This is a genomic window from Corynebacterium sp. ACRQJ (assembly GCF_022346045.1).
In the GTDB taxonomy this organism is placed as follows: domain Bacteria; phylum Actinomycetota; class Actinomycetes; order Mycobacteriales; family Mycobacteriaceae; genus Corynebacterium; species Corynebacterium evansiae.
Map to the genome: position 1 here is coordinate 55,711 of NZ_JAKRMT010000008.1, position 44,050 is coordinate 99,760.

General features: G+C 63.2%; 36 protein-coding genes and 1 tRNA gene. 26 read left to right on the plus strand and 11 right to left on the minus strand.

Annotation, left to right across the window (positions count from 1 at the left end; genetic code table 11):
- Positions 1–120 precede the first annotated feature (120 nt).
- The 9 genes from MHX52_RS06030 (at position 121) to secA (ending at position 11,147) form a co-directional block, all read left to right on the plus strand.
- Complete coding sequence (locus tag MHX52_RS06030; protein ID WP_035004323.1) at positions 121–501, plus strand: DUF4259 domain-containing protein; 381 nt, start codon at positions 121–123, stop codon at positions 499–501.
- A 68-nt stretch (positions 502–569) separates the two neighbouring features.
- Positions 570–2,009: an adenosylhomocysteinase gene (ahcY, locus tag MHX52_RS06035; protein ID WP_070487821.1), complete on the plus strand. Its 1,440-nt coding sequence runs from the start codon at positions 570–572 to the stop codon at positions 2,007–2,009.
- Between the two features lie 2 nt (positions 2,010–2,011).
- Positions 2,012–2,662, plus strand: coding sequence for a dTMP kinase (locus MHX52_RS06040; RefSeq protein ID WP_035004319.1), 651 nt, complete (start codon positions 2,012–2,014; stop codon positions 2,660–2,662).
- A gap of 5 nt (positions 2,663–2,667) precedes the next feature.
- Entirely contained in the window at positions 2,668–3,345 is a 678-nt protein-coding gene (gene mtrA, locus MHX52_RS06045; RefSeq protein WP_141741127.1) for an MtrAB system response regulator MtrA, read from the plus strand.
- A 6-nt stretch (positions 3,346–3,351) separates the two neighbouring features.
- A complete protein-coding gene (gene mtrB / locus MHX52_RS06050; RefSeq protein WP_239317130.1) occupies positions 3,352–5,100 on the plus strand; it encodes an MtrAB system histidine kinase MtrB in 1,749 nt (582 codons plus the stop codon).
- Positions 5,093–6,826: an MtrAB system accessory lipoprotein LpqB gene (gene lpqB, locus MHX52_RS06055; RefSeq protein WP_239317132.1), complete on the plus strand. Its 1,734-nt coding sequence runs from the start codon at positions 5,093–5,095 to the stop codon at positions 6,824–6,826. Before mtrB ends, lpqB begins: the two co-directional genes overlap by 8 nt.
- Positions 6,827–7,167: 341 nt before the next feature.
- Entirely contained in the window at positions 7,168–7,515 is a 348-nt protein-coding gene (locus tag MHX52_RS06060; RefSeq protein ID WP_239317134.1) for a ComF family protein, read from the plus strand.
- Positions 7,516–7,645: 130 nt separating this feature from the next.
- Entirely contained in the window at positions 7,646–8,350 is a 705-nt protein-coding gene (gene hpf, locus MHX52_RS06065; RefSeq protein ID WP_239317136.1) for a ribosome hibernation-promoting factor, HPF/YfiA family, read from the plus strand.
- Positions 8,351–8,543: 193 nt separating this feature from the next.
- On the plus strand, positions 8,544–11,147 hold the full coding sequence (gene secA / locus MHX52_RS06070; protein WP_049049833.1) for a preprotein translocase subunit SecA: 2,604 nt from the start codon (positions 8,544–8,546) through the stop codon (positions 11,145–11,147).
- A 3-nt stretch (positions 11,148–11,150) separates the two neighbouring features.
- On the opposite strand, the gene MHX52_RS06075 is transcribed toward secA, so the two are convergent.
- Entirely contained in the window at positions 11,151–11,651 is a 501-nt protein-coding gene (locus MHX52_RS06075) for an Rv3235 family protein (RefSeq protein ID WP_035004308.1), read from the minus strand.
- A 136-nt stretch (positions 11,652–11,787) separates the two neighbouring features.
- Here MHX52_RS06075 and MHX52_RS06080 point away from each other — a divergent pair, with 136 nt between their 5' ends.
- The gene (locus MHX52_RS06080) at positions 11,788–12,198 is read left to right on the plus strand and encodes an HAD family hydrolase (protein ID WP_035004304.1); all 411 of its coding nucleotides are present in this window, start codon (positions 11,788–11,790) and stop codon (positions 12,196–12,198) included.
- A 3-nt stretch (positions 12,199–12,201) separates the two neighbouring features.
- Positions 12,202–12,708 (plus strand): hypothetical protein, encoded by a 507-nt coding sequence (locus MHX52_RS06085; protein ID WP_034984724.1) that lies wholly within the window; start codon positions 12,202–12,204, stop codon positions 12,706–12,708.
- An 8-nt stretch (positions 12,709–12,716) separates the two neighbouring features.
- Here the strand turns inward: MHX52_RS06085 and rsgA are convergent, their stop codons facing one another.
- Together rsgA and aroA are read right to left on the minus strand one after the other, a co-directional pair.
- On the minus strand, positions 12,717–13,724 hold the full coding sequence (gene rsgA, locus MHX52_RS06090; protein WP_239317139.1) for a ribosome small subunit-dependent GTPase A: 1,008 nt from the start codon (positions 13,722–13,724) through the stop codon (positions 12,717–12,719).
- Positions 13,725–15,014, minus strand: coding sequence for a 3-phosphoshikimate 1-carboxyvinyltransferase (gene aroA / locus MHX52_RS06095; RefSeq protein ID WP_239317142.1), 1,290 nt, complete (start codon positions 15,012–15,014; stop codon positions 13,725–13,727). It abuts the gene before it with no gap.
- Between the two features lie 72 nt (positions 15,015–15,086).
- Here aroA and MHX52_RS06100 point away from each other — a divergent pair, with 72 nt between their 5' ends.
- Genes MHX52_RS06100 through rsrA form a run of 3 tightly spaced genes read left to right on the plus strand, consistent with a single transcriptional unit; the run spans position 15,087 to position 16,667 of the window.
- Positions 15,087–15,719, plus strand: a complete 633-nt coding sequence (locus MHX52_RS06100) for an SOS response-associated peptidase (protein WP_035004296.1) — start codon at positions 15,087–15,089, stop codon at positions 15,717–15,719.
- A gap of 33 nt (positions 15,720–15,752) precedes the next feature.
- Positions 15,753–16,397 carry a sigma-70 family RNA polymerase sigma factor gene (locus tag MHX52_RS06105; protein WP_049049837.1) on the plus strand — a complete coding sequence of 215 codons (645 nt, stop codon included), beginning with the start codon at positions 15,753–15,755 and terminating at the stop codon, positions 16,395–16,397.
- Between the two features lie 6 nt (positions 16,398–16,403).
- Complete coding sequence (rsrA, locus tag MHX52_RS06110) at positions 16,404–16,667, plus strand: mycothiol system anti-sigma-R factor (RefSeq protein ID WP_239317145.1); 264 nt, start codon at positions 16,404–16,406, stop codon at positions 16,665–16,667.
- A 69-nt stretch (positions 16,668–16,736) separates the two neighbouring features.
- Here rsrA and MHX52_RS10420 read toward each other — a convergent pair whose 3' ends face one another.
- From MHX52_RS10420 to MHX52_RS06125, 4 genes are all read right to left on the minus strand, one after another.
- Positions 16,737–16,811, minus strand: coding sequence for a 50S ribosomal protein bL37 (locus tag MHX52_RS10420; RefSeq protein WP_011274008.1), 75 nt, complete (start codon positions 16,809–16,811; stop codon positions 16,737–16,739).
- Between the two features lie 95 nt (positions 16,812–16,906).
- On the minus strand, positions 16,907–17,173 hold the full coding sequence (locus tag MHX52_RS06115; RefSeq protein ID WP_005293852.1) for a WhiB family transcriptional regulator: 267 nt from the start codon (positions 17,171–17,173) through the stop codon (positions 16,907–16,909).
- Between the two features lie 378 nt (positions 17,174–17,551).
- Positions 17,552–18,853, minus strand: coding sequence for a hypothetical protein (locus MHX52_RS06120; protein WP_035004291.1), 1,302 nt, complete (start codon positions 18,851–18,853; stop codon positions 17,552–17,554).
- The gene (locus MHX52_RS06125) at positions 18,850–20,199 is read right to left on the minus strand and encodes a DEAD/DEAH box helicase (protein ID WP_035004410.1); all 1,350 of its coding nucleotides are present in this window, start codon (positions 20,197–20,199) and stop codon (positions 18,850–18,852) included. Before MHX52_RS06125 ends, MHX52_RS06120 begins: the two co-directional genes overlap by 4 nt.
- 98 nt (positions 20,200–20,297) lie before the next feature.
- Between MHX52_RS06125 and MHX52_RS06130 the strand changes: the two genes are divergently transcribed.
- The 7 genes from MHX52_RS06130 (at position 20,298) to MHX52_RS06160 (ending at position 32,742) form a co-directional block, all read left to right on the plus strand.
- Positions 20,298–20,543 carry a DUF3107 domain-containing protein gene (locus tag MHX52_RS06130; protein ID WP_035004288.1) on the plus strand — a complete coding sequence of 82 codons (246 nt, stop codon included), beginning with the start codon at positions 20,298–20,300 and terminating at the stop codon, positions 20,541–20,543.
- A 50-nt stretch (positions 20,544–20,593) separates the two neighbouring features.
- The gene (locus MHX52_RS06135) at positions 20,594–21,550 is read left to right on the plus strand and encodes a DUF3152 domain-containing protein (protein ID WP_239317148.1); all 957 of its coding nucleotides are present in this window, start codon (positions 20,594–20,596) and stop codon (positions 21,548–21,550) included.
- 8 nt (positions 21,551–21,558) lie between these two features.
- On the plus strand, positions 21,559–22,458 hold the full coding sequence (locus tag MHX52_RS06140) for a TIGR02569 family protein (protein WP_051901653.1): 900 nt from the start codon (positions 21,559–21,561) through the stop codon (positions 22,456–22,458).
- Between the two features lie 93 nt (positions 22,459–22,551).
- On the plus strand, positions 22,552–25,914 hold the full coding sequence (locus tag MHX52_RS06145; protein WP_239317150.1) for an ATP-dependent DNA helicase: 3,363 nt from the start codon (positions 22,552–22,554) through the stop codon (positions 25,912–25,914).
- The gene (locus MHX52_RS06150) at positions 25,915–29,544 is read left to right on the plus strand and encodes a UvrD-helicase domain-containing protein (RefSeq protein WP_239317152.1); all 3,630 of its coding nucleotides are present in this window, start codon (positions 25,915–25,917) and stop codon (positions 29,542–29,544) included. It begins immediately after the preceding gene.
- A gap of 13 nt (positions 29,545–29,557) precedes the next feature.
- Entirely contained in the window at positions 29,558–30,640 is a 1,083-nt protein-coding gene (locus MHX52_RS06155) for a TrkA family potassium uptake protein (RefSeq protein ID WP_035004280.1), read from the plus strand.
- An 11-nt stretch (positions 30,641–30,651) separates the two neighbouring features.
- Positions 30,652–32,742, plus strand: a complete 2,091-nt coding sequence (locus MHX52_RS06160) for an ATP-dependent DNA helicase UvrD2 (RefSeq protein WP_239317154.1) — start codon at positions 30,652–30,654, stop codon at positions 32,740–32,742.
- Between the two features lie 20 nt (positions 32,743–32,762).
- Here the strand turns inward: MHX52_RS06160 and MHX52_RS06165 are convergent, their stop codons facing one another.
- Positions 32,763–33,644 (minus strand): hypothetical protein, encoded by an 882-nt coding sequence (locus MHX52_RS06165; protein WP_239317156.1) that lies wholly within the window; start codon positions 33,642–33,644, stop codon positions 32,763–32,765.
- A gap of 145 nt (positions 33,645–33,789) precedes the next feature.
- Here MHX52_RS06165 and MHX52_RS06170 point away from each other — a divergent pair, with 145 nt between their 5' ends.
- A complete protein-coding gene (locus MHX52_RS06170; protein ID WP_239317158.1) occupies positions 33,790–34,389 on the plus strand; it encodes a M48 family metallopeptidase in 600 nt (199 codons plus the stop codon).
- Here MHX52_RS06170 and MHX52_RS06175 read toward each other — a convergent pair whose 3' ends face one another.
- The gene (locus MHX52_RS06175; protein ID WP_239317160.1) at positions 34,390–35,883 is read right to left on the minus strand and encodes a zinc-dependent metalloprotease; all 1,494 of its coding nucleotides are present in this window, start codon (positions 35,881–35,883) and stop codon (positions 34,390–34,392) included. It abuts the gene before it with no gap.
- Between the two features lie 144 nt (positions 35,884–36,027).
- Here MHX52_RS06175 and MHX52_RS06180 point away from each other — a divergent pair, with 144 nt between their 5' ends.
- A complete protein-coding gene (locus tag MHX52_RS06180; RefSeq protein WP_239317162.1) occupies positions 36,028–37,107 on the plus strand; it encodes a PDZ domain-containing protein in 1,080 nt (359 codons plus the stop codon).
- A gap of 30 nt (positions 37,108–37,137) precedes the next feature.
- On the opposite strand, the gene MHX52_RS06185 is transcribed toward MHX52_RS06180, so the two are convergent.
- Positions 37,138–37,698: a PPA1309 family protein gene (locus MHX52_RS06185; protein ID WP_005293814.1), complete on the minus strand. Its 561-nt coding sequence runs from the start codon at positions 37,696–37,698 to the stop codon at positions 37,138–37,140.
- Between the two features lie 131 nt (positions 37,699–37,829).
- Here MHX52_RS06185 and MHX52_RS06190 point away from each other — a divergent pair, with 131 nt between their 5' ends.
- A complete protein-coding gene (locus tag MHX52_RS06190; RefSeq protein ID WP_239317164.1) occupies positions 37,830–40,892 on the plus strand; it encodes a UPF0182 family protein in 3,063 nt (1,020 codons plus the stop codon).
- A gap of 96 nt (positions 40,893–40,988) precedes the next feature.
- A tRNA-Met gene (locus MHX52_RS06195) sits at positions 40,989–41,065 on the plus strand.
- 333 nt (positions 41,066–41,398) lie between these two features.
- Here the strand turns inward: MHX52_RS06195 and MHX52_RS06200 are convergent.
- Positions 41,399–41,803, minus strand: a complete 405-nt coding sequence (locus tag MHX52_RS06200; RefSeq protein ID WP_034664654.1) for a MerR family transcriptional regulator — start codon at positions 41,801–41,803, stop codon at positions 41,399–41,401.
- A 169-nt stretch (positions 41,804–41,972) separates the two neighbouring features.
- Here MHX52_RS06200 and MHX52_RS06205 point away from each other — a divergent pair, with 169 nt between their 5' ends.
- A complete protein-coding gene (locus tag MHX52_RS06205; RefSeq protein ID WP_035009418.1) occupies positions 41,973–43,532 on the plus strand; it encodes a SulP family inorganic anion transporter in 1,560 nt (519 codons plus the stop codon).
- Positions 43,533–44,050 lie beyond the last annotated feature (518 nt).

The following is a 44,050-nucleotide window of genomic DNA, read 5'->3' on the forward strand; positions in this document are numbered from 1 at the left end:
CAAAAGTCACAATTTGGTTAAGGCACAACAGAGCCTAGCAGGGATACACGGCTTTGACCACAGTTATTGGGCGTGTAAACGCGCTACAGTCGGTAATTGAGCGACAGAAAGGGCAGCACCATGAGCAACTGGGACGAATTCATCTTCTCGCAGGAAGACAACGTGGACTTCCTGGACGAATTGGCCGACCTGGACGGCCCCGAGGTAGCTGGGGCTCTCGTGGACGCCGTGAACCTCGCCCTGCGCGAAGAACAATCCGGTTCGGTGGACTACTCCATCGGCCTGTGTGCGGCCACGGTCGCAGCCATCTGGGGCGGCGCGCCCTTCAGCACGGCAACGGTGGCTGACGAACACCCCTTTATCCGCGCCCACATCGGCGAATGCCCAACCAACCTCCAGGAAGTTTCGCTGCAGCTGCTGGACGGGGAGATGGAGCGGCGCGAGGGCGAGGAAGACCTGGAAGCCGAGGGGCTGGAAACCTTCGTCGAGGCGCTGAGCTAGTAGACTGTCTGAAGAAAAATAGCCCTATAGCTATATACCTGTACATTTACCGAGGAGTCACCCCACCCATGGAGTTTAAAGTCAAGGATCTCTCGCTGGCAGAGGCCGGCCGCCACCAGATCCGCCTGGCGGAATACGAGATGCCCGGGCTGATGCAGCTGCGTAGCGAATACGCAGAAGAGCAGCCCCTGAAGGGTGCCCGCATCGCCGGCTCCATCCACATGACCGTACAGACCGCCGTGCTCATCGAAACCCTGGTGGCCCTTGGTGCAGAGGTGCGCTGGGCATCCTGCAACATCTTCTCCACTCAGGACGAGGCCGCTGCAGCCATCGTCGTTGGCGACGGTACCCCGGAGGCTCCCGCCGGCGTGCCGGTGTTCGCCTGGAAGGGTGAGACCCTGGACGAGTACTGGTGGTGCCTGAAGCAGATCTTCACCTGGGGTGAAGGCGTGGAGGCCAACATGATCCTCGACGACGGCGGCGACGCGACAATGGCCGTCATCAAGGGCATGGAGTTCGAAAACGCCGGCCTGGTCCCCGACGCGGAAGAGCAGGATTCGGACGAGTACAAGGCCTTCCTCGGAATGCTGCGTGAGACCTTGGCGGAGGACGGTAAGTTCTGGAGCCGGGCGTCAGAAAACATCAAGGGAGTGACCGAAGAAACGACGACGGGCGTGCACCGCCTGTACCACTTCGCGGAGCAGGGTCTGCTGCCCTTCCCAGCGATGAACGTCAACGATGCGGTGACGAAGTCCAAGTTCGACAACCGCTACGGCACCCGCCACTCCCTGATCGACGGCATCAACCGCGCCACCGACATGCTGATCGGCGGCAAGTCGGTGCTGCTGTGTGGCTACGGCGACGTCGGCAAGGGCTGCGCCGAGGCGCTGGCGGGCCAGGGCGCGATCGTGAAGGTCACCGAGGTAGACCCGATTAACGCCCTGCAGGCGCTCATGGACGGCTTCGAGGTCGTGCAGGTTGAGGACTTTATTAGTGACGCCGACATCGTCATCACCGCAACGGGCAACCTAGGAATCATCACGTTTGAGCACATGCAGATGATGAAGAACCACGCGGTGCTCGGAAACATCGGCCACTTCGACAACGAGATCGATATGGCCAGCCTGCTGCACCGCGAGGACGTCAGCCGCGTGACCATCAAGCCGCAGGTAGACGAGTTCACCTTCCCGGGTGCCAACGGTGACCCGGTCTCCATCGTGGTGCTGAGCGAGGGGCGCCTGCTGAACCTGGGCAACGCCACCGGCCACCCGTCGTTCGTGATGTCCAACTCCTTCGCTGACCAGACGATCGCGCAGATCGAGCTGTACACGAAGTCCGACCAGTACGGCAACGACGTCTACCGCCTGCCGAAGATCCTGGACGAGATGGTTGCGCGCATCCACGTCGAGGCGCTCGGCGGAAAGCTGACGACGCTGACCAAGGAACAGGCTGAGTACATCGGCGTGGACGTTGCCGGCCCGTTCAAGCCGGAGCACTACCGTTACTAGACATGATCGTTAGCTTTGAAGGGGTCGACGGCGCGGGAAAGAACACCCTGGTCACGGCCGTAGAAAAAGAGTTGGTGGAGCGCGAGGTGCCGGTCGCGCGCATCGCGTTTCCGCGATACGAGGAATCCCACCCAGCGATGCTGGCGCGAGAGGCGCTGCACGAGAACCTGGGCGACCTGATCGATTCCGTGCACGGCATGGCCACCCTGTTCGCCCTCGACCGCGCCGAGATCGGGGCGGAACTGGCGGACTTCGACGCAGATGGCTACGTGATTCTGATCGACCGCTACACCGCCTCTAACGTGGCTTACTCCGCCGCGCGCGTCAACGGCGACGTGGCTGAGGTCGGCCAGTGGGTTAACCAACTGGAGCAGGAGAAGCTAGGAATCCCGGCACCCGACCTGCAGATCCTGGTGGACGTCGAGGCGGAGGTGGCCGGGCAGCGCGCCGAGTCACGCGAGGCCCAGGACCAATCGCGGGCACGGGATGCCTACGAGCGGGATAGCAGCCTGCAGGAACGCACCGTCCGTGCCTACCGGGCACTGGCGGAGCAGCAGTGGCTGAGCCCGTGGGTGACAGTCGACAGCACCGGAGACGATTACGAGGCCCGCGCGGCTAAGGTCGCGGACCTGCTGGAAGAAATGAGAGGATGACAACCGTGGAAACGAAGATTCTGGTGGTCGACGACGACCCGGCAATCGCGGAAATGCTCACCATCGTTCTGCAGGGCGAGGGCTTTCGCACCGTGGTCGTGGGCGACGGCGTAGAGGCCGTGAAGGCCGCGGAGGAACACAACCCGGACCTCATCCTGCTGGACGTCATGCTGCCCGGAATGAACGGCATTGACGTGTGCAAGGCGATCCGCGAAACCTCCACGGTGCCGATCGTCATGCTGACGGCACGCACCGACACCGTGGACGTGGTGCTGGGCCTGGAGTCCGGCGCCGACGACTACGTGCACAAGCCGTTCAAGCCGAAGGAGCTGGTGGCGCGAGTGCGGGCACGCCTGCGCCGCACCCCCGAGGAGGCCCCTGCGGAGACGATCGAGGTGGCAGACCTGAAGATCGACGTGCCCGGCCACCAGGTGATCCGCGATGGCCGGGAGATCGCGCTGACCCCGATCGAGTTCGACCTGCTGGTCACGCTGGCCTCCCGCCCGCGCCAGGTGTTCTCCCGCGAGGAGCTGCTGGAACAGGTGTGGGGTTACCGCAAGTCCAGCGATACGCGCCTAGTGAACGTCCACATTCAGCGCCTGCGTTCGAAGGTGGAGAAGGACCCGGACGACCCGAAGATCATCCAGACCGTCCGCGGGATCGGCTACAAGACCGGCGAATAGGTTCTCGTGGAGCAGGAACAAGCGAGGGAACAAGCGAGGGCCAAGAAACGCAAGCCAGCCCGCCAAGCACAACCGAAGGCCCCGGGTTTCCCGCAGAAGGTGCAGGGGAAGACGCTGGCCGCGGGTGCGACGTTCTGGTCTGTGCTGCGCGACTTCTTCCGCCGGCCGCGGGATACCTGGCTGCGGCTCATTAATTCGATCCGATTGCGCTGGCAACAGTCCATCCAGCTGCGAGTCATCGGTAGCGTGGTGGCCTCCAGTACTTTCGCATTCCTGCTCATTGGTTTCCTGCTGGTCGGTTTCCTGAGCCAGCAGCTGCTGGCCACCAAGTTCTCCGAGGCCGTGGACAGCATGGATCGGGCACGCACGGCAGTGGAAGAGCAGATCAGCGCCACCGACTCCTCCAATCCGGTGTCCGTGCGGCTGACTTCCGCCAGGGCTGTGCTCACCAACCGTTCGGCAGGGGTGGAGCAGACAAGCGTCCCGGTGTACGACTCGGTGCTTATCGCCAACAATGCCAGCGAGACGGAAACGCGGATTCCCAATCACATCGATATCCCTGAAAATCTGCGCGAGTTTGTGCATCAGGGTCAGGTGGCCTACCAGTACGCCAGCGTCGACGGTGAAAACGGCAGTTACAAGGCACTCATTATTGGCAGTCCCGTATACTCCGATATCCCTGGTCTAGAGCTCTACCTGCTGGTGCCGCTGACCTCCGAAGAGGCCACACTGAACCTTATGCGCGGCCTGCTGATGGCCGGTGGGATCGTCCTCATTATCCTGCTGCTGGTGATCGGCTGGGTGTTTTCCCAGCAGATCATCGGCCCGGTCCGCGCGGCCTCGAAGATCGCCGAGAAGCTGGCGGCGGGCCACCTGCACGAGCGCATGGTTGTGGACGGCCAAGACGAAGTCGCCAGGCTCGCCTACAGCTTCAACGACATGGCGGAGAAACTCTCCACCCAAATTCGCAACCTGGAAGAATTCGGCTCGCTGCAGCGCCGGTTCACGTCCGACGTTTCCCACGAGCTGCGCACCCCGCTTACGACGGTGCGTATGGCGGCGGACATGATCGAAGACAACGCCGACGAGCTCGATCCTCTGACCGCCCGTGCAGCCCACCTGATGACGAAAGAGCTCGACCGCTTCGAGACCCTCCTAGGCGACCTGCTGGAGATTTCTCGACACGACGCGGGCGTGGCGAACCTATCCGCCGAGAAGGTTGACGTGCGTGGCGTGGTGCGCTCCGCCCTGCAGCAGGTGCGGGCCATCGCAGAGGAGGTCGGCACCGAGTTCAACGTGGACTTGCCGGAAGACCCCGTGATTGTCGCCGTGGACTCGCGCCGCGTGGAGCGCATCCTGCGCAACCTCCTGGCCAATGCCGTCGACCACTCGGAAGGAAATCCGATCGACGTGAAGATGGCCATCGGCAAGGACGCGCTGGCAGTCGCCGTCATCGACCACGGAGTGGGGCTAAAACCCGGCGAGGAGGAGATGGTCTTTAACCGCTTCTGGCGCTCCGACCCGTCGCGCGAGCGCCGCACGGGCGGCACTGGCTTGGGCCTGGCCATCGCCAAGGAGGATGCCAATCTGCACGGCGGTCGCCTCGAGGCCATCGGCGAACCCGGCGTGGGCGCGTGCTTCCTGTTGACCCTTCCGCTGGAGCAAGGCCACAAGGTAAATGCTTCGCCGCTGCCTTTGGCGGTGGGGGCTGAGGGCGTCACTACCCAAGAACAAGAAGGGGGCGATGATGAGTAACAAGACCACAAAGGTCAAAAAGGTACTGTCCGCGGTGGCCGGATTGGGTCTGCTGGCCGGTTGCTCGACCCTGCCGGACGATACGAACCCCGAGGCGATCTCTAGCTACGCGCCGGCCCCCAGCGGGCAAGAGGCGCCGACCCCGACCGATGGGCAGCCTTCCGACCTGCTGCTACGCGATTTCTTCACCGCCAGCGCCCACCCGCTGCGCAACCACCAGGCGGCAAAAAGGTTCCTCACCAGCGGCATGCAGGGGCGGTGGCAGTCCGATGCGCCGACGATGGTGCTGGACCGGATCGACATCGCCTCCGAAGGCCCGGGCGATGATTCGAAGATCACCTACCGCGTGCGCGGCAATATCGTCGGCACACTGGGCGTGGGCGGCGTGTTTGACCCGCAGTACACCGCGTTCGAGACCAGTTACGAGATGCAAAATGTCGATGGCCAGTGGCGCATCAGCAACCTGCCGAACGTCGTGGTGCTGGATCGGCAGGACTTCGTGGGCACCTACCGCGCGCGGAACATCTACTTCCCGGATATCAACGGTCGGGCGCTTGTGCCGGACCGCCGTTGGATCTACACCGGACAGCAGTCCACCGCCGCCTCCCTGGTCTCGTTGCTGGTTGCGGGGCCGCAGGACCGTTTAAAGAAGGCGGTGCGAAACCTTATTCCTGAGGACGCCACCGCCCAGGTCTCCAGCGACAACGAGGGAGACCCCGCCGTACACTTCACCGGCCTGCAGGAACTGTCCGCTGATGCGCGTCGGCTGCTGGCGGCACAAGTGGTGTGGACACTGGCGGGATCCGAGGTCCGTGGCCCCTATGAGCTCACGGCGGACGGCACGCCCATGAGCGATGACACGCACGGCAAGTGGCTGGTGCAGGACCTTTCGCAATACGACCCGAACGTGCAGGTGCAGGCGCCGCTGCGGGCCGTATCGGGCGGCGACATCTACCAGCAGGACGGGACGCGAGCGCAGAAGCTGGACGGTTGGCTTGCACAACAATATGTCGAATCTGTGGCCCTCAGCCCGCGGGACGAAGTCTTCGCGGCCGTAACCGGACGCGGCGATGAACCGCGCCAGTTGATGATCGGGGCGAAGGGGGACCAGCCCGTGAGCTCCGTGCGGGCGGATTCGCTGACGCGCCCGACCTGGGGCTTGGATGCCACATCGGCCTACGTGGTAGCCGATGGCGAGCGGATTACGGAGATCACTCGCAACCCGGAGACCGGCGCCGTGGGGGAGCAGAAGGTGGATAGCTCCACGATGCGAATGGTCGACGGGGACGAGAAGCGCATCAGTGTATTCCGCGTATCGCACGACGGTGCCCGCGCCGTGATGATCGTGAACGGAAGGGTTTACGTGGTGACGTTGGAGACGACCGACGATGGCACGAAACGGCTGGGCGCACCGGTGGAGATCGGACATGCCGTGGGGGATACCGCGGTTAGCGCCGACTGGTCTGATGACGGGTCCGTCCTGGTGGGCACGCGCGCCAATGACGCCCCAGTGTGGGATATCGAGGTTGATGGGTCCTATTCGCAGCAGATCACGGGCCGCAACCTATCCGCCCCGGTGGTGTCGGTGGCCACGGACGGCAGCAAGATTTACGTTACGGATGCCAATGCGTTGATGCAGTTCGACGTCACCTCCGAGGAGTCGCGCTTCTGGCGCGAAGTACCAACTATGCAGGGAAAGCGGGCAACCCCGGTGCTAGCCGACTAGGCTGAGTGCCCGTGGGGATTAAGGGGGACTTCGGTGCGCTCGCAGGGCTGGTGTGGCGGGCGGACTGTGTGTGCTGCGGGGCGGTGACCGGTGGACAACTGTGCGAGGCTTGCGGGCTCCAGTTGATGCAGCGTTGGCAACGCTGGCAACCACGAGTGTCGGTAGTGCCCGTCTTCGCCAGTGGGGTGTACGGCGGAGCGAGGCGGATGCTAATCCTCAGCGCCAAGGAGAGACTACGGCCGGCGGCCATAGACGTGGCCGGCAGAGTTCTTGCCGCCGGAATTCTGCACGTTAGTGGCCTGGGCTTGGTGCCCGATCCGCGTTTGGGGAGAGTAGTGCTGGTGCCCGCTCCCACCCGCAAATCGGCGGCGCGGAAACGCGGCGGGGACATTGTTGCCCGCTTTTGCCGTGCTGCCGCCGCGCTGTATCCCGGAGTGGAGGTCCACCCGGTGGCGTGGCTAAGCGAGGCGAGTGTGGACTCGGTAGGGCTGAACCGCCATCAGCGACGCGAAAACGTGGCCAGCAGCATCCTGTTCGACTCGGCAGCGGTCGGGCGATTGCGCGGCGTGGGGGAGGTTGTGATTGTGGATGACGTGTGCACTACCGGCGCCACAACAGCGCAGTTTGCGCTGGCTCTGGCGGCCCGGGGAGTACGGCCGCGATTGACGCTGGTATTGGCCGGTGCGTAGATCACATCAATAAGGGGTATATGCACAAGTGCAGCAACGGTGATAGGTAGAATAGGAATTGGAACGATCGCCGTTGGAAGATGGGTAATCCGGCCCGATTTTGGCGGTGAATGATTTTGGAGGTTGAGCAATGTCGACCGGCAAAAACTCGTCCGACTTTGGCAACGAGGAACTTGCTGCACCCGAGGCAGGCGTAGAGATCACTGGACGCAACGTTGAGGTGCCAGAGCACTTCGCAGACCGCGTCAAGGGCAAGCTCGCAAAGATCGAGCGCCTGGATCCGACCCTCACGTTCTTCCACGTGGAGCTGCAGCACGAGCCCAACCCGCGCCGTGGCGACCAGCAGGATCGCCTGCAGATTACTGCAACTGGCAAGGGACACATCGCTCGCGCAGAAGCTAAGGAAGACTCCTTCTACGCTGCCCTCGAGGTCGCAATCGGCCGCATGGAGCGCTCCCTGCGCAAGGTGAAGGCACGTCGCAAGATCGCCCGTTCCGGCCACCGCACTCCGATGTCCATGGGCGAGGCAGCTGCCAGCCTGGTGGAAGAGGCACAGCCGAAGGCAGAGACCAAGCCGGAGGAGGTCGGCCCGTACGACGTCGATCCCTACGAGGATCAGTTCAAGCCCGGCCAGATCGTGCGCAAGAAGGTGCACAAGGCCGCTCCGATCAGCGTTGACCAGGCGCTGAGCGAGATGGAGCTCGTGGGTCACGACTTCTTCCTGTTCATCAACGAGGAGACCGGCCAGCCGTCCGTGGTGTACCGTCGCCACGCTTTCGACTACGGCCTGATCACCTTGGAGGAGAAGGCAGCGGAGAAGGACGCAGAGAAGTAACCCCTTTCTCTAATCCGTCTTCAACCCATCAGCCGGCCCCACGACTAACCCGTGGGGGCCGGCTTTTTATGTCTGGATTATGCCCGGACTTGCCGGGTGTAGTTGCCCCCGGCCTTGGGGCTGGGGGTAGGATTATCCGAAGCCGACCAATTAGCTAACCAGTTTTAGAAATCGAGCAAAGGACAGCATCAGCGTGCTAGGACTTTCGAAAATTCTCCGTATGGGCGAAGGCCGTGCGGTCAAGCGTCTCGCGAAAATCGCCGACCAGGTGATGGACCTCGATGAGGAATACACCGAACTCACCGACGAGGAGCTGCAGGCCAAAACCGACGAGCTGAAGAAGCGAGTTCAGGAAGACGGCGAGAGCCTGGACGACGTCCTGCTCGAGGCTTTTGCCACAGCGCGTGAGGCCTCCTGGCGCGTGCTCGGCCAGAAGCACTACAAGGTGCAGATCATGGGTGGCGCTGGCCTCCACTTCGGTTATGTTTCCGAGATGAAGACCGGTGAGGGTAAGACCCTGACCTGTGTGCTCCCCGCATACCTCAACGCACTGTCCGGCAAGGGCGTGCACGTCGTTACCGTGAACGACTACCTGGCAAAGCGTGACGCCGAGTGGATGGGCCGTGTGCACCGCTTCCTGGGGCTCAGCACCGATGTGATCCTGAGCGGCAAGAATCCCGCTGAGCGACGTGAGGCCTATAACGCCGACATCACTTACGGTACGAACAACGAGTTCGGCTTCGACTACCTGCGCGATAACATGGCGCACTCTCTGAACGATCTGGTGCAGCGCGGCCACAACTACGCCATCGTGGATGAGGTCGACTCGATCCTCATCGACGAGGCCCGTACCCCGCTGATCATCTCTGGTCCGGTCGAGGGCTCCAGCAAGTGGTTCACCGCCTTTGCGGCAATCGCCCCGAAGCTGACCCGTGACATCCACTACGAAGTGGACGAGCGGAAGAAGACCGTGGGCGTCAAGGAAGAGGGTGTGGAGTTCGTCGAGGACCAGCTGGGCATCGAAAACCTCTACGCTCCGGAGCACTCGCAGCTGGTGAGCTACCTGAACAACTCCATCAAGGCGAAGGAGCTGTTCACCCGCGACAAGGATTACATCGTCCGCAACGGCGAGGTCGTCATCGTCGACGAGTTCACCGGCCGCATCCTGGACGGCCGTCGCTATAACGAGGGCATCCACCAGGCGATCGAGGCGAAGGAACACGTCGAGATCAAGAACGAGAACCAGACGCTGGCCACCGTCACCCTGCAGAACTACTTCCGCCTGTACGACAAGCTGGCCGGCATGACCGGTACGGCGGAGACCGAGGCCGCCGAGCTGAAGTCCACTTACAAGCTGGACGTCGCCGCGATCCCGACGAACAAGGAAAACAAGCGTAAGGACCACGTCGACCTGATCTACAAGACGCAGGAGGCGAAGTTCGAGGCCGTGGCCGAGGACATCGCCGAGCGCGTAGAGACCGGCCAGCCGGTGCTGGTGGGTACCACCTCGGTGGAGCGTTCAGAGTACCTGTCCAAGCTGCTGCAGCGCCGCGGCATCAAGCACAATGTGCTGAACGCGAAGTACCACGAGAAGGAAGCGGAGATTGTCGCCCAGGCAGGTCGTCTGGGAGCCGTCACCGTGGCTACCAACATGGCCGGCCGTGGTACCGACATCGTGCTGGGCGGTAACCCGGACATCATCGCCGACATCAACCTGCGCGAGCGCGGCCTGGATCCGGTAGAGACCCCGGAGGAATACGAAGAGGCCTGGGACGACGAGATCGAGAAGGTCCGAGAGGAGTCCAAGGAAGAAGCGGAGAAGGTCCGCGAGGTCGGTGGCCTGTACGTGCTGGGCACGGAGCGTCACGAATCCCGCCGCATCGACAACCAGCTGCGTGGCCGTTCCGCACGTCAGGGCGACCCGGGCGAGACCCGCTTCTACCTGTCCATGCGCGACGACCTGATGGTGCGCTTCGTCGGCCAGACGATGGAGGCGATGATGACTCGCCTGAACATCCCGGACGACGAGGCTATCGACTCGAAGATGGTCACCAACGCCATCAAGGGCGCACAGTCCCAGGTGGAGTCCGCCAACTTCGAGATGCGCAAGAACGTGCTCAAGTACGACGAAGTCATGAACGAGCAGCGCAAGGTGATCTACGGCGAGCGCCGCCAGATCCTCGAGGGTGAGGATGTGGAAAAGCAGATCCGCAACATGCTGAAGGACACCATCGAGGCATACGTCGACGGCGCGACCGCCGAGGGCTATGTCGAGGACTGGGATCTGGATACCCTGTGGAACGCCCTGGATTCCCTCTACGGCCCGACCTTTACCCACGAGGAACTGGTGGAAGGCGACGATTACGGCCGCCCGGGCGAGCTGAGCTCTTCTCAGCTGCTGGAGGCGCTGCTCGACGACGCGAACCGCGAGTACGACGAGCTGGAGGAGAAGGTCACGGAGATCGCCGGCGAGGAGCAGATGCGCGGCATGGAGCGCGCGGCTTTGCTGAACGTCGTGGATCAGAAGTGGCGCGAGCACCTCTACGAGATGGACTACCTGAAGGAAGGCATCGGCCTGCGTGCGATGGCGCAGCGCGATCCCCTGGTGGAGTACCAGCGCGAGGGCGGCGACATGTTCAACCGCATGAAGGACGGCATCAAGGAAGAGACCGTCCGCCAGCTGTTCCTGGTGCGTAACCAGCTGAAGCAGGCCGGCCAGGTGCACGTCGAGGACCCGGCGGCCGGTAACGAGGGCGTGGCCGTGGACCGCGCCACGCAGACCACCATGGGTGGTTAAGAACTAGATCAAGCTGAGGCTATCGATCGCCCAGACCTTGACCCCGCGCCGCGCGGAGCTGTGCAGTTGATGCAGCTCTGCGCGGCGCTTCTGCGTGTGCTGCGACATGCTGCCCGCAATTGCCCGCACTCGCTCGCCCATCTGCACAGACGCGCAGAAGCGAACACAATCGCCCGCGCTGGGCTGGATGTGCAGGCTTATTATTGACGCCCCCTTCTCCACCCGCCCGCTCGTCGGCTCCGGCCGCACGTGCCGGCGGACGCGCAGTTGCTCTAGCACCCGCTCGCCGAAGGGCGCGCGGCGCAAATGATCGATCGGACGGCGCCCCTCCAAAGCCTCCAGCCACATTTTTACGATCTGCGCGATGCGTTGGGGCGGTGGGGTGTTGGCGTCCCGAAAAGAATCGGTGACCTCCTCCTCAGTGACCTGCACCGCGACGGCCGGGGTGGGTGGGCGCAGGAACACGAAGTCCGGAAGTGGGCGCGTGGAAGTTGAAGTGGTCACGAAAGAAAATCCCCCTGTTGTTCATGCCATTGATGCCGTACGGCGCGTTCCCCCGAAGGCGCCATACGGGCATAACTATAGCGAAGTGCGCGCCCTGCGGGGCGCCGGAGGGCGAAAAGATGGCAGAATGTAGGGCATGCGTGGACTAGTAGTTGATTATTGCGGAGTGTTGGACGGCGCCGAGGAAGACCGCAGGCGGTGGCGCAAGCTGCTGTCGGCGGCGCGAGCGGAGGGCATTGCCACGGCGATTCTTTCTAACGACCCGGGCGGGGCGGGCGCGGCCCCCATCCGTACGTGGCTGGAGGGCGGCTACGTGGATGCCGTTGTCCTGTCTGGCGAGGTGGGCGCGGAGAAGCCCTCGGAGGAGATCTTCCGCATTACCGCCGACCGCCTGGACCTGCCGCAGCAGGATCTGGTGCTGGTGGACGACAACATCCTGAACATCCGCGGCGCCGTGGATGCCGGCCTGATTGGCATTTACTACCAGCAGTTCGACCGCGCGGTGGTGGAGATTACCGGCGTGTTCGAGCTGGAGGGGGAGTTCTAAACCATGCTGGTGTACATTCCCGCGACTTTTGACATGCTGGGCACACTCGCGGAGCAGGGGGAGCACCCGGTGCGCTCCGCGGTGGGATTTGCGCTAACGCCGGCGGTGCGGGAGTTCTACACCGGCGGCGACGAGGAGGAGCTGGCGTACACGGCCTTCCTGGACGCCGCGCGGGCCTCGCTGCGCCTGCTGAGCGCGGGTGGGGAGGAGCGCTTCCCGCACCGGCGCGTGGTGATCAGCGCGGAGATCGACGACTCGGCGGTTACTTTGGCGCCGGCCGACGGTGAGTCCGTGGTGCGGCTGGACCCGGCCGTTGTGAAGGTGCAGCAGTTGTTGGCGATCCATGTTGATGACGCCGACGCGGAGGCCGCCACGGCGAAGGCGATCGAGTGCATCGACGCAGCTGACCTGGGGGATGAGGACGCGGAGTTCGCGCTGGGGGACTGCGAAGACAACCTGATGAGCTGGTACGACGCGAAGGAGCTGCCGTTCCTGGTGGATTTGATGTAGCGGCTTAGCTACATTTCCCACTCGTTGTTGCTGCGCAGGGCCTCCAGCAGGCGGCGGATCGCTGTGACGCGCCGGGCGGACGCGCCGGTGAGGGTATCTAGGGCGCACTCCGGGTCGGCGGGCGGACCCATGTGGGTGCAGCCGCGGGGGCAGTCTTCGGTGACCTCGCGGAGGTCCTCGAAAACTTGTACGACGGTATCTGGGTTGACGTGTGCGAGCCCCAGGCTACGGATGCCAGGGGTGTCGATGATCCAGCCGCCCGCGGGCAATTGGAGCGCGACGGACTGGGTGGAGGTGTGGCGGCCCTTGCCCACCCCGCTGACCTCTCCGGTGGCGCGTTCCGCGTCGGGGATGAGGCGGTTAAACAGGGTGGATTTGCCCACCCCGGAGTGGCCGACGAGTGCGCTGACCTTGCCCGTGATGTGCTCGGTGAGTTCGTCCAGGGAGTCGCTGACGCCGGTGGTGAGAACCTCCACGTCGAGGTCACGGAACTCGGCAGCGAACGCGCTGGGGTCGGCTAGGTCGGACTTGGTGAGGCAGACCAGCGGGGTGAGGCCGCCGACGAAGGCGGCGATGAGGGCGCGCTCCACGAAGCCGGTGCGCGGCGGCGGATCGGCCACGGCGCTGACGATCAACAGGTAGTCCGCGTTGGCCACGACGATCCGCTCGAAAGAGTCTGTATCGTCCGCGGTGCGGCGCAGGATGGACGTGCGGTCTTCGAGCCGCACGATGCGTGCCAGGGTGTCCTTCTTGCCGGAGGTATCGCCGACCACGCTGACGTGGTCGCCGACGACCACATTGGTGCGCCCCATCTCGCGGGCACGCATGCAGGTGACGAGGGTGCCGTCTTCGTCCAGCACCACGCCCCAGCGGCCGCGGTCCTTGGAGACGACCATGCCCCGCTTGGCGTTCTTATGGCTCGGCCGATCCTTCGTCCGCGGGCGGGAACCCTTGCCGGGGCGGACGCGGACATCGGACTCGTCCCAGTGGTGGGCGTTGCTGTGCCTCCGCCCCATCTAGCGTTCCTGGCCCAGCAGCTGCGCCCAGCGGCGGCGGAAGCCGGGGAGGGTCTTGGCGGTGGTGTCCACGTCCGAGACCTCGATGCCCTCGACGCGCAGGCCCAGGATCGCTCCGGCGGTGGCCATGCGGTGATCGGCGTAGGACTCCCAGCGGCCGCCCTCCAGGGCAGCCGGGTGGATGATCAGCCCGTCGGCGGTCTGCTCGACGTTGCCGCCGAGGGCGTTGATGTTATCCGCCAGCGCCTGCAGACGGTCGGTCTCGTGCCCGCGCAGGTGCGCGATTCCGTAGAGGTGGCTGGGGCTATCTGCCAGGGCCGCCAGGGCGGCGACGGTGGGGGTGAGCTCCCCAATATCGTGCATGTCCCAGGTGATCCCGTTGACGCGGCCGGTGCCGGAGACAACTAGATCGCCGTGGTGGACGTCCAGCTCCGCCTCCGCACCCATGTCCAGCAGGATCTGGCGGAACTGGTCGCCCGGCTGGTTGGTGGTGGCGGGCCAGTTCTGGATGCGCACGGTGCCGCCGGTGAGCACGCCCGCAGCCATGAACGGCGTGGCGTTCGACAGGTCAGGCTCCACGTGCCACTGGCGGCCGCTGATCGGGCCGGGGTGGACGGTCCACCGGTTGAAGGAGGTTTCCACGTTCACCCCGGCCTCGCGCAGCATCTGCACCGTCATCTCTACGTGGGGCTGGCTGGGGAGGGAGTTGCCCTCGTGGATAACGGTGACGCCCTCGGTGAAGCGGGCACCGGCCAGCAGCAGGCCGCTGACGAACTGGGAGGACTCGGAGGCATCGATGGTGATCTCCCCGCCCTGGATCTCCCCGGAACCCTCCACGAAGAAGGGCAGCCCCTCCGGGTTGCACTCGGTGCTTGTCTTCACGGTGGCGCCGAGGGCACGCAGGGAGTCCAACGTGGTGGACATCGGGCGGCGGCGGGCCTCCACGTCACCGTCGAAGGCAACCGTGCCGGTGGCCAGGGCAGCGATCGGCGGGACGAAGCGCATCACGGTGCCGGCCAGTCCGCAATCCACCTGGCCGCCGTGCAGCTTCTCCGCCGGGGTGACGTACATTTGGTCGTTCTTCAACAGGATCTGGGTTCCCATGGAACGCAGAGCCGACATCATCAGCTCCGTATCGCGGCTCACCAGCCCGCCGGTGATGGTGGAGGGCGCATCCGCCAGCGCGGCGAGGATCAGCGCACGGTTTGTGATGGATTTCGAGCCGGGGATAGCCACGGTGGCCTGTACGGGCTCGGTGGCGACCGGAGCCGGCCAGAGTTGTTCAGACATACCTGCAGACATACCCACATTGTCTCACTTTTTCGCTGGAAAAGAAGTGTGGGGTGGGCATAATGGGCGAGTATGTGTGGCCGATACGTTTTGTTCAGCTCCTTAGAAGAGCTTTCGGGTGACCTGCAACGACGGCTGGGAGCCTCGCGCATACCCCGCGCCGGGGCCGGGGAGTGGCCCGCCAACTACAACGTGGCGCCCACCACCGAGGTGCCCATCGTGCGGGAGTTTAGAAGCGAGGCCGCGATCGGCCCCGCACGCTGGGGCTATCCGCCGAAGACGGTGTTTAACGCGCGGGGAGAGACCGCATTCTCCAAGCCCCTGTTTGCCGGCTCCCTGCCATGCGCCTTTCCGATGGACGGCTGGTACGAGTGGACGGTCGGGGAGGATGGCAAGAAGCAACCCTGGTTCACCACCGCCACCGACGGCCACCCCCTATACGCCGCCGGGCTGTGCAAGGCCGTGGAAGGCAAGCTCTACGGCACCATCATTACCGTCGCGGCCCTGCCGGAACTCGAATGGTTGCACAGCCGCATGCCCAGGATCCTGGTGGGCGACGAGCTAGAAACTTGGCTGAAGGGCGCAGGGGCGGAGCTGGTGGCGTCACCAAACAAGGGAACAGAAGTACACAGCAGGAAGGCGGACAGGAAGGTCGGCACCGTGGCGAACAACTTCCCGGAACTGGTGGGAATGAACCGGCGATAGAATTGCGTTGGAAGAAAGGTGAGAGGTGAGCGAATGAAACGCAGCGATGATACTGCAGACGAGCTGCTGCAAAGATTCGAGGCTGACGCGCTGCCCCTGCTGGATCAGCTCTACGGTGCGGCGGTGCGGATGACGCGCAACCCGGCCGACGCGCAGGATCTGGTGCAGGATGCGTATATGAAGGCCTACCAGGCGTTTGGTTCCTTCAAGGAGGGCACGAACCTAAAGGCGTGGATGTACCGAATCCTGACGAACACGTACATCAACAGCTACCGCAAGGCGCAGCGACGCCCGACGGAATCCAGTGCTGACGAGATGACCGACTGGCAGCTGGCCGAGACTGCTAAGCATGACTCCGTGGGGCTCGAATCCGCCGAGGTGGAGGCGCTAAAGAACATCCCGGATAAGCGCATCCAGGATGCCCTGATGAGCCTGGGCGAGGACTACCGCATGGTCGTGTACTACGCGGATGTTGAGGGGCTGGCATACAAGGAGATTGCCGAGATCATGGACACTCCCATCGGCACCGTGATGTCGCGGCTGCACCGCGGGCGCAAGCAGCTGCGCAGCAAGCTGAAGGACGTGGCGGCGGAGCACGGGATTGTGACGGAGGCGGCACGAAACAAGACGGTGCAGAACAAGACGGCTCAGAACAAGCTGACGGAAGCGAAGGGATAAGAGCACATGTGCAAAGACAATTCGCGAAAGACGGACTGCGACGACCTGCTGGATGCCCTGTACGAGGTGGCTGATGGTGACGCCGACTGGGAGAGCCGCGAACGTTTGCGCGCTCACGCCGACGCTTGCCCGGAGTGCCTGCGGCAGCTAGGCATCGAGCAGCAGGTGCGCGACCTGCTGCGGAGCTGTTGTAGCCAGCCCGCCCCGGTGGAGCTGCGGGCGCGGATCTGCACGCAGTTGCGGGTGATTAGCTACCGGGTGGAGGAGTAGCGAGCTAAAGCAAAAGGCCGGCGGGCACCGTTTTCTGCGGTGCTCCTGCCGGCCTTTTTGAGTTACGGCTTAAGAGTTTGGACGCTTGCCGTGGTTAGCCTTCTTCTTGCGACGATCCTTGCGCTTGCGGCCACGCTTGCTCATTGTGCAGCTCCTTGGTGTTTAAGGGGACAGTTTCAACCTGTTCAGCTTAGCGGGGGCGCGTAGCTGGACAAAATAGCTGAATAAAAAGCTGGGGTTTAAACGGTGATGCGCTTGCGGGTACGAGTGCGGCCGCGGTTGGTGCGACGCTTCAGCGCGCGACGCTCGTCCTCGGCCATGCCACCCCACACGCCGGCATCCTGACCGGACTCGATGGCCCAGTTCAGGCACTGGGAAGCGACGGGGCAGCGGTTGCAGACCAGCTTGGCCTTGGCGATCTGAGCCAGGGCGGGGCCGGAGTTTCCAACGGGGAAGAACAGCTCTGGGTCTTCTTCACGGCAAACGGCTTTGTGGCGCCAATCCATTATTGTGTTTCCCTTCTATTTTTTCAGACAAAGGATGTCCGAAGGTGCGTCGTTTCGGTTCTTTGCAGTCGGTGTGGGCACTTTGGCCGGTGATCGAAGTTGGGCTCGACGAATTGACCTAGAGAATCTCTAGGTAAATTCAGGCAAAAGTGGTGGTGGCGAAGTGGCGTGCAGACCTGTGTGTAGAGGGGGTCGCGGCGGCTTCTCGCCTTGCGATTAAGACCTTGTTGGTTTGTTGTTAACCTTTTGGTCTCTTATCGGTTACTTGGATGATTTTGGCACGTTATTGCCAGTTTGGCTAGAGCTTTTTCTCAAATTGTGACGAACATCACAAGAAAATGATTTGGTATGCCAGGGGAAAGCGGTTAATGGGCAGTTTTACCCAGCGTCAGCATCCCCCAGCGCCACGACGGACTCACCGCGCTTTTCCACCAGCACCTCACCCGCCAGCTTGAGCGTCACCTGCCCGGTGTAGCCCTTGCGATCCACTGGGATCGTGCGCAGGACTTTGCCGTTATCCCAGTCCACCACTGCAATCCCCTTAGCGGTGGGAACCAGCAGCCGCCCGCCCATAGGAGCGGCAGGGCCGATTGCGCCATTAACTTGGAACGCAGGCTCCATGGTTGACGGGGTGAAGGTAACCACTCGGGTGCCATCAAACCAGCTCATCAGGTGCGCCGAATCCGCGGTCTGGGCGCGGAACAGCGTGCCATCCCGCTGCTGCGGATCCAGTAGCGGGGCGGGGTCGGCGGGGAACTGCTGGAAGTCGCCTTCCTTATCCAGCACCTGGAAGCGCGACCCTTCGTTATCGTTCTCGTCCTTCGCACGGGTGCCGTTGCCGGGAGCGTAGATCACCGCCCGGTCTAGCCCCACGCCCACCAGCTCGCTGTCCGCTGGGACCTCGTACTCGTGGTATTTCTCCGGGGCATCCGAGTCTTCCGGGTTCGTCTTAAGCAGCCGGATCAGCTTCTTCTCGCTATTGGGGCAGGTCTGCGCCGTAACTAGCAGATCCCTGCGCGTCAGTGCGGAGGTAAAGGTGCACTCGGTGTATGCCTGCTTGTTCGGCTTGACTGCCGTCAGCTTGTCGCCGACCTCCACGCGCCGCACTGCGTCCGAGCGCAGCAGTTCCGTGCGCGTGGGGGAGAGCATCCCGATGTTGTCCCGGCTCTGGAACAACTCCACGTGGTCGGCGGCCAGCATGTCGCGGGTGTGGCGGTATTCGCCGGTCCCGCTATCCAGCGCCACTACCTGTCCGCATCCCTTGGGGCCCTGCAAGAAGAGATTCGCCTTGCCCCAGTTCGCCGCCACGGCGCACAGGTCGTGGGGTGCCTTATAGTGCCAGACCTCGGTGCCGTCGTCGCCCCGCACCATCGTGGCCTTGTTGCCGGAGGTTAGAACGACCCCACCCTGATCCACCACCAGGCCGGCGGAGTCCGTCCTCGCTTCCCACAGCTCGCGCAGATGCTCTGGAATCTGCCGGTCGCCCTTGGCGGAGTCGGAGGATGCAAGGGTCTTGTCCTCGGCCTCGATCGGGTGATCAGCGACCCGGTGGTCCACCTCGCGGGCGTCGGAATCCAGCCACGTGATCCCGCCGAGGGCAAGCAGCCCGCAAGCCAACGCGGCTGCGACGATGTGGTCGCCGCGACGGGCGCGCTCGGGGGAGGGGATGCGCCGGCTCATGGGCGCGGCCTCCTGCGGGACTTCTTCACCTTCAGAGCTGCACCTTTCACGCCGCGCGGTGCCCCCACCCGGTCGCCAACATCGTCGGGAAGGTTGAACTCAGCCAGAAATTCCGCGCTGGAAGAGAACCATTGTGGTGGGTCCTGCAAGTCCAGCCCCAGGGCGTCGCTGATGGCGTTCCACCGCGCGACCTCGTCCCAGCCGATGAGGCTCACCGCCGTGCCCGTGTTGCCCGCGCGCCCCGTACGGCCGATGCGGTGAACATAGGTCCGCTCGTCGTCCGGCACCTGGTAATTGATCACGTGCGTGACATCCTCGATGTCGATACCGCGCGCCGCCACGTCGGTGGCCACCATCACGTCCACCTCGTTGCGGCGGAACTCGTCCAGGGATTCTTCGCGGTCTTTTTGCCGCATGTCCCCGTGTACTGCGCCCACGCGGAAGCCCAGCTTGGCAAGCTCCTCGGCCACGCCCGCTGCCTGCCGCTTCGTACGGGCAAAAACGATGCTGCGGCCCCTCCCGGGGGATTGCAGAATACGGGCGAGTGCGGAGAGCCTATCGAGTTTGTGGGACTGGAACACCACCTGTTTCGTCGACTCGTGGGTTGCCTCCGTCGCCGCACTATCCGCCTGGATTAGCACCGGGTGCCGCATAAACGTCCTAGTCAGCGCCGCAATCGGCCCCGGCATGGTGGCGGAGAACAGCATCGTCTGTCGCTGCGGGCTGGTTTGCGTGATGATGTCGCGCACATCGTCCAGGAATCCCTGATCCAGCATCTCATCCGCCTCGTCCAGCACGACGATCTCGACCGTCTGCAGCTGCAAATACCCCTGTTTCGCCAGGTCCAGCAGCCGTCCTGGAGTACCGACGACCACGTCCACGCCGCGCTCCAGGGCCGCCGTCTGTGCGTCGAAGCCCACGCCGCCGTACACCGCCTGTACCTGCAGGGCACGGGTCTTGCTCTTCTTTCTTTGGGACGCCCCCTCGGCCCCCACCGGCACACGCAAGTTGCGGGCGGCCAGGGTCAGGTCGTCGGTGACTTGCAGGCACAACTCTCGGGTAGGCACTACGATCAAGGCGCGCGGGGTGCCGTCCGGGGCGGTGACGGTGGCGTCATCAAAAACCCGATCGAGAACAGGAATGCCGAAACCCAAAGTCTTGCCCATACCCGTGCGTGCCTGGCCGATAACGTCGGAGCCCTTCAGCGCGATGGGCAGGGTGTATTCCTGGATGGCGAAGGCGCGCGTAATGTTGGCCGTGGCCAGAGCCTCCGTGATTTCCGCGGCCACGCCGAGCGAGCTGAAGGTTGGGCGGGAGGCAGAGGATCCAGAAGACGCAGAGGGCATCAGCACCTGCAGCACCTGCCTTCCTTGCTCGACCTGATAGCTATGATGGTCACAATACTGCACGTGAGTATAGAACGAACATGAAGGAAGGGTTTCCCATGCAGATCAAGGTCGGATTCGTACACAACGCCCGCGAGCTGGCTATCGCCATCGACACGAAGAGCGAGCAAGCCAAGTCCCAGGACGAGTACGTGGCAGAGATCGAGAACTTCCTGCGTTCCGGCGAGAATGAGACGCTGACCATTGAAGGCGCCAAGGGGGCGCGCTACGTGCTGGTACGTGGACAGATCGCTTACGTAGAGGTCGGCGCAGAGGCTAAGAACTCTGTCGGTTTCGTAAGCTAAGCAGGCCGGGGCAAGCCTGGCCAAAGCCTAAGGAGGCAGCGACTAGCTGTATGAGTAGCGGCAGTAACGTGGAGCGCCACCCCATCCCGCCGGCGCGGAAGTCCGCGCCGGAAGCGTCGGGCGCAGATATGAGGCAGCCCGAGCGCGGGCGGTTTAGCTTCCGTGGCGTAATACTGATTACTGTCGCATTTGTGCTGGTGACCCTGCTGGTCATGTACAGCATTCTGCATGGTCTGGGTGACGAGGAGGACACGCAGGCCACCGGTGAGGTCGCGGTTACCAGCAGCGACGACGGTGGCTCTTCTAACGGCAGCGAAATCGGCGACTATGAGGACCTGAAGTTCGGTTCCCTGCCCCCGGGCGGCAAGTACACGAAGAAGGGCAGCGGGAAGTTCCGCACCGCCGGCGAGCCCGGCAAGACCTTCGGCAAGGGGAAGAAGAAGTTCACCTACGTCGTGGAGGTCGAGACGACGCTGAAATCCTCGGCCTACGGTGGTGACGACGCTTTTGCCGCGATGGTGGACGCCACCCTGGCCAACCCGAAGTCGTGGGTGGGCGATCCGCAGTATTCCTTCCAGCACGTGGACGAAAAGAAGCTGCCGAAGGGGAAGAAGCCGGATATGCGGATTCAGCTGACCTCGCCGGAGACCACCGCTGCGACCTGTGGCGATAGCTATGGCATTGAGACCAGTTGCAACTTCCCGGGCGAGGGGCGGGTGGTGCTCAACGAGGCGCGCTGGGTGCGCGGCGCCATCCCGTTCGAGGGCGATCTGGGCGCGTACCGGCAGTACATGATTAACCACGAGGTCGGCCACGGCATCGGGCACAAAGCCCACGTGCCGTGTTCCAAGGATGGCGCACTGGCGCCGATCATGATGCAACAAACCATCAGCCTGAACAACGCCGAGATCTATAAGATCAACCCAGACAAGGCCTTCAAGGACAACCCGAACACCTGCAAGGCAAACCCGTGGGTGTTCCCGTTTGGGTACAAGAACAGCAAATAAGCGAGCACATGATCAACGAAGATTCTCACAGCGATTTCAACTCCCCGCCACCGGCGCACATCCTGGCCAGCTTCCAGGTGCCCTCGGCGCACCCGGTGCTGCTGGAACAGGAGTGGAGCCAGGGGTGGCGCTGCGACCGGGCGGTGATCTCCCGGGCGGATGAGCCGGCGCGGGCGGCGTGGATTGCCAAGATCATGTCGAAGGTGCGCCCGGCGGGGGTCTCCATGTCGCGACCCATCTTTTCCTCCGACGGGCGCTTTAGCGTGTCCGGTTGGCGGGCGCGCACTTTCATGTCCGGCCACCAGTCGCCGCGCTTCGACGAGATGGTGGCGGCCGCCTTGCGCCTGAACGAGGCACTGCGTGGCGAAAAGAAGCCGACGTTCCTGGCGCCGCCTGTAGCAGGGGAGAAGTGGAACGAACACGACCTGTTTGCCGCGGCGGACCAGGCCGCATTCGCCGAGGATCCGGCGGAATGGGTCACCCCGGTGCTGGCGCCCGAGAGTGTGCCGCGGGAGGACGCGGCCGCCGCCCTGGTGAAGGCCGCAAACCTGGCCGAGCTGCGCGAACCGATCGTGGAGGACGACCAGCTGGTGCATGGGGACATCGCCGGCTGCACCATCTTCGACGGTACCGCCGACCCCATCGTCACGGATCTTTACCCGGCGTGGCACCCGGCGGCCTGGAGCGTCGCACTGCTGATCGTGGACACGATGGCCTGGGGTAACGCGCCGGATGCCCTGCTGGATCGCTGGGCGCACCTGCCCGACTTCACGCAGCTGGTGCTACGGGCGGCGATGTACCGGCTGTTCTTGCACGCCATGCTGCCGAACTCCCAGCCGGAATCGTGGGAGGGGCTGGCGCGCGTGGCCGACGTTGTGGCGGCCTGGGTAGCGAAGCGGGAAGACTAGTCGCCGCCCCATAATCGAGGCCCTCGCCCGTAATCGAACACGAAAAAGGTGTTCGGCGGGAGGTTGTCCAAGGCGCATGACAGACTTAGAGCCATGGACCACGACAGCCTAAAGAGCACTCACAACAACCCGCCGATAAACCCCAACCACGATCTCGAAAAACGCCTCGGAGCCAGCGGTAAACCGAAGGTACGGCTGGGCCAGCCCACAGATGGGATTCAGCCAACGGAGGTTTTCGACGGCCTGGCCGGAGCCTTGGTCGAAGGGTCGACGCAGGTGGATTACGCCCGGCCCTACGCGGTCCTCGGCGGGCCGGGCACGGGCAAGACGTCGCTGCTGATCTCTGCGGCGCGGGACTTCCTGCTGCAGGGGGGATCGGCGTCCGAAATAATGTTCTTCGCACCGTCGAAGGAGGCGGCGACGGCCGTGCGTGCGGCGTTGTACCAGCGCATGGCGGGGGAGGGCGACTACGCTGCGTCCGGCACGTTTGTGCGTTCGGTGCACTCGTGGGCCTTCGCGTTCTACCGCAGCGTGCAGACTCTGCGCGGGCAGAAGCAGCCGCGGCTTATCACGGGTGCGGAACACGACATGCAGATCCGGGAGATTCTGCGGGGCACCGAGGAGGACGGCAACCGGTACTGGCCCGCCAACGTCGTCCCCGCGCTGGGCTACGCGGGCTTTGCCCAGCAGCTGCGTGATCTGCTGCTGCGTGCCACCGAGCGTGGTCTGTCGGCTAAGCAGTTGCAGCAGTTAGGGGTCGAACACGACCGGCCGATGTGGGAGGCCGCGGGGCATTTCCAGGAGGAGTACCAGCAGGTCCAGCGTCTGAGCCGTTCGGAGAGCCTGAATGCCTCCGAGCTGCTGCACGCGACCTTAGCGGCCTTTGAGAAGCCGGAAGACGAGCAGCTGGTCGAGCGGCAACGGGAGAAGGTGAAGCTGCTGCTGGTCGACGACGCGCACAATCTGGACCCAGCCTCTGCCCGGCTGATCGAGAGCTTCATGGTGCCGGGGACCCGGACCCTCATCGCAGGTGATCCGGACCAGTGCGTGTTCCACTTCCGCGGTGCGGACGAGGCTTTCCTGGACTCCTACTCGCAGGACCCGGACCACCGGGTGGTTTTGAGTGCTTCTTATCGTTTGACGCCACCTGCGGCCCAGTCCGTGAACGCCCTCCGTAGGCACTTGGGTGCGCAGCCGAGCCGCGTGGAGCTGCGCTCTGCCGGTGCGGGGGAAGGGGCAGGTGGAGGCTCCACAGGCGCCGAGACTGTGCAGGTGACGATTACGCCGACCGAGACTGCGGAGCGGCTGAAGATTGTGGATGTGGTGCGGCGTGCACACATCGAACAGCAGGTCGCGTGGGACGACATCGCGGTGATCGTGCGCGGCACCGGAAGTATCGCGCGGGTGCGCAGGACACTGATGGCCTACGGCGTGCCCGTGAAGGTGGATCCGACTTCCGTGGTGCTAGCGGAACAACCCCTGGTGCGGATGTTGCTGCTGGCCGCAGAGGCGAGCTACCGGGACCTCACTGTCGCGGAGATGCACAGTGTGCTGGAAGGCAGCGTGGGCGGCGCGGACCCGGTGATGGTGCGCCGCGTACACCGCGCGGTGGCGCTGGCCATCCGCTCCGCGCAGATGGCCGGGCAGCCGCTGCGAGCTCACGAGGATGGCAGGCCCTTCCAGGCCGCGGACTACGTTACGGAGCTGCTGAACCACCCCGACGATCCGGACAATCAGTGGATTCTTGGCCACTGCGGACCCCGCGAGCAGGAGGTCATCCAGCGCGTATCTGCCGTTCTAGAGGCCGGGCGGCAGGCTTGGAAGAACCGCCAGGGCACGGAGATGGTGCTGTGGAAGATCTGGCAGGCCACCAAGCTGGACATGCACTTGCGTGCGCAAGCTCTGAAGGGTGGATCGCTCGGCGCGCAGGCCGACGCGGATCTGGACGCGGTGATGAGCCTGTTCGATATTCTGGGAGACTTCGCGGAGCGCAACCCGCATGCGCAGGTGGAGAGCTTCGTGGAGAACCTCCGCGCCCAGAAGGTGCCCACCGGCGGGCGCGACCAGCGCGGCGTTCGCGCCGGGGCCGTGGAAATCCTGCCCGCCCACGCGGCTGCAGGGCGCCAGTGGAGGGTGGTGGCCATCGCCGGAGTGCAAGAAGGCGAGTGGCCGACCGGCCCGACTGTCGGCGGGCTTTTCGGCCAGCTGGAGCTTGTGGACCTACTGGACCGGGGGATCGACCCGAGCGTGCCGGTGGCGCGCATCAACGATGCCATCGAGGAGGAGCGCAGGCTCTTCCTGCTGGCACTCAGCCGCGCAACCGATAGTGTGCACGTGACCTGCGTGCGGAACTCCGGCGATGAGGCGCTGGTGCCCTCAAGGTTCATTGCCGAGATGGGCGTGGAGCCCACGGAATTGGCTACAACCGACGAGGCAGAAGCTGCCGCGGGGAGCAAGGTCTCCGGGTCCGGGGCGGGCGCGCTGCCGCGCGTGCTGGCCATCGAATCGCTGCTGGCGGAGCTGCGCGATGCCGTCACCGACCCCAACCGCCCCGGCCACGAGCGGCGTGCGGCAGCACGTAACCTGGCCAAGATGGCGCAGGCCGGAGTGCACGGTGCAGCCCCCGAAGACTGGTGGGGCATGGCGGAACCCTCCACGGACGCGCGCGTGCTGGCCGGCGACAAGATCCGATTGAGCCCCTCCAAGCTGGAGAGCTGGAGCACCTGCGCGCTGCGCACCTTCCTGGACAGCAACGGAGGGGTGAGCGAATCCACCGAGCCGATGCGCGTGGGCATATTCATTCACGCCGTCGCCGAGCAGATTGTGCAGGGGATGGAACTCGACGAGGCGCAGCTGGCCGTTCGCGAAATCCTGCCGCACGTGCTCGACGGACCAGCGTGGAAGGATAAGCACACGGTGGCGCGCTGGGAAGAGGGCGTCAAAAAACTATACGACTTCATTGCCAGCTACAGGGGCCAAGAGCTCGAGACCGAGCGAACGCTACGGGCGAGCGTCGGGCAGACACCCGACGGGGTTGAGGTGACGCTGAGCGGACGCGCCGACCTGCTGGTGACGAACCCGGAGGACGGACTGACGCAGGTGATTGACTTCAAGACCGGCAAGAACGCAGTTTCGTATAAAACGGCGGCGGAAAGCCCGCAGCTGAGTGCATACCAGTTCCTGCTGACGCTGACTGAGTGCCCCGGAGGCGGCGGGCAAAAGTACCGCCCCGGCGGTGCATGGCTGGTGTACCCGGGGGCTCAGACCACGTCGATTACCAAAAGAGACCAGGTACAGCTGACGGACGAACAACTGAGCGGAGTACACGACCAGCTTTTGGAGATCGCACCGGTAACAGCGGGGCCGACATATCTGGCCACGCCGAACGACGGCTGTAGGTATTGCGACTTCAAGGCGATCTGCCCCGCGCAGGACGAAGGGAACCAGGTGATTTAAATGGATAGCAACCGACACATCTTCAGCCCTCAGGAGCTATCCCAGCTGATGGGGCAGAAGTTCGCCCCGACCGACGAGCAGGCGGATGTTATCCAGGCCGGGCCGTTCGGCAACTTCCTGGTCGTCGCCGGAGCCGGCGCGGGCAAGACTGAAACCATGGCGGCGCGTGCCGTGTGGATGGTGGCCAACGGCTATGCTCGGCCCGAGCAGATCCTGGGCCTGACCTTCACCCGCAAGGCCGCGGCCGAGCTGGGCGAGCGCATCCGCCAGCGCCTGCAAACCCTGGCGGAAAGCGCCTTCATGGACCAGCTGTCGGCAGATGATCCGCGGCGGGAGGTGCTAAAGAACATTGCGCCGGCGGTGGCTACCTATGACTCCTATGCGGGGGACATCGTCCGCGAGTACGGCCTGCTGATCCCCTCGGAGCCAGCCGCCCGGCTTATTACGGACGCCGAACGGTGGATGGTGGCTCGCGATGTGGTGGTCAACTCCAACAGTCCATTAAGCGCGCAAAAGGCCGTTCCCAGCGTGATCGCGGACGTGTGTGCTCTGTCGGATGAGATGGATAACCACCTGGCCAGCATCGAAGAGGTCGAGAAGGAAAGCACGGCGGCGGCGAAGAAGCTGTTGGAGGACCTGCCCAAGGGTAAGAGAAGCAAGAATGAATTCACCGGCGCTAACACCGACTTCCTTAAAGCACAGCAATATCGCACCGAACTGTTGACGCTGGTGAAACAGTTCCGCGAAACCTTGCAGGAGCGCGATCTACTGACCTTCGGCCAGCAGATGAGCAAGGCCGCGCAGCTAGTGGAAACCCACAAGATAGTGGGGCAGGACCAGCGGCGCCGCTTCCGCGTGGTGATGCTGGATGAGTACCAGGACACCGGCCACGCCCAGCGCATCATGCTGAAATCGTTGTTCGGCGGCAAGAAAGAAAGCGATGGCGAGTTTTCCGCGATGGCGGTGGGCGACCCCATGCAGTCGATCTACCTATTCCGCGGGGCAACGGCCTCCAACCTGGAGAAATTCCGCACCGATTTCCCCGATGCGAACGGCAAGCCCGCCGAAAAGCTGCAGCTGCTGACCTCCTGGCGCAACCCCACCACGGTGCTGGACATGGCCAACAAGATCTCTACATGGTCCATGGAGCGCAGCACCGAAAGCACCGGGCGCCTGGTCTCCGAACTACGCCCGCGCCCCGGTGCTGCGGAAGGCGAGACGGCGGTGGCTTTCTTCGACGAGCGGGAGCAGGAACTCGACTGGCTCGCTGACAAGTTGCAGTCGCAGTGGGAGGACTACCAACGGAAACTGGAGATGGCCGACGACCCGACGAAGGTCAAGCCCTTTTCCGCCGCTGTGCTGGTGACGGTGAACAAGGACGCAGTGCCGATTTACGAAAAACTAGTAGAGCGCGGGGTGCCCGCGGACATGACCGCGGGGCCGGGACTGCTGGACATTCCCGAGGTCGCGGACGTGTTCGCAACCCTGCGCGTGCTGGTGGATCCGACGGATGACGTGGCTCTGCTGCGCCTCTTGACCGGACCGCGGTGGAACATCGGTGCAGCCGACCTTGCCATTCTTACGCGCCGGGCAGAGCAGATCGCTCAACGCGGAGCCGGGGAAGAGGGGGCCGTCGACGACGCTGCAATGGAACGGCAGCGCCAGGAAAACATCGAGCTGCTTCGAACTCCTGGAGTGCGCGACGAGCTGATCGAGGCAGTGCTGGAGGCCATTCCGAATGCCACGGAGTTCTCCGTTGGACTGATCGATGCGCTCGCCGACCTGACCGATGCCGAGGAGATGGGCATGTCGGCCGAAGGTGCGAAGCGACTTGCACTGCTAGGCCGAGAGCTTGGATACCTGCGCCGCCACAGCCTGGGCAAGAACCTGCCGGACTTGGTGGCGGACATCGAGAAGATGCTGGGAGTCCGCACGGAAGTCCTCACCCGCTGGCACCGCCGCCCCGAGCAGGCGATCGGCACCAGCCACTTGGATAAGTTCGCGCAGATTGTGCGAGACGTTTCCCGCGCCGGTACCGCCACCCCAAAGGCATTGGTGGAGTACCTACTGGCGGCTCAATCGGAAGAAGGCGGGCTGGACCCGGGCGAGGTGCAGAAAAAGGACAACACTGTGCAGATCCTCACTGTTCACAAGGCCAAGGGGCTGGAATGGGACATCGTCGCCGTGCCGCACGCCTCACGCGAACGTTATGGAGACTACTCCCAGGCACGAAGCGAATCCGCGTGGACCACCAACGCAAGGGTTATGCCGAGCAGCCTGCGCGGTGATTCCGACGACAAACCGGGGGCGTACCCGGTGCTCTCGATGGCCAACGTGAAGGATCGAGGGGACCACACCAAAGCGTACGAAGAGTTCAATAGGCAGGTGAACCGCTTCCGCGCCAAGGAAAACGACCGACTGTTTTACGTGGCTATCACCCGTTCCGAGCGGGTGTTGTACGTCAGCGGATCGGCCTTTAAGGCGTCCACGGACAAAGGTAACGACCCATCCATATGCCTAACCCTGCTGCGCGAGTACCTCGAGAAAAGCGGCGCTGCAGATAGCGTGGAGCACTGGTCCGACATGGGCAAGTACTACTCGGAGTTGGATAAGCTGTTGCAGAACCCAGACTTGCCCCTTGAGGACAAGCTCATGCTGCCCACCCCGCAGCTCAATGGTGAGCGCCTGGACTTTCAAGAGGATCGCAAGGAACGAGATGCCGTCGTATCCACCGGCGCTAGCTGGCCCAGCCCCGCGCCCGCAATGGCGAGCCCCGGTGTGGCCGAAGCCGCCGAACAGGTGCGCAAGGAAATCGCGGCCATGCCCGCACATCGTGCAGAACACGCCCAACACGCACAGCACCGGCCCGAGCCAAGCGCCGGCGCGGGCGAAGCGCCGACCACCCTTGCCGAGGCCTGGGACCTCGAGACGAACCTGCTACTCGAGGAGTTCTCGGCAATGGATAATGCCGAGCTGGTGGTTCCGCTGAACGTTCGCATGACCGCCACCGAAGCCGTGAGCTTGCGCAAGGACGACCAGGAGTTCGCCCTGCGTGCCCGCCGTCCCATCCCGTTGGAACCGAAGCCCTATGCCAAGCGCGGCACCGCCTTCCACAACTGGGTGGAGGAACGCTACAAGCAGGTCAGCCTGCTGGACGAAGATCAGCTCCCCGGCGCCTCCGACGCAACCCTGGAAGACCCGTATCTCGAAACGCTCAAGGATGCCTTCCTGCGCTCCGAGTGGGCCGACCGCCAACCCGAGAGCGTGGAGGGTGCGTACTCCGTCACTATCGGCGGCCACGTGTTCGAAGGCCGAATCGACGCGGTCTTCCACGACGGAACCGATCCCACCGACGGATGGATCGTTGTGGACTGGAAGACCGGACGCAAACCTACCGGCGCGGATATGGATGCAGCCGCCATGCAGCTGGCCGTGTACAGGCTCGCCTGGGCGAAATTGCTCAGCGCGAAACTGGGGGTGGATGTGCCCGCCGAGAACGTCCGGGCTGCCTTCCACTATGTCGCGGCAAATGAAACCTATGAACCGCGTACACTACTGTCTGCAGACGAGCTCGAAGGGATGCTTGGGGGCGTCACTACAAAGACCAACCAAGACAACATCGAGCAGTGACGAGAGGACGTAGATGAAGTACCGGCTGCGCGAACGCTTCCGCGCCGACGATGAAGTCGATGAGCTACCGCCGCACGCGCTGCTTAACATCGTCCAGATCCCAACCTCAGTGGTGCAAAGCCCCTGGTGGCTCATCGTCCGACGAATGTTCTACGCTTTCCTGCTGGTGCTGTTCGTCGCCTGCCTGGCCTACTTCGACCGGGACGGGTATGAGGGGATGGAAACGTTTGTAGACGCCCTGTACTACTCGTCGGTATCCCTGTCGACCACGGGCTATGGTGATGTCTCGCCGCAGACGCAAAATGCGCGGCTCGTAAACACCCTCATCATCACCCCGGCCCGCCTGATCTTCCTGATCCTGCTGGTCGGTACCACGCTGTCCGTCCTTACCGAAGAGTCCCGCAAGACCCTCAACATCCGCCGCTGGAGGAAGAAAATGCGCAACCACACCATCGTCATCGGCTATGGCACGAAGGGGCGCTCCGCCATCGCAGCGCTCTTGGCCGACGGCGTATCGCCCTCGCAGATCGTGGTCGTGGATACGGACCGCGAGGTGCTGGATCAGGCCTCCGCACAGGGGCTGGTGACAGTGCAGGGCTCCGCCACCCGGTCCGACGTGCTAAAACTCGCCGGTGTTAACCGTGCCCGCGCCGTCGTTGTGGCTCCGAACCAGGACGATACCGCCGTGCTGATCACCCTGTCGGTGCGTGAGATCGCCCCGGCCGCAACCATCGTCGCCAGCGTGCGCGAATCCGATAACTCGCACCTGCTCCGCCAGTCCGGCGCGGACTCCGTGGTGATTTCCTCCGAAACGGCGGGCCGTCTTATGGGGCTGGCGACCGTCACCCCGTCGGTGACGGAAATGATGGAGGATCTGCTGTCCCCGGACGAAGGTTTTTCCATTGCCGAGCGGCTGGTCAGCGAAGAGGAAGTGGGCGGCAACCCGCGCGTTCTGGAGGACGTGGTACTGGGCGTGGTGCGCTCCGGCGAGCTGTACCGCATCGACTCCGCCGAGGCGGAGACCATCGAACCGGGCGACCGCGTGCTGTATGTGCGCTCTAATCCGGGAGCCGACGACATCCTCGGCGCGAAGTAGGGGTGCCTTAAGTGAGCTCCCTGCTGGACGGACTGGACCCGGAACAGGCAAGAGCTGCCTCGGCCCCGCGCGGGCCGGTCAGCATCATCGCCGGCGCCGGCACCGGTAAGACCCGCACCATTACCCACCGCATTGCCCACCTAGTGGACGGCGGGTTCGTCAACCCCGACCACGTGCTTGCCGTCACCTTCACCGCCCGCGCCGCCGCGGAACTGCGCGAGCGCCTGGCTCTGATGAACATCCCGAAGGTGCAAGCCAAGACGTTCCACGCCGCGGCGATGCGGCAACTGAAGTACTTCTGGCCCGCCTACGCAGGCGACCTGCCATGGACGTTGCTGGACAACAAGTTTCGCATTGTCTCCCGCGCCGCCCGGGCCGTGGGAGTGGAAACCAGCACCGCGATGCTCGCCGACCTGATCGGGGAGATCGAATGGGCAAAGTCCTCTCTGATCAGCGCGGAAGACTACCCGGATTACGTCGAGCCCCGGCGCCGCGATTGCCCAGTAGACCCCAAGACATTCGTCAAGGTCTTTCAGGGGTACGAGAGCATGAAGACCACGCCCGAGGGCATGCTGCTGGACTTCGACGACCTGCTGTTGCACATGGCGGCGGCCATCGAATCCAACACGGGCATCGCCGACGAGTTCCGCTCCCGCTACCGCACCTTCGTCGTCGACGAGTACCAGGACGTCACGCCCCTGCAGCAGCGCGTGCTGGACGCCTGGGTGGGCGACCGCGACGACCTGACCGTGGTGGGCGACGCTAACCAGACGATCTACAGCTTCAACGGAGCCACCCCGGAATACCTGCTGGACTTCACCACCAAGTACCCGGAATCCACCACGGTGCGCCTGTACCGCGACTATCGCTCCACCCCGCAGGTCGTGGACCTGGCCAACAACGTCATCGGCAAGGCGAAAGGGCGCGTGGCGGGCACTCGCCTGAAGTTGGAGGGCCAACGCCCCGCAGGCCCGCTCCCGCAGTTCCACGAATACCCAGACGAACCCGCTGAGGCCGTAGCGGTGGTCAAGGAAATCCAGGCGCTCATCAGCAAGGGCGTGGAGCCTGCGAACATTGCGATCCTGTACCGCATCAACTCACAGTCGGCGAACTACGAATACGAACTGGAGCAGGCCGGAATCGGCTACCAGGTCAAGGGTGGCGAGGGCTTCTTCAAGCGCACCGAGATCCGCGAGGGCATGAATGCCATCATCGCCGCGGCGAAGAAATACGACCCAGCCCCGGAGGACGTGCCCGATGCTGTCCGCGCCGCCCTCGTTCCCGTCGGCCTGACCACCACCGAACCCTCCGGCTCGCAGGAACGCGCGCGCTGGCAGTCCCTGCAGGCTCTGTTCGACCTGGTGAAGGAGATCACAGCCAGCGCGGCCGAGCCTTTAAGCATGCCGGGCGTGGTGGCGCTACTGAAGGAGCGCATGAGTGCGAAGAACCCGCCGAAGTTCCAGGGGGTTACCCTCGCCAGCATCCACGCCGCCAAGGGCCTGGAGTGGGATGCGGTCTTCCTCGTCGGCCTGAACGAAGGCACCCTGCCGATTCGCCATGCGCTCAAGGGCGCAGGCTCGGAGGAGGCCATCGAGGAGGAGCGCCGCCTGTTCTACGTCGGCATCACCCGCGCCCGCGAGTACCTGCACCTCAGCTGGTCGCTCGCACGCCAGGAGGGGTCGAAGGCGAACCGTCACCGCACCCGCTTCCTCGACGGGCTGGTCCCGCAGGAGGAAGTAGCCGCCGCCCAGCGTCGCTCCGGCAGCGGAGGTTCCCGCGAGAGGCTCGGCGCGCCGAAGAACGCCTGCGTCGTCTGCGGCGCCCGCCTGGGCAGCCCCGAACTGAAGATCCTCGGCCGCTGCGGCCAGCACGCCCCCGAAACCGACCACCTTTTGCTCACTGAACTGCGCGATTGGCGCACCACCCAGGCGAAAGACAAGGCGGTGCCGGCGTATGTCATTTTTACGGACGCCACGTTGCGCGCCATCGCCGAAAAGCTGCCCACCACGTCTGACCAGTTGCTGGCTGTGCCGGGCATAGGCCCGGTGAAGGTCCAGGAGTTCGGTGAGGACGTGCTGGCGATCGTCAGCAACTATGCCTAACTGTGCCTAACCGTGGCCAACTAGACCCGCACCGCCCGGCAGGAAAGGCAGCTGTCGTTGAAGGGCACCTGATAGGTCTGCACGGCTCCGGTGGCGAAGTCCACCAGCCGCCGTTGCCTCAGAACCTCCGGTATCTCCGGCTCCTCCGGTGGGGGTTCCTGCTGGAGCCGCGCCGCCCGGCGTGTGCGGATGAAGTCCTTGTGCGCCTGCCACCAAGGCAGGACGTGCTCATTTAGCATCATCGCCAGCTGCGTGGAGGCAGCCTGAATGAGGTGCCTCTCCGTGCTGCCGGGCCTGCCGGTGGCCTGCAGGCGAACGCCGCGCCAGCCGTCGTCGATCCTGCCGTAGTAGCTATCCGCGCAGGCCAAGCAGGGTGTAACGCCCGGAACGACCAACGGCCCCAGCACGGTTTTGCCGTCCACGATGCCGGCGGGGTAGTGGGCCACGCGGTTGACCATCAGCGCATGCTGCACGTCCGGGGTGGGGAACACCGCGCCGGGCAAAGCGATTAGCGAACGCCGGGCCTCGCTGGGCGTGGACGTGACGCAGTAGCTTAAGCCCAGCGCCTCCAGAACGGGTTCCAGCCGCTCGCTAGCCACGCCGGAGGCCAGCACGTGGAAGCTCACGTTCCCCTGGGAGGGGCGAAGGATCTTCGCCTGCATCATCTCAGAGAGCATCAGCCGCGCATCCTCAGATTCCAGCCCGCAGTAGCCCAGCTTCTGGTGCAGCTCGTCGAAGCCGATTCCCCCGCGGGCCAGGGCGAACACGTGTGCCACCTGGCCGGGGTTCACGCTCTTCGGCAGCGGCAGAATCATCGACTCGTGCGGCAAGACCCCGAACTGCAGGCCGATCGTCGGCCTGGCCAGGATGGCTGTGCTCGACGGCAAGTTAAGCTCTAGCATGATTGCATTCCCCTAAAACCCCTGTCACTTAAAACCCCAGTCCCTAATATCCCAGTGCGGCAGCCTGCGCTCCCCATGCGCGCTGTGCAGTTGCCTCTCACCCTAGCAGCGCAGCATTGTCCTCGCTGGTGGAAAGGTTGTTCCGATGGCTCCCCCCTTCCGCTCTCAAGCGCTCGACCCGCAGCGGTTGGCCCGCGAGGTGCAGGAGGAGCTTTCGGCCCAGCAGAGCCCAGAGGTGACAGCGGCGACGGTGCCGCCCATCACCATCCGCCTGTCCACCCGGCGCAAGAAGACAGTTGCGGTGCGGGAAGAAGGCGATGGGTTCTTGGTCATGTCGCCCGCGGCCATCGGAGAGGCCGAGCTGCGCAGAATCTGCGTAGAGCTGGTGGGTAAGGCGCTGAAGAGTCGGCGTCAAACAATGGGCAACATGGAGCTGGCCGAGCGGGCGGTGCAGCTCAACGACAAGTACCTCGGCAGCCGGGCGACGATCGGGGAGATCAAGTTCGTCACGAACATGAACACGCGCTGGGGCAGCTGCTCGGTGCAGTCCAAGCGCATCCGGATCGCCCACCAGCTGCAGGAAGTGCCCGGCTACGTGCTGGATGCGGTGATTATCCACGAGCTGATCCACACGTTCGTGCCGAATCACGGCCCGGAGTTTCGCAAATGGGAGGCGCGCACCCCGCAGCTGGAGAAGGCGCAGGGCTACCTAGAGGCTTTCAAGCGCTGGGGGATGCGCGGCTAGCTACTCTTTGTCGCTCTCGCCGTTCTCGTCGGCATCGTTCTCGGCGGTGCCGTCTTCTTCGCCGCGCTTCTCGTTGAGCTCCCGCTCCAGCTTTTCGATCTCGCTGATGGGGTTGAAGTCCTCCATCTCGTCCTCGTCGAAAGCCACGCTGCTGATGAAGGCCGCCGGGTTGTCCAGGTCGGAGGCCACGGGAAGGAAGTCGGGGTGGTCCCACACGCCGTCGCGCTTAGTGACGCCCACCGCATCATCCAGCTTGCGCCACAGCTCGGCTGCCTCGTTTGCCTTCGGGGCAGTGAAGCTGATTCCGACGGCCTTAGTCAGAGCATCCATGGCGGGGGAGCCGTTGTTGCGGAACTCGGACCAGGCGGCACCGATCATGGCCGCGCCGGGGATGCGGGAGTTCAAGGCGGAGCCCACGACATAATCCACCCAGCCCTCGATGAGCGACAGGCTGGTTTCCAGGCGTTCGCGGGCGTGGGCGTTGGTGGAGACGACCTGGGGGGAGAGGTCCTGGCCCTGCATCCGCTCCATCATCTCCTGCATCTTTGCAGGATCGTTCATGGATTCCGGGGTGATTTCCCGAGTGGCTTCCTCGATGGCGGAGTAGTCCAGCGACAGGCCGGCGGCAAACTCCTCGACGTCCAGGATGAGGCGCTCCACCAGCCATGGGACGTGCTTAAACAGGCGCAGGTGCGCGGCCTCGCGGGCGGCCAGGTAGATCAGCGCCTCGCGGGGCTCGCAGCCCAGCTTCTTGGCCATGGAATCCAGGTGTTCGGTTGCGATGGCGGCGGTATCGCCCTCGGCCAGCGGCACGCCCCACTGGGTGGACAGCACGACATCGGTGGCCATCGCGCCCAGGGTGTTGCCCAGCTGGGCGCCGAAGTTCATGGCGTTGATCTGCTTCATCATTCCCGCCAGTGGGCCAATCTGGCTGCGCATTTCCTCCGGCACGCCACCCAGGGCGGCGTCGCCGAGCTTGTCGGCCAGGGGAGTGACGACGCGCTTCCACGTTTCGAAGGTTTCGTCGAGCCACTGCGCCGGGCCAAAGGCCACGGAGCCGGAGGCGCCGGCGGGCAGGTGGGTGGCCTCGTCCAGCCACAGTTCGGCCAGGCGAACGGAATCGGCGACTGCCTGCGAGTCGTTATGACTGGGGCGGGAGTCCTTATTGGTGGCGGCGATCCGCTGGCGCGCGGTGCGCTTGGCCAGTCCGTAGTTGACCGGCCCCTGGCCCTCGGCACTGTTCATGTCTGTACCGAATCCGGAGAGCATGGAACCGAACTGGTTCAGGATGTCGCCCAGGTTGCCGGCCCCCATGTTGCCCGCGCCGCCGTTCATTCCGCCTGCGCCGCCGCCCATCGGGCCGCCGAAGAAGAAGCCGAACGGGTTGTTCTCGTTCCCGTTGTTTCCGTTTTCGTCGCGGTTGTTATCGCCGTCTTTGTCGCGGTCGTCATCGGAATCGTGCGGGCCGTGGAAGCCAAAACCGAATTTACTCATGTACCCCACCGTACCGACTGTTGCAGGGTGAAAACGACCTCGAAAGGCCGTGAAGGCGGCTAAAAGCGTGTGCTGAGAGCGAACAGGGTTCGGCCTGTGCCAGGGTGGGCGAACCTGGTGGGGGAAGCATGTAAAGTTGGGCGGGTGAAATTCTGGAACAGGCGAAATCGCACCATCGTCGTGGGTGCAGTGCCCGTCGTGGCGATCTTTTCCCTCCTTGGCCTGCCGTCGATCCCCGGCACCGACATCAACCTGACCGTCCCCTATGCAGCTGAGGGGAACGGGCCGACGTTCAATACCTTGGGCGAGGTCGATGGCCGCCAGATCGTGGACATCAGCGGTGCGAAGACTCACCCGACCAGTGGAAACCTCAACATGACCACCGTGTCCGTCCGCACGAACATGACTTTGGCACAGGCGCTGAAGCGCTGGGTTTCTACAGACGACACCCTGGTGCCGATCGAGCACATCTTCCCCTCCGGCAAGTCTTCGGAGGAAGTGCAGCGCCAGAACGCCGCCGCGTTCGCCAACTCGGAGTCCAACGCCACGATTTCGGCGATGAACCACCTGGACAAGCCCCTGGAGACCATGGCGCTGGAGATCTCCGAGGACTCCCCGGCGCAGGGCAAGATCGAGGTAAACGACATCATCACGAAGGTCGATGGGGAGAAGATTACGCTGCCCAGCGAACTGTCCGACAAAATCAAGGGCTACAAGCCGGGCGATGAGGTCACCGTCACCGTCAAGCGCCAGGAGAAAGATAAGGACATCAAGGTCAAGCTCGCCGAACTACCGGAGGAGGTGCGTGGCGACCATCCGAAGGACACTGCCTTCCTCGGCGTGACGGCCGTTGCTCAGCCGGGCGGGAACATCAAGGTGGAGTACAACCTGACCGACATCGGCGGCCCATCCGCCGGACTGATGTTCTCTATGGCGGTCGTTGACAAGCTGACGCCCGAGGAACTGACAGGTGGGAAGTTCGTCGCCGGTACCGGAACTATTGACGCCGCAGGCAAGGTCGGCCCGATTGGTGGCATCACTCACAAGATCGCCGCCGCCAAGGAAGCCGGTGCAGAGGTGTTCTTAGTGCCGGCGCAGAACTGCGCCGAAGCGGTCCACGAGCCGCCGGAGGGGATCACCTTACTGAAGGTCGATACGCTCGACGATGCGATCAAGGACCTCAAGGACTACAACGACGGCAAGCAGACCGATACCTGTAAGTAGCGGCCAGCGGCTACTCGCTTCTATCTGCTTTTATTCGTCGGCCTCGAAGGTGGCGCGCAGGGTGTGAATCACGCCGGGGGCGATGTCGTCACCGCCGAGCAGCTGCACCTTGTCCTGGCCGAAGGGATCCTCTGCAAGCTCCTCCTCGCTGGGGCGGAGTTGGATGAGGGAACGCTCGGGGCCGGAAAAGTCGGCGTCACAAAGAAGTCCGCTAAACAAGCGAGCCTGGCGCGGGGCAGGGTCCGCACCGGGCGCGGCGTTGGAGAAGGTGATTTCCTGGGCGAGGATCGCACCGACCACGGGGGCGGGCCAGCGGATGGTGGCCAGGAATTGTCCGAGTTCCTCGCTGCCGGGGCGGATGTGCTCCGGGATGTCCTCCTGCACCACCAGAGCCAAAGGATTGGCGGGGGCATCGTCGTCGAAGGCCTGCGGTGCGGCATCGGCGATCAGCGAGGCCGGCACCAGGGCGAACAGGGTGGCCGGTTGATCCCAGCCCTCGGCCTGGACGAAGTCCACGGCCTCGCGCAGAGCTGCGTTGAGCACGCGCTCATCCTGCAGATCGACGTTCGGGGAGGAATCGGGAGAGGTCATTCGTGATGCCTTTCTTTCGTTGGGGGATGGGTTGGGGTTTGTTATGAGGCTTTAAGAATTGTACGTATCCTGGTAGAAACATCGCGATCAGCGATACCCACAGGTGCGATTAGCAGGAGAGTATTTAAGCCTTGAGCACGCCCACGCCACCGTCTTCGGGTCGCCCGAAGCAGCCGTTCCCGTCCAGCCCAGGGTCGAGCAGGCGCTCGAAGTTCCTGGGAATCCTGGTGGCAGCTATCGCCATCATTATCTTCATTGTGCCGGTGGTGGTGAGCACATACACCGACTTCGCCTGGTTCCGCAGTGTGGATTACCAGGGCGTGTTCATGAACGTGATCGTGACCCGCCTGGTGCTCTTTGTTGTCTTCGGGCTGATCGGCGCACTGATTTCCTGGTTGGCGGCGTATCTGGCGTACCGTGCGCGGCCGGACGAGATCGAATCCCTTGGCACGTCCTCGCCCCTGGCTGAGTACCGGCCGCTGATCCGCCGCAACATGCGCCCATTCCTGGTGGGCATTCCGCTGTTCGTCGGCGTGATCACCGGCATGATTGTGCAGGCCAACTGGCGCTCGGTGTTGCTGTTCCTGAACGGGTCGAACTTTGGGGTGCACGATCCGCAGTTCGATAAGGACCTGGGCTTCTATGCCTTTAACCTGCCTTTCCTGCAGATGCTGGTCTCCACATTCAGCGTGCTGTTGATCCTGGCCTTTGTGATCAACGGCGTTGGCCACTACCTGCTGGGGTCCATCACCACAGGTAACCCGCGGGTGGGGGAGAAGGCCTCTATCTCTACGAATGCCCGCCGTCAGCTGGCGGTTATTGCAGGTGTGTGGATGCTGTTGAAGGCGGTCGGCTACTGGTTCGACCGCTACGGGTTGCTTACCCGTTCGCACGAGACGTTCACGGGTGCCTCTTACACGGACATCAATGCTGTGCTGCCCGCGCAGATTGTGCTGCTGGTGATCTCGATCTTCGTGGCAGCCATGTTCTTCATCACGATTGTTCTGCGCGACCTGCGTATCCCGGCGCTGGCGGTTGCACTGATGGTGGGTTCTTCTCTGACCGTGGGGCTGGCGTGGCCAGCGATGCTGGAGCAGTTCTCCGTCAACCCGAACCGTGCGGAGAAGGAACGCGAGTACATCGCCCGCAACATCGAGGCCACCCGCTTCGCCTACGGCATCGGTGAAGACAAGGTCACCTACGACCGCGACTGGGGGTCTGCCGGTGACGCTGCCTCTCAGGAGCAGAAGAAGGCCGTTGCCGACGACTCCGCCACGCTCTCTAACGTGCGTTTGCTGGATCCGGAGGTGCTGAGCCCGACGTTCACCCAGCAACAGCAGCTGCGTAACTTCTACGGTTTCCCGGACGAGCTGGCGATCGACCGCTACGAGGTGGACGGCGAGATGCGCGACTTCGTGGTCGCCGCCCGCGAGCTGAACCCGAACACCCTGGACGGCAACCAGAACGACTGGATTAACCGCCACACGGTCTACACCCACGGAAATGGCTTCGTGGCAGCGCCTGCCCGCAAGGTCGACGAGGTCGCCCGCGACGTCGGCTCTGCCCGCGGTGGCTACCCGGTCTACACGGTCGCGGATCTGCAGTCGATGCAGTCCGGTAAGCAGGGTGGCGAGCTGGAGCTGGATATCAAGCAGCCGCGCATCTACTTCGGCCCGGTTATTGCCTCGTCGAAACAGAACAACTCTGACTACGCGATCGTCGGCAATTCCGAGGGCGAGCCGTTGGAGTACGATACCGACGCATCCAATTACACCTACACCGGCACCGGTGGTGTGGATGTTTCTAACTACTTCAACCGCCTGATGTTCTCTGCCCACTTCGAGTCGATGAATATGCTGCTGACGGATCGCATCGGTGAGGGGTCGAAGATCCTTTACGAGCGCGACCCTCGCGAGCGTGTACACAAGGTTGCTCCGTGGCTGACGACGGATTCCAAGACCTACCCGATCGTCATTGACGGCCGTGTGAAGTGGGTCGTTGACGGTTACACGACGTTGAATAACCTGCCCTACTCCGAGCGGATTGGGCTCACCGATTCTACTGCGGACGCCCTCAATCCCGACGGCGTAAGCGAGAGCCAGGTCGTCGACAATGAGGTTGGCTACATTCGCAATTCCGTGAAGGCCGTGGTCGATGCCTACGACGGTAGCGTGGATCTGTACGCCTTCGATGAATCGGACCCGGTGCTGAAGGCCTGGCGGGGTGCGTTCCCGGACGTGGTTAAGCCGCGCTCCGAGATCAGCAAGGAGCTGGAGGACCACCTGCGCTACCCGGAGGATATGTTCAAGGTGCAGCGCGAGCTCATCGCCAAGTACCACGTCTCCGACCCGGGCGTATTCTTCCAGAACGACTCTTTCTGGTCCGTGCCGACGGATCCGACGGCTCCGCAGGACCGCCAGGATAATGCGCAGCCGCCGTACTACGTGGTGGCGGCTGACCCGGAGACCAACAAGCCGTCGTTCCAGCTGATTACCCCGTTCCGTGGCCTGCGCCGTGAGTTCCTGGCGGCGCACATGTCTGTGGGCTCCGACCCGGATAACTACGGACAAATCAACGTGCGGGTGTTGCCGACGGGCACGCAGACGCTGGGCCCGAACCAGGCGCAGGACACGATGATGTCCTCCGACGAGATCGCCCGCGAGCGTACTCTGCTGAAGGGCACGAACGACCTGACGAACGGTAACCTGCTGACTTTGCCGGTGGGCGACGGGCAAATCCTGTACGTCGAGCCGGTGTACTCGCAGCGCAGTGGCCAGGATTCGGCCTTCCCGAAGCTGCTGCGCGTGCTGGTGAGCTACAACGGCCAGGTGGGCTATGCCCCGACCATTGCTGAGGCCCTGGACCAGGTAGGGATCAAGACATCCTCCACCACTGACATCCAGGAGATCGACGGTTCGGTCGTTGATCCGACTAAGGACGGAGGCAGCGGTAACAAGGGCGATAAGGGCAAGGATGCAGACAAGGACAAGAAGTCCAAGGACGAGCAGGGTTCGGATGCGAAGGGCGCTGCCGGCAAGTCTGACAACAAGGGCACCGATACGGCTCCGGAGCAGCGCGTGCGCGATGCGATGGACAAGGTGAACAAGACCCGCGAGTCCGGCACCTTCGAGGAGTTCGGTAAGGCACTGGACGAGCTGGACAAGGCGGTCCAGGACTTGCAGTCCGAGCGTTAGGCTCTGGTGAAATCGCCTGCGACCAGGCGATTTCACTTTATCCAAGCTCTGCGTTACAGTAGGGGAGTCGCTGACGCGATGGCGTACAGCACTCGTCGCGGGGTGGAGCAGCTCGGTAGCTCGCTGGGCTCATAACCCAGAGGTCGTAGGTTCGAATCCTGCCCCCGCTACCAACTTCCAAGCCCCTACCAGGAGAAACACTGGTAGGGGCTTTAGTTATTTCTCTTAAGGCGCACGTCCTGGGACTCAAATCGGGACTTTAGCGATGGCATTTTGTCACTTAAGCCGGTTTGGAAGTGATGGGGTTAAGTGACAATTTTCGATTTTGTGACCTTGGATGACTGTGTCGTTTTGAGGAGTCGTCTGCACGGATTTCAGAAGTCCTCTGTACTATCGCCATCCACTCCGGAGAGGCCGCGGACGTTCGTCCACTTCATCTGGAACGCGATTCGACAGAGCGCATTCAATACGATGGTCTTTTTCTCCCTGCGAAGGATGGGGGCAGTTTAGGGTGCCAGGGTGTTGACCAGATCGAGGAATTCCTCAGCGTAGGCAATTTGCTTGCGTAGCTTTTCGTAGCGGGTGCGCGTCTCCTCACGAATGTCGGCAAGGGTGGCCTTGGCATTACTCCGTGCCTGCTGTGCGGTATCACTTTCCTGCCCGCCATCTGAACTATGAAGAATCTCCGCAGCTTCCAGGAATTCCCGCATCTGATCCAGAGTAAACCCCAGCGGTTTCATCCGTCGCACCAGCAAAACACGACGTACATCAGCCTCACTATAAAGCCTGAACCCACCAGGGCTACGCCCCGATGGGGTAATCAGGCCGACGTTGTCATAATAACGCAAGGTGGGAATCGACAACCCCGTCTGGTCAACGACCTCGCCGATCTTGAAATTACTGTTTTGCATTGCCTGTTCTCCTTCACGGTGATGTTGCCCACGGGTTCCTGTGCCTGGGTTGGCGGTTGAGTAAAACTCCCGCTACCATGACCACCATCACCAAACCTAAAGTTACTAGAGGGTTGGATTCCTTTCGGGCGTTCGCCCAGTTACCTATCCCCTCAAAGATTGGACATCTATGACTGAAACTAGCACGGCGGCCCCCCGCCCCCTCCTGAGTCCAGACGGCGCTGATGCCCCTACCGGGATCATCGCATCCTTCCGTTACGCATTTTCTTCCCCCGCCCGTATCCGTATAGAGATTCTGGCCGGACTGGCGGTATCCCTGGCGCTGATCCCTGAGGCCATTGCCTTTTCCATCCTTGCCGGTGTTGACCCAGCCATGGGTCTGTTTTCCTCGGTAGTCATGGCCATTGCGATCGCCTTTACCGGTGGCCGCCCGGCAATGACCACCGGCGCCACCGGGGCTATTGCCCTAGTCATTGCTCCTGTGGCGCGTGGTTACGGGATGGATTATTTCATCGCCACCGTCTTGTTGGGCGGTGTCCTACAAATCGTGCTCGGCGCCCTCGGTGTGGCGAAACTTCAGCGTTTTATCCCCCGATCGGTGATGCTGGGTTTCGTCAATGCACTGGGCATTATGATTTTCACCGCCCAACTCGAACACCTCATTGATGTGCCTTGGATGGTCTACCCACTCGTCGGCTTGGGTGTGGTGATCATGATTTTCTTCCCCAAGCTCACCAGTGTGATCCCCGCCCCGCTGGTCACGATTATCGTGCTCACCGGTTTGGTCATTGCCGCCGGTTTGACTGTCCCGACGGTCTCGGACATGGGCAAGATGCCGGAGACCTTACCGTCCCTGTTTATTCCGAACGTGCCGTGGACGTTGGAGACCCTGCAGATCATCGCGCCTTATGCCCTGGCCATGGCCGTGGTCGGTCTCATGGAATCGTTGATGACCGCCAAGCTCGTCGATGACATCACCGACACTCATTCCGATAAAACTCGCGAATCCTGGGGACAGGGGGTGGCTAATATTGCCTCCGGTTTCTTCGGCGGCATGGGCGGCTGCGCGATGATCGGTCAAACCATGATCAACGTCCGCGAATCCGGGGCACGTACCCGCCTATCCACCCTGTTAGCCGGTGTGTTCCTGCTGGTCCTGGTCCTGGCACTGGGCGACATCGTTGGCATGATCCCGATGGCTGCGCTGGTGGCAATCATGATCATGGTCTCGGTCGGCACCATCGACTGGCACTCGGTGCATCCACGCACCCTTAAACTCATGCCGGTCTCTGAGACCATTGTTATGGCCGTGACGATTATTGCCACCCTAGCCACCAGCAACCTGGCCATTGGTGTGGTGTTGGGTGTGGTCACCGCGATGATCATGTTCGCCCGTCGGATGGCACATATCGCTTCCATTGAAAAGGTCTCCGAGATCGACGGCGACGGCGATGGCGAGATTGATACTCGTACCTACCGGGTGCATGGCCAGTTGTTTTGGGCATCAAGCAATGACCTGGTTTATCGCTTTGATTACACCGATTCTGCCCGTCATATCACTATTGATCTCACTGAGGCGGAGATCTGGGATGCCTCCACGGTCGCGACCTTTGACGCGATTACGCAGAAGTTCCAGGACAGAGGCAAAACCGTGTCCATTATCGGGCTCGACGGTCCCAGTCAGGACCGACTGAACCGCCTGTCTGGCCGGCTTGGCACCGGCCACTAACATCCCCCGACTCGAGCACATCGACTTGGCGCCCCAACTTATAACCGGGGCGCCAGTTTATTGGTGCTGTTGCAAAGTTGGGGCATAGGAAGAGCATAAAAGAAGCGTAGCGGTTAACCGCTACTGAACTGCTCCCCATTAGTTGGACTGAGAAATCAGTTACCGACTAGTGGGGAGTAGTTTTCATTGAGAGCACGAAGTTCGCTGAGTGAGCATCAGCGTGAGCAGCTGGTGGAGTGTTTCGAGCAAGGCATGGGCTGTGCTGCCGCTGCCAATGCTCTTGGTGTCTCCAAGTATGCCGCCCGTATGCTCTGTCGTCGGTTTAAGCTGCATGGCAGGCTATGTCTTGTGGAGAAACCGACAAAGCAGCAGTACTCGTTCGACATCAAGAAGGAAGGGTTGCGTCCCTTAGTGTGGTGTAACGCTTGCTGATGGTGGGTCCCGGAAAGTAGTGGGCGGCCACCGCCAGTTAGCCTTTCGACTCAACTACCACATCTCACCGAAAGGCCTATGACGAT

Excerpts from the sequence above, each read along its gene's own strand:
- MHX52_RS06030 (WP_035004323.1), top strand. The coding sequence starts at position 121 with ATGAGCAACTGGGACGAATTCATCTTCTCGCAGGAAGACAACGTGGAC.
- MHX52_RS06185 (WP_005293814.1), bottom strand. The coding sequence starts at position 37,698 with ATGACCTCTCCCGATTCCTCCCCGAACGTCGATCTGCAGGATGAGCGC.
- MHX52_RS06140 (WP_051901653.1), top strand. The coding sequence starts at position 21,559 with ATGATCAACGAAGATTCTCACAGCGATTTCAACTCCCCGCCACCGGCG.
- MHX52_RS06085 (WP_034984724.1), top strand. The coding sequence starts at position 12,202 with ATGCTGGTGTACATTCCCGCGACTTTTGACATGCTGGGCACACTCGCG.
- hpf (WP_239317136.1), top strand. The coding sequence starts at position 7,646 with ATGTCGACCGGCAAAAACTCGTCCGACTTTGGCAACGAGGAACTTGCT.
- MHX52_RS06080 (WP_035004304.1), top strand. The coding sequence starts at position 11,788 with ATGCGTGGACTAGTAGTTGATTATTGCGGAGTGTTGGACGGCGCCGAG.
- MHX52_RS06150 (WP_239317152.1), top strand. The coding sequence starts at position 25,915 with ATGGATAGCAACCGACACATCTTCAGCCCTCAGGAGCTATCCCAGCTG.
- lpqB (WP_239317132.1), top strand. The coding sequence starts at position 5,093 with ATGAGTAACAAGACCACAAAGGTCAAAAAGGTACTGTCCGCGGTGGCC.
- MHX52_RS06145 (WP_239317150.1), top strand. The coding sequence starts at position 22,552 with ATGGACCACGACAGCCTAAAGAGCACTCACAACAACCCGCCGATAAAC.
- rsrA (WP_239317145.1), top strand. The coding sequence starts at position 16,404 with ATGTGCAAAGACAATTCGCGAAAGACGGACTGCGACGACCTGCTGGAT.
- MHX52_RS06135 (WP_239317148.1), top strand. The coding sequence starts at position 20,594 with ATGAGTAGCGGCAGTAACGTGGAGCGCCACCCCATCCCGCCGGCGCGG.
- aroA (WP_239317142.1), bottom strand. The coding sequence starts at position 15,014 with ATGTCTGAACAACTCTGGCCGGCTCCGGTCGCCACCGAGCCCGTACAG.
- MHX52_RS06115 (WP_005293852.1), bottom strand. The coding sequence starts at position 17,173 with ATGGATTGGCGCCACAAAGCCGTTTGCCGTGAAGAAGACCCAGAGCTG.
- MHX52_RS06200 (WP_034664654.1), bottom strand. The coding sequence starts at position 41,803 with ATGCAAAACAGTAATTTCAAGATCGGCGAGGTCGTTGACCAGACGGGG.
- MHX52_RS06175 (WP_239317160.1), bottom strand. The coding sequence starts at position 35,883 with ATGAGTAAATTCGGTTTTGGCTTCCACGGCCCGCACGATTCCGATGAC.
- MHX52_RS06130 (WP_035004288.1), top strand. The coding sequence starts at position 20,298 with ATGCAGATCAAGGTCGGATTCGTACACAACGCCCGCGAGCTGGCTATC.
- MHX52_RS06170 (WP_239317158.1), top strand. The coding sequence starts at position 33,790 with ATGGCTCCCCCCTTCCGCTCTCAAGCGCTCGACCCGCAGCGGTTGGCC.
- MHX52_RS06100 (WP_035004296.1), top strand. The coding sequence starts at position 15,087 with ATGTGTGGCCGATACGTTTTGTTCAGCTCCTTAGAAGAGCTTTCGGGT.
- MHX52_RS06155 (WP_035004280.1), top strand. The coding sequence starts at position 29,558 with ATGAAGTACCGGCTGCGCGAACGCTTCCGCGCCGACGATGAAGTCGAT.
- MHX52_RS06125 (WP_035004410.1), bottom strand. The coding sequence starts at position 20,199 with ATGCCCTCTGCGTCTTCTGGATCCTCTGCCTCCCGCCCAACCTTCAGC.
- MHX52_RS06165 (WP_239317156.1), bottom strand. The coding sequence starts at position 33,644 with ATGCTAGAGCTTAACTTGCCGTCGAGCACAGCCATCCTGGCCAGGCCG.
- MHX52_RS06040 (WP_035004319.1), top strand. The coding sequence starts at position 2,012 with ATGATCGTTAGCTTTGAAGGGGTCGACGGCGCGGGAAAGAACACCCTG.
- MHX52_RS06120 (WP_035004291.1), bottom strand. The coding sequence starts at position 18,853 with ATGAGCCGGCGCATCCCCTCCCCCGAGCGCGCCCGTCGCGGCGACCAC.
- MHX52_RS06205 (WP_035009418.1), top strand. The coding sequence starts at position 41,973 with ATGACTGAAACTAGCACGGCGGCCCCCCGCCCCCTCCTGAGTCCAGAC.
- rsgA (WP_239317139.1), bottom strand. The coding sequence starts at position 13,724 with ATGGGGCGGAGGCACAGCAACGCCCACCACTGGGACGAGTCCGATGTC.
- ahcY (WP_070487821.1), top strand. The coding sequence starts at position 570 with ATGGAGTTTAAAGTCAAGGATCTCTCGCTGGCAGAGGCCGGCCGCCAC.
- MHX52_RS06105 (WP_049049837.1), top strand. The coding sequence starts at position 15,753 with ATGAAACGCAGCGATGATACTGCAGACGAGCTGCTGCAAAGATTCGAG.